General features: G+C 60.1%; 46 protein-coding genes and 1 pseudogene. 29 read left to right on the forward strand and 18 right to left on the reverse strand.

The features are described from left to right. Positions 1 to 508 precede the first annotated feature (508 nt). Together parA and KHO23_RS13230 are read left to right on the forward strand one after the other, a co-directional pair. Entirely contained in the window at positions 509 to 1,171 is a 663-nt protein-coding gene (gene parA / locus KHO23_RS13225) for a ParA family partition ATPase (protein WP_028195981.1), read from the forward strand. A gap of 24 nt (positions 1,172 to 1,195) precedes the next feature. Then, positions 1,196 to 2,239: a ParB/RepB/Spo0J family partition protein gene (locus KHO23_RS13230; RefSeq protein WP_211611689.1), complete on the forward strand. Its 1,044-nt coding sequence runs from the start codon at positions 1,196 to 1,198 to the stop codon at positions 2,237 to 2,239. A 69-nt stretch (positions 2,240 to 2,308) separates the two neighbouring features. Here the strand turns inward: KHO23_RS13230 and KHO23_RS13235 are convergent, their stop codons facing one another. Then, positions 2,309 to 3,658, reverse strand: coding sequence for a replication initiation protein (locus tag KHO23_RS13235; protein ID WP_211611690.1), 1,350 nt, complete (start codon positions 3,656 to 3,658; stop codon positions 2,309 to 2,311). Between the two features lie 565 nt (positions 3,659 to 4,223). Between KHO23_RS13235 and KHO23_RS13240 the strand changes: the two genes are divergently transcribed. Both KHO23_RS13240 and KHO23_RS13245 read left to right on the forward strand, forming a co-directional pair. Beyond that, positions 4,224 to 4,448, forward strand: a complete 225-nt coding sequence (locus KHO23_RS13240; protein WP_211611691.1) for a hypothetical protein — start codon at positions 4,224 to 4,226, stop codon at positions 4,446 to 4,448. Between the two features lie 1,158 nt (positions 4,449 to 5,606). Beyond that, complete coding sequence (locus KHO23_RS13245) at positions 5,607 to 6,812, forward strand: DNA-binding protein (protein ID WP_211611692.1); 1,206 nt, start codon at positions 5,607 to 5,609, stop codon at positions 6,810 to 6,812. A gap of 87 nt (positions 6,813 to 6,899) precedes the next feature. Here KHO23_RS13245 and KHO23_RS13250 read toward each other — a convergent pair whose 3' ends face one another. The 3 genes from KHO23_RS13250 to KHO23_RS13260 all read right to left on the reverse strand — a co-directional run bounded on the left by KHO23_RS13250 (position 6,900) and on the right by KHO23_RS13260 (position 9,171). Beyond that, complete coding sequence (locus KHO23_RS13250) at positions 6,900 to 7,967, reverse strand: tyrosine-type recombinase/integrase (RefSeq protein WP_211611693.1); 1,068 nt, start codon at positions 7,965 to 7,967, stop codon at positions 6,900 to 6,902. Positions 7,968 to 8,030: 63 nt separating this feature from the next. Beyond that, complete coding sequence (locus tag KHO23_RS13255) at positions 8,031 to 8,429, reverse strand: DUF2471 family protein (protein WP_211611694.1); 399 nt, start codon at positions 8,427 to 8,429, stop codon at positions 8,031 to 8,033. 115 nt (positions 8,430 to 8,544) lie between these two features. Then, entirely contained in the window at positions 8,545 to 9,171 is a 627-nt protein-coding gene (locus KHO23_RS13260) for a helix-turn-helix domain-containing protein (protein ID WP_211611695.1), read from the reverse strand. A gap of 164 nt (positions 9,172 to 9,335) precedes the next feature. Here KHO23_RS13260 and KHO23_RS13265 point away from each other — a divergent pair, with 164 nt between their 5' ends. Further along, the gene (locus KHO23_RS13265) at positions 9,336 to 10,535 is read left to right on the forward strand and encodes a glycine C-acetyltransferase (RefSeq protein WP_211611696.1); all 1,200 of its coding nucleotides are present in this window, start codon (positions 9,336 to 9,338) and stop codon (positions 10,533 to 10,535) included. Between the two features lie 13 nt (positions 10,536 to 10,548). Beyond that, complete coding sequence (gene tdh / locus KHO23_RS13270) at positions 10,549 to 11,580, forward strand: L-threonine 3-dehydrogenase (protein WP_012428787.1); 1,032 nt, start codon at positions 10,549 to 10,551, stop codon at positions 11,578 to 11,580. An 86-nt stretch (positions 11,581 to 11,666) separates the two neighbouring features. Here the strand turns inward: tdh and KHO23_RS13275 are convergent, their stop codons facing one another. Then, positions 11,667 to 12,320, reverse strand: coding sequence for a YceI family protein (locus tag KHO23_RS13275; protein ID WP_211611697.1), 654 nt, complete (start codon positions 12,318 to 12,320; stop codon positions 11,667 to 11,669). A 117-nt stretch (positions 12,321 to 12,437) separates the two neighbouring features. On the opposite strand from KHO23_RS13275, the gene KHO23_RS13280 reads away from it, so the two are divergent. From KHO23_RS13280 to KHO23_RS13325, 10 genes are all read left to right on the forward strand, one after another. After that, positions 12,438 to 13,139 carry a TetR/AcrR family transcriptional regulator gene (locus KHO23_RS13280; RefSeq protein WP_211611698.1) on the forward strand — a complete coding sequence of 234 codons (702 nt, stop codon included), beginning with the start codon at positions 12,438 to 12,440 and terminating at the stop codon, positions 13,137 to 13,139. A 13-nt stretch (positions 13,140 to 13,152) separates the two neighbouring features. Then, positions 13,153 to 13,632 (forward strand): nuclear transport factor 2 family protein, encoded by a 480-nt coding sequence (locus KHO23_RS13285; protein WP_169486285.1) that lies wholly within the window; start codon positions 13,153 to 13,155, stop codon positions 13,630 to 13,632. 223 nt (positions 13,633 to 13,855) lie between these two features. Continuing rightward, positions 13,856 to 14,374, forward strand: coding sequence for a hypothetical protein (locus tag KHO23_RS13290; protein WP_211611699.1), 519 nt, complete (start codon positions 13,856 to 13,858; stop codon positions 14,372 to 14,374). Positions 14,375 to 14,749: 375 nt separating this feature from the next. Beyond that, positions 14,750 to 15,001 carry a hypothetical protein gene (locus tag KHO23_RS13295; RefSeq protein WP_211611700.1) on the forward strand — a complete coding sequence of 84 codons (252 nt, stop codon included), beginning with the start codon at positions 14,750 to 14,752 and terminating at the stop codon, positions 14,999 to 15,001. Between the two features lie 655 nt (positions 15,002 to 15,656). Further along, positions 15,657 to 16,352 carry a DNA alkylation repair protein gene (locus tag KHO23_RS13300; RefSeq protein WP_211611701.1) on the forward strand — a complete coding sequence of 232 codons (696 nt, stop codon included), beginning with the start codon at positions 15,657 to 15,659 and terminating at the stop codon, positions 16,350 to 16,352. A 287-nt stretch (positions 16,353 to 16,639) separates the two neighbouring features. Further along, positions 16,640 to 19,030, forward strand: a complete 2,391-nt coding sequence (locus KHO23_RS13305) for a HAMP domain-containing protein (RefSeq protein WP_211611702.1) — start codon at positions 16,640 to 16,642, stop codon at positions 19,028 to 19,030. Positions 19,031 to 19,085: 55 nt separating this feature from the next. Beyond that, positions 19,086 to 19,829, forward strand: coding sequence for a methyl-accepting chemotaxis protein (locus tag KHO23_RS13310; RefSeq protein WP_236066832.1), 744 nt, complete (start codon positions 19,086 to 19,088; stop codon positions 19,827 to 19,829). Beyond that, on the forward strand, positions 19,826 to 20,365 hold the full coding sequence (locus KHO23_RS13315) for a hypothetical protein (protein ID WP_211611703.1): 540 nt from the start codon (positions 19,826 to 19,828) through the stop codon (positions 20,363 to 20,365). Before KHO23_RS13310 ends, KHO23_RS13315 begins: the two co-directional genes overlap by 4 nt. A 44-nt stretch (positions 20,366 to 20,409) precedes the next feature. Continuing rightward, the gene (locus KHO23_RS13320) at positions 20,410 to 21,381 is read left to right on the forward strand and encodes a chemotaxis protein CheX (protein WP_211611704.1); all 972 of its coding nucleotides are present in this window, start codon (positions 20,410 to 20,412) and stop codon (positions 21,379 to 21,381) included. 20 nt (positions 21,382 to 21,401) lie between these two features. Next, a complete protein-coding gene (locus KHO23_RS13325) occupies positions 21,402 to 21,767 on the forward strand; it encodes a response regulator (RefSeq protein ID WP_211611705.1) in 366 nt (121 codons plus the stop codon). 829 nt (positions 21,768 to 22,596) lie between these two features. On the opposite strand, the gene KHO23_RS13330 is transcribed toward KHO23_RS13325, so the two are convergent. Together KHO23_RS13330 and KHO23_RS13335 are read right to left on the reverse strand one after the other, a co-directional pair. Then, complete coding sequence (locus tag KHO23_RS13330) at positions 22,597 to 23,355, reverse strand: SDR family oxidoreductase (protein WP_211611706.1); 759 nt, start codon at positions 23,353 to 23,355, stop codon at positions 22,597 to 22,599. A gap of 132 nt (positions 23,356 to 23,487) precedes the next feature. Next, positions 23,488 to 24,450, reverse strand: coding sequence for a GlxA family transcriptional regulator (locus tag KHO23_RS13335; protein WP_211611707.1), 963 nt, complete (start codon positions 24,448 to 24,450; stop codon positions 23,488 to 23,490). Positions 24,451 to 24,690: 240 nt separating this feature from the next. On the opposite strand from KHO23_RS13335, the gene KHO23_RS13340 reads away from it, so the two are divergent. Then, positions 24,691 to 25,329: an HD domain-containing protein gene (locus KHO23_RS13340; RefSeq protein ID WP_211611708.1), complete on the forward strand. Its 639-nt coding sequence runs from the start codon at positions 24,691 to 24,693 to the stop codon at positions 25,327 to 25,329. Between the two features lie 262 nt (positions 25,330 to 25,591). After that, complete coding sequence (locus KHO23_RS13345; protein ID WP_211611709.1) at positions 25,592 to 25,885, forward strand: hypothetical protein; 294 nt, start codon at positions 25,592 to 25,594, stop codon at positions 25,883 to 25,885. Positions 25,886 to 25,939: 54 nt separating this feature from the next. Here the strand turns inward: KHO23_RS13345 and KHO23_RS13350 are convergent, their stop codons facing one another. The 9 genes from KHO23_RS13350 to KHO23_RS13390 form a co-directional block, all read right to left on the reverse strand. Beyond that, positions 25,940 to 27,526, reverse strand: a complete 1,587-nt coding sequence (locus tag KHO23_RS13350; protein ID WP_211611710.1) for a Na+/H+ antiporter — start codon at positions 27,524 to 27,526, stop codon at positions 25,940 to 25,942. A gap of 218 nt (positions 27,527 to 27,744) precedes the next feature. After that, on the reverse strand, positions 27,745 to 29,247 hold the full coding sequence (locus KHO23_RS13355; protein ID WP_407946053.1) for a TolC family protein: 1,503 nt from the start codon (positions 29,245 to 29,247) through the stop codon (positions 27,745 to 27,747). Further along, positions 29,237 to 30,664: an HlyD family type I secretion periplasmic adaptor subunit gene (locus tag KHO23_RS13360; RefSeq protein WP_211611711.1), complete on the reverse strand. Its 1,428-nt coding sequence runs from the start codon at positions 30,662 to 30,664 to the stop codon at positions 29,237 to 29,239. Before KHO23_RS13360 ends, KHO23_RS13355 begins: the two co-directional genes overlap by 11 nt. Continuing rightward, positions 30,664 to 32,841, reverse strand: a complete 2,178-nt coding sequence (locus tag KHO23_RS13365) for a type I secretion system permease/ATPase (RefSeq protein ID WP_407946054.1) — start codon at positions 32,839 to 32,841, stop codon at positions 30,664 to 30,666. Before KHO23_RS13365 ends, KHO23_RS13360 begins: the two co-directional genes overlap by 1 nt. Positions 32,842 to 32,912: 71 nt before the next feature. Further along, complete coding sequence (locus KHO23_RS13370) at positions 32,913 to 36,467, reverse strand: calcium-binding protein (protein WP_211611712.1); 3,555 nt, start codon at positions 36,465 to 36,467, stop codon at positions 32,913 to 32,915. A gap of 84 nt (positions 36,468 to 36,551) precedes the next feature. Then, complete coding sequence (locus KHO23_RS13375; RefSeq protein ID WP_236066833.1) at positions 36,552 to 37,286, reverse strand: hypothetical protein; 735 nt, start codon at positions 37,284 to 37,286, stop codon at positions 36,552 to 36,554. Between the two features lie 294 nt (positions 37,287 to 37,580). Then, positions 37,581 to 38,345 (reverse strand): hypothetical protein, encoded by a 765-nt coding sequence (locus KHO23_RS13380; RefSeq protein ID WP_211611714.1) that lies wholly within the window; start codon positions 38,343 to 38,345, stop codon positions 37,581 to 37,583. Positions 38,346 to 38,576: 231 nt separating this feature from the next. Further along, positions 38,577 to 39,389 (reverse strand): hypothetical protein, encoded by an 813-nt coding sequence (locus tag KHO23_RS13385; protein WP_211611715.1) that lies wholly within the window; start codon positions 39,387 to 39,389, stop codon positions 38,577 to 38,579. A gap of 725 nt (positions 39,390 to 40,114) precedes the next feature. Continuing rightward, positions 40,115 to 40,840 carry a GntR family transcriptional regulator gene (locus tag KHO23_RS13390; protein ID WP_211611716.1) on the reverse strand — a complete coding sequence of 242 codons (726 nt, stop codon included), beginning with the start codon at positions 40,838 to 40,840 and terminating at the stop codon, positions 40,115 to 40,117. 161 nt (positions 40,841 to 41,001) lie between these two features. Between KHO23_RS13390 and KHO23_RS13395 the strand changes: the two genes are divergently transcribed. The 4 genes from KHO23_RS13395 (at position 41,002) to KHO23_RS13410 (ending at position 47,624) form a co-directional block, all read left to right on the forward strand. Further along, positions 41,002 to 42,222, forward strand: coding sequence for a pyridoxal-phosphate-dependent aminotransferase family protein (locus KHO23_RS13395; protein ID WP_211611717.1), 1,221 nt, complete (start codon positions 41,002 to 41,004; stop codon positions 42,220 to 42,222). A 281-nt stretch (positions 42,223 to 42,503) separates the two neighbouring features. Further along, a complete protein-coding gene (locus KHO23_RS13400) occupies positions 42,504 to 43,790 on the forward strand; it encodes an MFS transporter (RefSeq protein WP_211611718.1) in 1,287 nt (428 codons plus the stop codon). 39 nt (positions 43,791 to 43,829) lie between these two features. Further along, positions 43,830 to 44,579, forward strand: coding sequence for a 2-keto-4-pentenoate hydratase (locus KHO23_RS13405; protein ID WP_211611719.1), 750 nt, complete (start codon positions 43,830 to 43,832; stop codon positions 44,577 to 44,579). 24 nt (positions 44,580 to 44,603) lie between these two features. Continuing rightward, a complete protein-coding gene (locus tag KHO23_RS13410; protein ID WP_211611720.1) occupies positions 44,604 to 47,624 on the forward strand; it encodes an FAD-binding and (Fe-S)-binding domain-containing protein in 3,021 nt (1,006 codons plus the stop codon). A 28-nt stretch (positions 47,625 to 47,652) separates the two neighbouring features. Here KHO23_RS13410 and KHO23_RS13415 read toward each other — a convergent pair whose 3' ends face one another. Beyond that, positions 47,653 to 48,591: an AraC family transcriptional regulator gene (locus KHO23_RS13415; RefSeq protein ID WP_328821969.1), complete on the reverse strand. Its 939-nt coding sequence runs from the start codon at positions 48,589 to 48,591 to the stop codon at positions 47,653 to 47,655. Positions 48,592 to 48,733: 142 nt separating this feature from the next. Here KHO23_RS13415 and KHO23_RS13420 point away from each other — a divergent pair, with 142 nt between their 5' ends. Next, complete coding sequence (locus KHO23_RS13420; RefSeq protein WP_211611722.1) at positions 48,734 to 49,633, forward strand: DMT family transporter; 900 nt, start codon at positions 48,734 to 48,736, stop codon at positions 49,631 to 49,633. 75 nt (positions 49,634 to 49,708) lie between these two features. On the opposite strand, the gene KHO23_RS13425 is transcribed toward KHO23_RS13420, so the two are convergent. Further along, positions 49,709 to 50,626 (reverse strand): LysR substrate-binding domain-containing protein, encoded by a 918-nt coding sequence (locus KHO23_RS13425; protein WP_211611723.1) that lies wholly within the window; start codon positions 50,624 to 50,626, stop codon positions 49,709 to 49,711. Positions 50,627 to 50,801: 175 nt separating this feature from the next. On the opposite strand from KHO23_RS13425, the gene KHO23_RS13430 reads away from it, so the two are divergent. From KHO23_RS13430 to KHO23_RS13455, 6 genes and pseudogenes are all read left to right on the forward strand, one after another. Next, on the forward strand, positions 50,802 to 52,133 hold the full coding sequence (locus KHO23_RS13430) for an MFS transporter (RefSeq protein ID WP_211611724.1): 1,332 nt from the start codon (positions 50,802 to 50,804) through the stop codon (positions 52,131 to 52,133). A gap of 172 nt (positions 52,134 to 52,305) precedes the next feature. Then, positions 52,306 to 53,565 carry a CaiB/BaiF CoA transferase family protein gene (locus tag KHO23_RS13435; RefSeq protein WP_211611725.1) on the forward strand — a complete coding sequence of 420 codons (1,260 nt, stop codon included), beginning with the start codon at positions 52,306 to 52,308 and terminating at the stop codon, positions 53,563 to 53,565. Between the two features lie 130 nt (positions 53,566 to 53,695). Next, a complete protein-coding gene (scpB, locus tag KHO23_RS13440; RefSeq protein ID WP_211611726.1) occupies positions 53,696 to 54,496 on the forward strand; it encodes a methylmalonyl-CoA decarboxylase in 801 nt (266 codons plus the stop codon). A 9-nt stretch (positions 54,497 to 54,505) separates the two neighbouring features. Next, a complete protein-coding gene (locus KHO23_RS13445) occupies positions 54,506 to 54,667 on the forward strand; it encodes a hypothetical protein (RefSeq protein ID WP_211611727.1) in 162 nt (53 codons plus the stop codon). Positions 54,668 to 55,065: 398 nt separating this feature from the next. Beyond that, a pseudogene (locus KHO23_RS35060) lies at positions 55,066 to 55,275 on the forward strand (transcriptional regulator); the annotation flags it as partial. 211 nt (positions 55,276 to 55,486) lie between these two features. Further along, complete coding sequence (locus KHO23_RS13455; protein ID WP_211611729.1) at positions 55,487 to 57,670, forward strand: NHL repeat-containing protein; 2,184 nt, start codon at positions 55,487 to 55,489, stop codon at positions 57,668 to 57,670. Position 57,671 lies beyond the last annotated feature (1 nt).

Consider the following 57,671-nt stretch of genomic DNA (forward strand, 5'->3'; position numbering starts at 1 on the left):
ATCCGGGACTGGAAAGCAGCCCTGAACCGCTTCACCATCCAGTTCGAAGAACGGCTCGTGCCGGGTTAAACACAAACCCGTTTACACAAAATTCGGGACACCCCCGAGTGGTCCGCAAATGCCCCTCCCCGCCAATAGGCCCGCCATGCGAAAAGCTGTGCGAGGTAACGTGGCCCGATTACGCGGAGGGGAGCCGCGTCGAGTCCGGAATGACAAACGCTCCCACCCATCTCCAACGGCGCACCCACATCGCGTCGATTCGCGCAGCCGCCTCAACCCCTTCACCGCCTTCGCCCACCCACAGCATCTGATATCTCCCAAACGCCACCACCGTGTACGCGCTGATAGCGCCTCACAGCCACAACGCTGTCGCTCGTCGTGCCTACATCCCCTTTATGCGCATAAACCTATCTCGAACGGCTAATTCTTCTCGCGTTTACACAAAAACGATTGAAATGCGAATTCATCCAGGTAAAATCCATCTGCGTCTAAAAAGAGGAGGTGAAGATTGGCAGCAGAAATCATCGCGGTAACTCAGCAAAAGGGTGGGGTCGGGAAGAGCACAATCGCGATGCACCTCGGCGCTGCGTTTCATGAGAAAGGCAAGCGCGTCCTCGTCGTAGACGCAGATGGTCAAAACACACTGATCCATTGGGCCAGTGCATCATCAGACGGCGAAACCGGCATCCCCTTTCCGGTCGTCAACCTCTCCGAGGCCGGCAGCCAGATCCATCGCGAGATCAAGAAGTTCGTGGCGGACTACGACATCATCGTCGTCGACTGCCCCCCCTCCATCACCGAGAAAGTGTCCGGCGTCGTGTTACTCGCGGCGAGCGTCGCGATTATGCCGACGTCGTCGTCACCCGCCGATTATTGGTCGAGCGTTGGATTGGTGAAGCTCGTCCAGCAAGCTCAGGTCATGAACGAGGACCTGCGCGCAGTCTTCCTACTGAATAAGACCGAAGAGAAACGGATGCTGACGCGCGAACTGAAGCGCGCGTTGGAAGAACTCGGTTTCCCACTGCTCAAGACCCAAATCCCAACGCGTGAAGCCTATAAGCAGGCAATGGCGTTAGGGCAGACAGTGCTTCAGATGAACGATCGCGGCGCCAAGCTCGCCGCCATCGAAGTACGGGCGTGCGCCAACGAGATCGCAGCCCTGCTCCCCTGAATTTATGCGCATAAAGGACCCTGAATGAAACCCTCCCAATTCGCCAAAGGCTTTCAAGCACGTCCTGATACGACCAGCAGCGAAAAGCGAACTGCCCTCGACCGCCTGAATGCGATCGACGGTATGGTCAAGACCGGCGAAGTACCGAGCCGCACTATCCAGCCAGTCATGTCGCAAGACGTCGCGGAAGTCGACGCTGCCGATATCGCCAACGAGTCGGCGGACTACCGCGCGTGGCGGATCGAACACGCTTACCGTCCGGGCCAGGTCATCGAGCTTGCGCTCAAAACGATCAAACCGAGCCCGTTCAATCCACGCCATTTCTATTTGAAGTCGTCGATTGCCGAGCTTGCCGTCAATCTGGCGAAGCAAGGACAGCAGCAGGCGATTCACGTCATTCCCGACTACGACAATCCCGGCTCCTACTTCGTCAGCGACGGCGGCCGGCGCGTACGGGCGCTGAAAGAAGCGAACAAGGAATCGGTGAAGGCGATCGTTATCGATCTGCCAATCGGTATCCAAAGCTACAAGCTCGGCTACGACCTGAACGTTCAGCGCGATTCACAGACAGTGTTCGACAACGCGGTTGTCTGGAAACGCTTTCTCGACGATCGGCATTTCCAGAGCCAGAAGGAGCTCGCCGAGCACCTTGGATTGGACGAGTCGACCGTCGCGGTCGCCCTGTCGATCGCAAAGCTGCCCGAGGTGGTGATGCATGAGATGGTCGCAAGGCCTGACCGCTTTGGTTCGAACATGGCGTATCAGGTGGGCCGATATCACACGGCCCGCGGTGCCGACGCTACGCTGCGTCTGATCAACAAAATCCTCTCGGACGACCTGAGCACGCGACAAGTCGCAGACATTGTGAAGGGCAGGGCGAGCGCGCAGGAAAGTACCAAGCCGGCGGGTCGGCAGCGCTATGCGCAGCGTCTGGAAATCAAGCTCGGCGGTGTCGCGGTCGGCGATCTGAAGTCGTACGGGGACGACCGGATCGAACTGCGCCTGAAGGGTCTCACGCGTGAAAAGCGTGACGACATTCTTCGTCAGATTGAGAAGATGCTGAAGTAACAGAGGGGAAAGCACCAGCAGGAAAAGATACGGCGGCGCACGAGAGTGCGCCGCCGTTTTTCTTGATGATTACGCCGCGCGCGATTGACTCAGCGTGAAGGCGAGCAGGTCGCCATCGGTGGGTTCGCCCCACGTTTTGCGAGCAAGCCAATCGAAGAACGCCGTCTCGACGATCTTCGAGTCCAGCCCACGACGGCGCCAATCGTCCCGCATATGCGTGCCGAGATCCGGCAACTCGTCTTCCTCGAACGATTTCCGCGCAATCTCCCGCTCGGACTCACCTTGTTCGTCGTAAAGCTCCCTCGCTTCCTTGCGGCGAACCGCCGAATATTCGCCAAGCAGACGCGCTTTCAGATCGTCCGCCGGTGCGGCCACTGCGGCTTTGCCACCGCTTCCGGACGGCAGCGCCTCGAGGGGCGGCGCATAGCCCTTCTTCAACGCGTCCTTGAACAGAGCCGGTGCGCTGCGCACCGCGGGCAAGGACGTGCTGCGCATGCGCTGCTCGGTCATTTGCAAAGCCGCGCGAATCCGGTTTTCTTCGCTATCGGCATACAGTGTTTGTGCTTCTTTCAGCGGAATGCCGATCTTCACCATCCGGTCGACCAAGGTGCTGTCGAACACATTCGGGTGTTCGTCGAGTGCAAGCATGGGCTGCTTGCGCTCGGTCACGCGGAACTGGATCTCCGCGACTCGCCGCCCTTCCCGGTGCTCGATCAATTCGACAAAGATGTTGGTGACTGCATTCACCTCGGCGATGGCCGGGCGCAGGTAGTCGCGCTTGAAGTACTTGTACTCGCGCTTCGCCTCGTCGCCCGCTTCGGTGTCGGGCGTGCCGGAGAGGATAGGGCGCCACCATTCCCATGATTCGCGCATCGTCAGATGGCTCGGGTTGGTCAGATAGCGAACGCAAATCTCGTAGAGGGCGAGACCCGCGCTACTACGTAGCTGGCTCTGGAACTGCAGACTCAGCCGCGCATACTGAACCGGATCGAGCAGCTTCTTCTTGATCTTCGGTGCGAACGAAAACTCCACCCAGACGCGGCGAGTGGTGGGGTCTTCGAGAATTTCCGCGTCGGCAATCAGCGTGGAGATACCCCATTTCCGGCCCGGCTTCTGGCTGGACGTGCCGGTACTCCATTCGACCTGCACCGACACCATCCGTCGCAGGTGCTCCTTCACGAGCGCCGTGTCGTTCGAATCGAATGCCGAATTGGCGACGATGTCGGACAGCAAGGCCCGATAGGTGTCGCCAGACTCGTCAGCTTGTTGAGCGACAGCAAGGAGAACGTTGAATAGCTTGCGGGTGAGGAGCGTGATCTTGCCGCTCTTGGGCTGGATCGCAATCGCCTCGACGGCCTTGCGCAATTCGGCCGAGCTCGGGCTGACTACATCTGTCTTCTTCGCGCGCTTAGTGGCCATGCGTCTGGTCGAGGAGGGATTTGGCGAGAGCATACCGGCTGTGGTGATACGCGTCTATAGCATGGGTCTCACCGTTCCCGGTGAAGTGAGTTTACGAGGCGCAACTCACCTCGAGCAGCTCCCGAAAACCCTCACCTCACCCGTTTCGCGCCAGGTTCAGGGCATCCTTACAGGTCGCGGCCTCCCGAAATGCCGAGCGAATTTCGACCTGCCGCGAACGGCGGCTATTCAATCCCGAATCTTCTCACCTCAAAAAATTCTCGCGAATTTTGGCTACGCGCACCTTGCGAGCGGGGTGCACTCGCGCTAGCTCAGTGGTGCGGACGCGCGTCGGCTCATTTCAGCGGAGAGGGGAGGGGAAAGTCCCGGCAAACACGCCCAGCCTCGGCCCAAGCAGGCGCCGCAACGAAGCTCGTCGGCATACCTGCCCGTCGATCACGGCATCGTCCGGCCTTCGCCGCGCTGATGCGCACGGCAATCGCCACATGGCTTTCCGGGTAAACGGCTGCCGGCTATGGCAGACAGACACCCCAGTGACGCAAGCGTGAGATCAGAGTCAGGACAAATGCCCCCGAAAAAGCTCACCTTTGCGCTGGTCGAGCGCTCGGAACGACGCGGCCTCCAGACCTGGAGGTCTGAAAAAACACCGATAAATACTCCCGAAAAACCTCACCATTGCATCGAAGAGGGGCCTGCGCGCGTCATGGAAAAGCTCCCCCGAAAAACCTCACCTTTGCGCAGCGCACAAAAATTATTCAATGATTTCATCGGGTTACAGCAGCGTCGTTAGCCAAGCTATGCGTACACACTCCCGTATATCCTCACCTTTAGCAGCTTTTCGGCGAAATCTGACATCTCCGACCGCAACGCGAAGGGCCCCGAAAAACCTCACCTTAAGAATTCAGGAGCCACAAAATCGGAACTGCTCTGACAGCGTCCGTAGGGCCTTTCCGGCCCATTACGACGATTTTGGTCCTGTATTTCCTCACCTTCGTGATCGCGAGCGTCCCAAAAGACTCCCGAAAAACCTCACCTCAAGCTAAAAACAGCCCATTTGACGAGCCGGCGATCGCCTCGATCCACGTCTCCCGAATTCCCTCACCTTTCCTCACGGGTGAGCAAGGATTCGATTGACGCAGCCGAGAGAATTTCGGTTGAAATCCCGTCCCGCTCCCGCAAACGCTCACCTTAAGCCCCCGAATGCACAAAATTGAGGCAAAAACGGCACCTCGGCCCCGGAAAGTCTCACCTTCGGTTCGCGTTTTCTCCCGTCTTGACTCACCCATGGGGTTAACGAGGCCCAAATAAGGTCAAAAATTGGCGTCCAAGCCAGTCCCGAAAGCGCTCACCTTCAGGGTTAGCGCACTCAGAACCGACTTTCGAGTGCTGCCGGGCGATCTGGCACGCTCAGGTCCCGCAAAATCTCACCTTTAGCCAAACCGCACTTTGGGGGTGGCTCCTGAACCCGCTCACGTTCTGTCCCGGACCTGCTCACCGAGGCCCCCGAACCTCATCACCCAACACTCCCGCAAGACCTCACCACCACTCCCGTAAAGCTTCACCTAACCGGGCTGAAACGCCTGTCTGGTAAGGGTTTGCCGTGGCGTTAACGTTTTTAACATGGGTTCAAAGGTGTTTACTTTTATTACTCTCTAGAATTTCCCCGCGTGTCCTTCGGACAAAACCTCTTCACCCCTTCAGCCATCATGAAGTTCTCGTGAAACAGTGCGCGATCAGGAAGAAACCCATGAAAACGCTTTATTTACAAAGGCTTATTGGCTAATCTTCGTTTTGTTTCACGGAAAAACACTGCTTGCCCCAATCTCTTGACCTACCCGCACCTCTAAACCACGCCAACTAGCCAAATGGCACGCACCACAAACAAATACGTAGCAAACAATACGTAAATTGTTATGATTCATCCAATACGCGCAACATCGAGGTATACATGAATCTGGATCAGGAACGGCAAGCTATCCGCAACGAGCTCGAATCGTTGAGAGCCAGCGGGGCACGGCGGCAGGAACTATCACTGCATGCCTGCAAGCGACTCTTTTTCGACTTGGGGATTCGTCCATCCATGGCGGCCGTTCGCGACCTGACCCAAACTGGCAGCGCAAGCGATATTCCGAAGGACATCGACCACTTCTGGGAACGCATCAGAACGGTGTCGCGCGTAAAAGTCGGCGCCGGCGCCATCCCGAAAGGACTGGAAGAGCGCGCCGGAGAACTGTTGGGCGCGCTCTTTGAAGAAGCCGTCGTCCATGCTCGCTTAACGCTTGACAGCGAACGCGAGGAAATTCGGACCCAAGTCACCGCAGCCGACCAACGCGCGCGGGAAGCAGAAATTCGCCGCGACGTGTCGGAAGAGGCGATCAAGCGCAGCGAACTGAGAGCGGAAGCCGCGTGGGAACGCGTTCGCGTTCTCGAGACCGAGCTATCCAGCACCACGACACATGGGACCGCTCACCAGGAAGGCTTGCAAGCAACGGTGCGACGGCTCGACGGCGAAAATGAAGCGCTGCGTCACCGTCTTGAGACCGAACAGGCGACCAACGCGTCGCTTCGCGACCGGATCGATGCACTACATGTGGAATTGCGCCAAAGCACTGAACACTATGCGCAGCAGATCAAGGACGCCGTGGCCGAAGCCGAGCGGCGTGTGAAGCCGATGCTGGTCGAGCTCGATTCATTACGCAGCATGGCGGCCACCTATCAATCGGGGGTGCGTGATGCGAGCCGCAAGGAATTCGAGTTTATTCAGCAGATCGCCGCAGCCAAGGCGCGCGGCGACCGGCTCGACGCGCAACTGCGCGAGCAATCGGACGAAGTGGATGCTTTGACGAAAGAAGTCGCCATGCTTCGGAGCCAACAGGGCATCGACCCGGCAATCGCGGGCCTGCTGTGTTCGCTGGTCGAAGCAGGCAGGCTCACGGCCGACGAGCTGACAACGATCGGTACAGCAGCGGACGGCCAGGTGAAACTGCCGCTGCACTGTCCGAAATGTGAGGAAGGTGAGCCCGAGCTATCGCAAGTGGATCACCGCTTCGAACTACAGTGCCCTGAGTGCGATTACTCGTCAGGCCCCGGTGAATCAAGGCTGGAGGCGGTCAGCCGGTTTTTGTCGCGTGCTTCGAGCGCCGCGTCGGCATGACCGCTCCGCGTGGGCGTCATAGCAGCAAAATCGCCAAAGGTGAGAAAATTCAGGACCCCAAGGGTGAGCGTTTTCAGGATTCTCTGTTCACCCTTTCCTCGTCAAACGCCCGTCGCGTCTAGGTGTGGGCAACGGAGGCGCGGCCGGATCCGGTTCATCGACAACCGGCGAATCCTGCTGATCCATCCATCTTTGCCACGCCCGATACAAACGGTTGGCGGACACCGCTTGTACAAATCCCAACCATTGCCCGACCAGTTCCGCCTCAACTCCGCTCTCAAACAGGTCCGCCGCAAAAGTGTTGCGCAAGGTTTGCGGACTGGCGCGTGAGGCGCGCGACGCGGCAATTCCAGCCGCGTCGATCAACGCGTCGACCGCGCGCAGCATGGTCGCCTTGTGCATGGGGCGCCCTGAAGGCGAAGCGGGAAAAACCAGATTGCCGGCCAGTTCGGAGAGGCGCCGTTCGGCAAGCCATGCGTCGAGAATGGCAGCAGCAAAGGGGGCGAGCCGGGTTCGCCGCGTGAGCATTGGATTCGCGGACTCGATCGTGACCCAGGGTGAGCCGACATTCACGCAACTAACCGTAAGTGCAGCGGCCTCGCCCGTTTTGAGTCCACCGCCGAGAAACACCGCAATCAATGCACGATCGCGTCGCTCTCGCCAGCGCTGCGCCACGGACAAGGCCGGCAAAGGCGAAAACAGTTGCGTGATGAGCGCGGCGCGTTCGGCATGGTTGAGAAAACCGGTCGGCTCGTTATCGCGCGCGTTTCGCCACGCTGCTTCGCCATCCTGAGCAATGAAGCGTGCGGGATTGGTCGATGCGGATTCGATTTCACGCACATGATCCAGCACTCGCTCAATGAGACGCAAATACCTGACGCGCTGCGGTTTTCTGATCTCAAGCCCACCCACGAATTCAGCAATGGCTTGCGTATCGACCAGAACCAGACTCTTTTGGCGAACCGCAAGCCAGTCGAGGAAAAGCCCCCACTGCGCTTGATAGACTTCAGCGGACGAGCGCCTGAAATGCTGCTTGGCAAGCCAGGCGTCGAAAGCGATTTGCGGATCGCGGCGCCAGTCTTCGCGTTCCCGATCGAAGAGATCGGTTGACGGCGCAGGGCGCGGGACCGGGTCGGACAGATGAGGAGGTGACATACGCATTCTTTCCGTTAGTTGCGCATATTGTAGGCGGCAACCGATGGAAGTACAGCGCTTAAGTCAGTCGCCCCATGCCCGTGCGTGCTTGAGCGGCGCAGCTTTGGACGCAGGTTGCGCGGCGCGGCGTGCCGCTTCTTCATAGGCCGAGACGGCAAACGCGAACACTGCCGGCAGCGCGGTGGAGGTGCCGAAGTCCACGGACTCGTCCGTTTCCGGATAAGGCAGCCCGGACGGCCGTTGGAACAGGCCGAGCATGATCGCGTCGTGCCGGCTGGCAAACCCGAGATCCGCTAGCGCTTCGGCTTCGATTGCATGGAGCAGGCGCCACGAGAGCGGCACCTGCTGGACGATGTAGCGCGCGGCGATGTTGCGCACGATGTGTTCAAGATCGCGCGCCGCGGTTTGATAGCGCAACGCGGCCAGAGCATGCTCGGCTTGGTCGGTGGTCAGGTCGTTCATTATCGGCTCCAGTCGATACCCTGTACTGTACAAATATACAGTGTCCTGCGCAACCTCAGCCGAGCGGACAATCCAGCCCGATTTCGCCAACAACCCGCAAAGGTGCGCCCGCCCCTCAGCCGTGAATCACCACCAGCAGCGCTTTCGCCTCGCCCTTTCCCGCATTGCGGATTGCGTGCGGCTCGTCGGCAACGTAGCGTGCGGTGTCCGCGGCCTTGAGCCGCTTCGTCGCGCCCGCTGCCTCGATGTCGACCGATCCCTGCAACACAGTCAGATGCTCACGCGTGCCGGGTTCGTGCGCGTTCGACACCAGCGCCCCGCCCGGCTGCAGCGTCAATTCGTACCACTCGAACTTGCCGGCCAACTCGATCGGCCCCCAGACACGTAATTGATACTTGGCCTCGTGTCCGCTCAAAGTCGGGATGTCGTGCGGACCGGAGACGGCGATCGCTTCAGGCGCCTTCTGCGGCGCGAATAGTGAATCGAGACTGACGCCGAGCGCGTTCGTCAGACGCCAGGCGACCGCGATCGTCGGATTGGCCTTGTCGCGTTCGATTTCCGAGAGCATCGATTTCGATACGCCGGCCGCGCGCGACAGGTCGTCGAGCGTCATGCGCCGTTCGGCGCGCAGACGCTGAATCTGCTCGCCGACACGGGGCGGCGCCGCGATCGCCGCGACCGCGCCCGCGCCTGAAGAAGGTGCCGCGCTGGCTGCTGCACGGCGGATTCCCGAACTTGCCATTTACTGACCTATCGTTTAGAGTTGTTCGACATACCGGATTTTAGTTCGGAAAAACGAAAATATCCGATAAAACTGACAGCCGACTATAACAGCCCGCCTTGACGTCGAAAATGCCGCAGATGCCGGACATGTCGGGGCGCATCACCCATTCAGGAGTCTGGTTCATGCGTGACCTTTACCTCGCCCATCTGCGCGGCACTCTCGAGCAGATTCGCGCCGACGGTTTTTACAAGAACGAGCGCGTAATCGCCAGCCCGCAATCGGCTGACGTACGTCTCGCGAACGGCACGGAAGTGCTGAACTTCTGCGCAAACAACTATCTCGGCCTGGCCAACGACGCGCGCCTGATCGAGGCCGCAAAGCTTGGTCTGGACAACGACGGCTTTGGCATGGCGTCGGTGCGATTCATTTGCGGCACGCAAACCGTGCACAAAGACCTCGAAAAAGCGCTGGCCGAATTCCTGCAAACCGACGACTGCATTCTCTACTCCAGCTGTTTCGATGCGAACGGCGGTCTGTTCGAAACCCTGCTCGACGAAAACGACGCCATCATCAGCGACGAGTTGAACCACGCGAGCATCATCGACGGTGTACGGCTTTCCAAGGCGAAGCGCTTTCGCTACAAGAACAACGACCTCGCGGATCTCGAGGCCAGGCTGAAAGAAGCCGAAGCCGCCGGCGCGCGCTTCAAGCTGATCGCCACGGACGGCGTGTTTTCGATGGACGGCATCATCGCGAACCTCGCCGGCATTTGCGATCTGGCCGACCGCTACGGCGCACTGGTCATGGTCGACGATTCGCACGCGGTCGGTTTCGTCGGCGAACATGGGCGTGGCACGCCGGAACATTGCGGTGTGCTGTCGCGCGTCGACATCATTACAGGCACGCTCGGCAAAGCACTGGGTGGCGCATCGGGCGGCTACGTCGCCGCGCGACAGGAGGTTGTCGATCTGCTTCGTCAGCGCTCGCGTCCCTATCTGTTCTCCAACACGCTGACGCCGAGCATTGCTGCGGCCTCGCTGAAAGTACTCGAGCTGCTCGCCAGCGACGAAGGGGCGCAACTGCGTGCGCGCGTGCGTGACAACGGTGCGCATTTCCGCCGTGCAATGAGCGCGCTCGGCTTCACGCTCGTGCCTGGCGAACACCCGATCATTCCGGTCATGCTGGGCGACGCGCAACTCGCGTCGAACATGGCCGACGCCTTGCTGAAGGAAGGCGTATACGTGATCGGTTTCTCGTTCCCCGTGGTGCCCAAAGGCCGTGCGCGAATCCGCACGCAAATGAGCGCGGCGCACACGCCGGAACAAATCGATCGAGCCGTCGACGCATTTGCGCGCGTCGGCCGTCAACTCGGCATCATCTGAAGCGGAGGCGCACATGAAAGCATTGGCAAAACTCGAACGCGCACCGGGCCTCACGCTGACGGATGTGAAGAAGCCCGAAGTCGGTCACAACGATGTGATGATCCGTATCACCCGCACCGCGATTTGCGGTACCGATATCCACATCTGGAAATGGGACGACTGGGCGCAAAAGACGATTCCGGTACCGATGCACGTCGGCCACGAATACGTCGGTGAAATTGTCGAAATGGGTCAGGAAGTGCGCGGCTTTGCGATCGGCGATCGCGTGTCGGGCGAAGGGCATATCACCTGCGGCTTCTGTCGCAACTGTCGTGCAGGGCGTCGGCATTTGTGCCGCAATACGGTGGGCGTCGGCGTGAATCGCGAAGGCGCATTCGCCGAATACCTCGTGATCCCCGCGTTCAACGCGTTCAAGATTCCGCCCGAAATCTCCGATGACCTCGCCGCGATCTTCGATCCGTTTGGCAACGCCACGCATACCGCGCTATCGTTCAACCTGGTCGGCGAAGACGTGCTGATCACTGGCGCCGGGCCGATCGGCATCATGGCGGTGGCGATCGCGAAACACGTCGGCGCACGCAATGTGGTGATCACCGACGTCAACGACTATCGGCTCGAACTCGCGCGCAAGATGGGCGCGACACGTGCGGTGAACGTCTCGCGTGAATCGTTGCGCGACGTGATGGCGGATCTGCACATGACCGAAGGTTTCGATGTCGGGCTGGAAATGTCAGGTGTACCAAGCGCTTTCACCAGCATGCTCGAAGCGATGAACCACGGCGGAAAAATTGCGCTGCTCGGCATTCCACCGGCGCAGACCGCGATCGACTGGACCCAGGTGATCTTCAAAGGCCTCGAAATCAAGGGCATTTATGGCCGCGAGATGTTCGAGACCTGGTACAAGATGGTTGCGATGCTGCAAAGCGGTTTGGACCTGTCGCCGATCCTCACCCACCACTTCAAGGTCGACGATTATCAGGAAGCGTTTGCCACGATGCTCTCAGGTGAGAGCGGCAAGGTGATTCTCGACTGGACCGCCGCGTGAATTGAACAAGCTTGAACAAGCTTGAACAAGCGGCGTACTTAGGCGCACCCAGCCGCAGCCGCTGAAATGAAACGCCCGCACCGCGCTCACGCGCCTGCGGGCGTTTTAACGAATTCAGCCTGAACGCGCACATGAATATCGTCTCCGACAGCCGGGTACCACGTCGCCAAACCGAACCTCGCGCGGCTGAAATGCCCGTCCGCCGAAAAGCCGAGCGTGTCTTTCTTCGTCAGCGGATCCGGCGCGAATCCGTTGAAGGTCACATCGAGCGTTACAGGTTGCGTGACGCCATGAATCGTCAGATCGCCGCTCAACGTGCCGCGCGATTCGCCGGTGCGCTCAAAGCGCGTACTGACGAAGCGCACCTCCGGATACCGCGCCACGTCCAGCATGCTCGCGCTCTTCACCATCTTGTCCAGTAGCGGCACGTTCGTGTCGATGCTCGCGGCGTCGATCGTGATCGTCGCGCTACTCTTGTCCAGCCCGCCTTCCGTCCAGTCAAGCTGCCCCTGCTTGCGGTCGAAGCGCATGGTGAAACGCGAATACTTGAAGTGATCGATATCGAAGGTAATGCTGCAGTGGTCCGGGTCGAGATCATAGCGTCCGGCCGGCACGCGCGCTTCGTTCTGGCTGACCGTATGGGTGAGCACTTGCACAGGCGTACAGGCCATCATCGCCGTTAGCAGCGTTGCGCCGAGCAGCGCACGCACAAACGTTGCGCGGAGAGTAGAGCGACTCATGAGATTCGTTCCGGTTGATCGATCGTCGTCACGATAGCAGTAAGCGTACCCGAAGTGCCGACGCGCCTAAGCACACAAAAACTTGACGAAGGAGAATGATCGTTCTACCCTTCGTACATGGCTACTCAAAACCCATTTGAATCTGCTGCGTCCGGCAGCGCGCGTGAAAGGCTGCTCGACGCTGCGGAAGCGTTGATCTACGCCGGCGGCATCCACGCCACAGGTGTCGATGCGATCGTCAAGCAGTCCGGCACCGCGCGCAAAAGCTTTTACACGCATTTCGAATCGAAAGACGCGCTTGTCGCTGCCGCGCTGGAGCGGCGCGACGAACGCTGGATGAACTGGTTTATCGCGGGCACGCTGCAGCATGGCAAGACTGCGCGCAAACACCTGCTCGGCATGTTCGATGTGTTGCGGCAATGGTTTGCGTCGGAGGATTTTCATGGTTGCGCGTTTATGAACGCCGCTGGCGAAATCGCCTCCGCGGAGGATCCGATCCGGATCGTGGCGCGTCAACACAAGGAACGCCTGCTCGCGTTCGTCCGAACCCGGTTCGATGAGTACGCGGCCGAATCGGGCATGGACGCCCGCCGCGCTGCGCGCCTGTCGCGCCAATGGCTGATCCTGCTCGACGGTGCCATCGCCGTGGCGCTGGTGAGCGGCGAGGCCGACGCCGCGCTCGACGCGCGAGCCGCCGCAGAAGCCTTGCTCGATACCGAATCGGCAAGCGAATCGGACCCACTCGCGGGTCAATCAGCGAGCAGGTCCCAAGGCAAAACCCCAACCAAGCGACCGGCGTCCCGGCGCACCGCAACCTGACTGAGGATCCACCATGGCTGACACGATCGAAACCCGCCCGCCGTTACCGCCGTTCACACGGGAAACCGCTATCCAGAAGGTGCGCGCCGCGGAAGACGGCTGGAATACCCGCGACCCCGAGCGCGTGTCGCTCGCCTACACGCCCGACAGCGTCTGGCGCAACCGTGCCGAGTTCACGCATGGTCGCGCGGAGATCGTCGGACTGCTGCGCCGCAAATGGGCAAAGGAACTCGACTACCGCCTGATTAAAGAATTATGGGCATTCACGGATAACCGCATCGCCGTGCGCTTTGCCTACGAATGGCACGACGACTCGAACAACTGGTTCCGTTCGTACGGCAACGAGAATTGGGAGTTCGACGAGCACGGACTGATGGCGCGCCGTCATGCCAGCATCAACGATCTGCCGATCCGCGAGGCCGACCGTCTTTATCATTGGCCGCTCGGCCGCCGTCCTGACGATCATCCGGGTCTGTCCGATCTCGGCCTCTAAACCTTTCCCAGCCATTGAAGGTGGATACTTGCCGGGTGTTCACCGCTCTGCCATCTGTTCTCCGTTATGGTGGCGTCTGTGTCGTGAGGCACGTGCTGTGCCCGCGTGCCTGAGCGTGTCCTCCACATCGCCCGTGCCGGTTGAGGTACAGTGCGCCACGGGCGGCAAGCAGGCGAACCTGGACCCTAGATGACACCGGCACTCGACCGGTGACGGAGAGCACATGCATTTTCGGCAGACCAAGAAGAACATTCGGCGTACCGTCGTGGCGCTCGTCGCGAGCCTGGCCGCGGCGTCCGCTGCGCATGCGGGCAATTGGTGCGAGGGCGGCGTATGGGTCGACGCCATGCTCGGTTCGTACCACATCAACCCCGACCCGAATACGCATTTCGAGCAATTCAATCCCGGCCTTGGCGCCGAATGCTGGCTCAACAATCAATGGGCGTTGACCGCCGGCGGTTTTCGCAATTCGCTGCGGCGGCCCTCGTACTATGGCGGCGGCGTCTGGGCACCGGAGTTCGCGCACTGGGGCATCGTGCGGATCGCGGCGATGGGCGGGATCATCTCGGGCTATAACTACGGCAACTGGGGTCTCGGCCGCAACCACACGATAGGACCGGTGGCCGCGCCGATCGTGATGGTCGAATACAAGCGCGTTGGGGCGAACTTCATTGTGATTCCGCCGATCCCCTCGGACAAACTTCCGTTCACGATCGGGTTTCAGTTGAAGGTGAAGTTTTAAACTGGCGTAATAAGCTCCAGTCCTGGCGTAAAAAAACGCTTGTGAGCGTTTGGATGGCCCGCGGCCCAAATAATCGCTATCGCTCCGGCATTTCACGCCCTATAACAGGTATTTGCAGGGCGATTATTCCGTGCCGAGGGGTTCACGAAACCCGTTGACACTGCCAGTTCGCACGCCTCTTTGCGCCCCGGAACCTCAGTTCGGCGCACTGCTCTCCCTATTTTCATAACTACCTAAGACTTTGGCCTCGGGCAATTCGCCCGCAGGCCCGAAGAGCGTTCGCGCGCCCGAAAATCCCCTCTCTATGCCGACTTCCGGGCATGCGGATAACGATCTGCATCAGTGAAAGACGCACCCTGAATTAAGGAGCTGAAAGTGAAATCACGACTGATGGTGGCTTCTGCTGCCGGATTACTTGTCATGGCGGGATTCGCGCATTCGCAAAGCATGCCGGACCCTCAACAACCTACCCCACAGGAAAATGCAGTGACACAGGCGGCGCCTTCCGACTCGGCGGCGACGCAGGCATACGGCGGCATGCCCGACACGAAAATGCAGAGCGGCTGGAAAAATAAGAAGTCCTGCAGCAACGACCCGCAATGCAATATCTTCTTTGGCGGGAGCTAAAGGCAAACTGAAGTCGCGCGGGACAAAAAACGGCAATCAAAGCGGTCTCACAACGGGAGGCGTGATTGACGTCCGCGCATCCTGCGCGGCTATGCATTCAAAGGTGAGCGATTCCAGGATGGTGAGGAATTCCAGGAGATGGCGTCGCCTCGCTCAATGGTGAGGAATTCCAGGAAATGACGTCACCACGGCCAAAGGTGAGGAATTCCAGGAGACGCTGTTAAATCCACGAAAGGTGAGCTGTTCCAGGGGGCCAGGCATCACATCACGATGGAGGTGAGTCATTCCATGCGCCGAACAGCACCGTGCCAGTAAGCCAGGACGCAATAAGGTGAGGAGTTCCAGGAGACCGCACGCGAAGGTGAGCGAATCCAGGAGGTGAGCAGTTGCCCCATCGAATTCGCACCGGTAGATAGCTTAGGTGAGGATTTCCAGGGAATCCTCATCAGGCCAATCTTGTGACCTTGTATAAGGTGATGGGCGGCGGTTCCGGAGGGAATCTAAGAACCCACAGGTGAGAACATTCGGGAGCGCGTGCGGTGATAATGTTGCTACCTGTCGACGCACTTTCGATTCGAAGGTGAGAAGATTCGGGAGGCCTGCCCGAACGCAGCCGTCTTCGAGTTACCTTCCATTCACCTGGAGTCCGTTCCCAATGACGCCCGACGTCTTCGGCGAAGAAATCAAAGCGGCCCTCGCGCCACACGCCGACGCTCAACGCGCGCTCGCGATGCGCGCCTACATGCGTGACCACTTCGAGTTCATCGGTGTGCCAACGCCGCTGCGGCGGAAATCGGTATTGCCGGTGTTCAAGCGGCTGCCGGTGGAGAATGCCGATCATCTGCTGGCATGCGCGAATGTCTTATGGTCGATGCCGGAGCGCGAATTCCAGTACGTCACGACCGACCTGTTGGCGCGCAAATGGAAAACGCTTGCGGCGGCAGACATCGCGCACTTATTAACGCTCGCTCAGCGGTGCGCCTGGTGGGATTCGATCGATCCGCTGGCGGGTGTCGTCGGCGACGTTCTGAAAGCGGCGCGAGCCCACACGCCGAAGGTGCAGGCCGCGATGGATGCGGCACTCCAGCACGACTCGCTGTGGGTTCGGCGTATTGCCATGATTCACCAACTCGGCTGGCGCGAGCACACCGACGAAGAGCGTCTTTTCGGGTACGCGCGAACGCTCGCCGCGGAAAGCGACTTCTTCATTCGTAAGGCCGTCGGTTGGGCGCTGCGGGATTACGCGTGGCATGCTCCTCACGCGGTGAGCGCTTTTCTTTCCGCTTCGCGGGACATCATGTCGCCGCTGACTTTCCGTGAAGCGTCGAAGCATCTGTCGTCGATCCGCTGACGCGCCTGGCGCAGAACCGTTGCCGCTCAATTTGCGTCGACGCAACGTCGGCTGTTGCAAAAAGGCGACGCGCCACGGGACGCAAAACGACGGCGGTAAACGGCGTCGAAATCAAAAACTTTAGGAGAATATTTAATCTCGTTGGTGTGGCCAAACGCCCTGTAGTCACAGCTTAGTAATATGCGCCGGCAATACTCGGCAGCGCTGCAAGCTTGACCCAAAATTCGCAAAAAACGCGCTGCTCCGATCGAGGGCTGACGCGAAGGCCATACCCTCGGGGGTTTCACATGACTATCCGTCATCGCATCACACTATTGGTTGTCTTGATGTTCGTCGCCTTGTCGGCGATCGGCGGCTACGCCGTGTATCAGACGCGCGGCAGCGCGGCCGAAGTGCGCAAGGTGACCGAAGGCGTCGTCCCCAGCGCGCTGGCTTCCGCCGACCTCGTCTCGCAGGTCAAAGACGTCCAGCTCGCCACGATGACGCTGGTCTACGCGCCGGACGCCAACATGGTCTCCCAGGCGCAAGACGAACTGAAGAAGAAGAAGGCCTCGCTGCAACAGGCTCTCGCGCTGCAGGCCAAAGATGCCGCGAGCCACGCCCAACAGGGCCTCGTCTCCCAGGCCAACGAAAGCCTCGAGAATTACTTCTCGGCAATTGCTGAGACGGCGAAAATGAAAGCAGACGGCAAGAACGAACTCGCACAAGCGTATCTGTTCGCCAACGTCGCCCAGTATCGCGACGAACTCGAAGGTATCGTTGAAACGCTGCGCGTCGAGAAAAACCGCCAGAAAGACGAGGCGATCACCACACTGAATGCCACGCTCGCCACGACCACGACGGCTATCGCCGCCGTCACCGGTATCGCGATCATTCTGCTGACCTTCATCGGCACGCTGCTCTATCGTCAGATCACGCGTCCGCTCAGCCGCATGCAGGCCATGATGAGCGAGATCGCGTCGAGCCAGGATTTCACGCGCCGCGTGCCGGTGGGCCGGTTGGATGAGATCGGCCATTCGATCGTCGCCTTCAACGGCATGATCGAAAAGATCCAGGAAAGCTCGGCGCAACTCAAGCAGAAGACCGCCGACATCCAGGCCATGTTGCAGAACATGCAGCAAGGTATTTTGACGGTGGTCGACGGCGCTGTGATCCACTCGGAGTACTCGGCGTATCTGGAAGACATCTTCGAAACGAAAGACATCGCCGGGCGCGGTCTGATGGACCTGGTGTTCTCGGATACCGATCTCGGCTCGGATGTGCTCTCGCAAGTCGATGCGGCGGCACACGCTTGCCTCGGCGAAGACTGCATCAACTTCGCGTTCAATCAGCACCTGCTGGTCAGCGAAATTTCGAAGCGCATGCCCGATGGCCGCGTGAAGATTCTTGACCTCAGCTGGTCGGCCATCACCGACGAAAACGACGTGATCCTGCGTTTGATGTTGTGCGTGCGCGACGTCACCGAACTGCGCAAGCTCGCGGCAGAAGCCAGCGAACAGCGCCGCCGTCTCGACATGATCGGCGAGATTCTTGCGGTGAGCGAAGAGAAGTTCCATCACTTCATTGAAAGCTCCGCGGGTTTTGTCAGCGAGAACGAGCGCATCATCCGCAAGCATTCGGAAGCGGACCATGCGGCGATCGCCGAACTGTTCCGCAACATGCACACCATCAAGGGCAATGCGCGGACCTATAACCTGGCGCACCTGACTAACGTGGTTCACGAAACCGAGCAGAGCTATGACGAACTGCGCCAGCCGGACGCGGACCGCTCGTGGGATCAGGAACACCTGATGCAGGAGCTGACGCGCGTGCGCGAGGCGATCGAAAGCTACGCCAGGATCAACGAACAGAGCCTCGGCCGCAAAGCCAAAGCCGGCTTGAACAACGCCGGCAATGCGGGCCGCTATGTGATGGTCGAGAAGGACCAGATTCAGCAGACCCTGAGCATGCTGGACAAGACGAACGCAGGCGAACTCCACGAATTGCAGTCGATGCGCGATGCGATGCGCCAAACCCTGCTGGCTCTCGGCAGCGAAAGCGTGCGCGATGCGCTGTCCGGTGTGCTGGACTCGCTGCCTTCGCTCGCGCAGGAACTGGGCAAGCCGGCGCCGATCGTGCGTATCGACGACAACGGCTACCGTCTGCGCGGCCAGGCAGGCGGCACGCTGGGCAACGTCTTTATGCATCTGCTGCGCAATTCAATGGATCACGGTATTGAAGCCGCCGACGCGCGCAGCGCGCACGGCAAGACACCGGCAGGCACGATCGATATCGAAGTGGGCGTCGACAACCACGCGCTGCAGATCACGCTCAGCGACGACGGCCGCGGCCTCGCGCTCGAACGGATTCGCGGCATTGCCGCCGAGCGCGGCTGGATCGGCAGCGACGAACAATTGAGCGACGAAACCATCGCCGAATTCATTTTCCGGCCGGGCTTCTCAACCGCTGCAACGGTCACGGAAGTGTCGGGCCGCGGCGTGGGCATGGACGCCGTACGCGACTTCCTCAAGCGCGAGAACGGCCGCATCGAACTGCGCTTCACCGACGATCACAAGGGCGCGTCGTTTCGCCAGTTCCAGACGATCGTCTGCCTGCCGGATAGCGTCGCCGTCGATACGCTGGGTGTGGAAGCGCGTGGTGACGCCGGCGAACTGAAACTCGACGCGATGGCGGATTGAACGTTGGACGAACGCTGATTGATGCGTTTCGCGACGGACTTCGGAAGGATAGGTTGTGATTCAACAGTACGAACAGTACGCCTTGGCGGCGGTGGCAGGCAGCGCGGTGACCGCGCTGCTGGCATTTGTCGCGCACAAGTTGCAAAGCACGAGGCTCGCGGCCCGGTTGCGCGCCGAAGCGGATGCCCGGATCGAAGCGCTCTCGGCGGAACACGCGGATCACGGTGAAGCGATCCGCGAACGCGAACAGGCGGTGCAGGAGATGGAAGCGTTGGCCGCACAGTTGCGTGATGAGCTGAGGCAGCAATCGGCCAGCGTCGACGAGTTGCGCGCAACGCTGAAAGCAGCGACCGACGGCAAGGACCAGTGGGCGCATCACGCGCAACAGATCGCTGGCGAAGCCGCGCGTCTGAAGAGCCTCGGCGCGACATTCGAGCGTTGGCACGAGCAGATGATCTCGCTGATGACGCAGAACCACGATATGCACGCGAAGAATCAGGAGCTGTCGTCGATCGTCCGGCATGTGGTGATCGTGTCGCTGAACGCGTCGATCGAGGCCGCGCGCGCGGGTCCGGCGGGACGTGGTTTCGCGGTGGTGGCGAGCGAGGTCCGGGCGCTCGCCGCGCGTTCCGAGGAGTTGTCGAAGAGCTATCGCGACAGCCTGCACCGCAACGACCTGACCACCACCTCCACCTTTCAGGACATTCAGGCGGGCGGCAAGATGATCGCGGCGTCGCTCTCCAGCGTCGAATCGCTCGCCAACCAGTTTCACTCGAAGCTGCACCAGGTGCCGATGTGATCACGGGCAACGCGAAGGACAGCTTCGAACGGATTTTCTGCAAGGCGGCAAAGGCGCGCCTGCCGCTGGATTCCGGCGATACGTGCGAGATTGCCCCGCTCGTCGAAGCCGGCGCGGGCGCAACAAAGGACACTCAGGTGGTCGTGCTGACCATCTCGTCGATCGTCTTCAGACTGCTGCTGATCCTGCACTTCGACGAAAACGACAGCACTCGCGGCTACTACCTGAAAGAGGACGATGAGCGGCCCTTCCAGGAAGCGTTTCTGGAAATCTGCAATCTGTGCTGCGGCGCGATGAATCAGGAGCTGCTGCATTATTTTCCGGACCTCGGCATGTCGACGCCTTATGTGTTGAGCGCGCGTTGCCTCGACCATCTGTTGGAATTGAAGCCTGGTTTGCAGTCGTCGTATTCGATCACGCTTAACGGTTCCGTGCGGCTTGCCGCGACGATATGCGTGTGCGCGAATGCGTCGATCGACTTCGTGGCGGACACGAGCGCGATCGAAGAAACCAGCGGTGAGCTGGAGTTGTTTTGAGTGTTGACCATGACGTCGATAGCCGCAGTGAGCAGGAACCCGAAATGAACATGAACAAACCGGTCAGCAAGGTGCTGGTGCTGGACGACTGCCCGGTGCATAAGGACGCGCTGAAGCGCTTCTGCGACGAGCACAATCTGGTCGGCGTGAAAGTCGGCAAGAACCGCTTGCAGTCGGTGCTGCGCTCGAACATCGATCTGGGCGCCGTTCTGTTCGCTGAAAGCTATGGCGGCTCGGCCGAAGCGAGCGCCGAGATCGCGATCAGGATCAACGCGGTGCGCCCCGAGTTGCCGATCATCATGCGTCGCGATGACGATCCGAGCCTCGACGGGTTACCCGAGAGTTTGCGCCGCGTGGTCTGCGCGGCTTACGTCGCGCACGATATGGCGCCCTTGCGCAAGGTGATCGACGAATACATTTTCAGTCTGGATTATCCCAACGCGTTAGTGCGTGGCATCGCGGACATGACGCAGGCGATTCTCGGCGACATGTTCAAGGACCTGACCATCACGTGCGACACGCCGTATATCGTGCGCGACCGGATTATCTTCGGCGAGGTGTTCAGCCTGATTCCGCTGGAAAGCGCGTGGTGCCGCGGTTACATGATGATGCAGGCCGAAGAAGCGCCGATTCTCGAATTACTCGATCGCTATCGGATGTTCGACAACGAAGAGGATGGCGAAGCAAACTTCCGCGATCTGAATGGCGTGCTCGGCGAAGTGACCAATCTGATCTGGGGTTCGTTCAAGAACCGCTATGTCGGCGATGCGGACGCCTGGTCGCGCAGCCAGGTGCAGGTGCCGCTGCTGGTGAATCACAAGCACAAGTACATCTCGTTCGGCAGCGGCAATCCGCAACTGTGTTTCATGTACTCGCTGACGGACCCGCTGTCGGGCCGTTCGGTCAAGCTGCATCAACGTTTTGTGTTCAGCCTGAGCTGGTCGCCGGAAGACTTCAGGGAAGTCACGGACGATGTCGGCGCGATGGTCGAAGCGGGCGAACTGGATCTGTTCTGAGTGTTGTCATAGGAAAAAACATGTCGAAAATTCTGGTGGTGGATGACTCGAGCACCGTGCGCGACGAAGTGGCCGGTTTTCTGAAGAAGAACGGTCTGGACGTCGACACGGCGGTGGACGGTAAGGACGGCCTCGCCAAACTGAAGGCCAGCCCTGGCATCAAACTGGTGATCAGCGACGTCAACATGCCGAACATGGACGGCCTGACGATGGTCGAGAAGATTCGCGGCGAACTCGCGAACACGGCGGTCAACGTCATCATGCTGACCACCGAGAGCAGCCCGGCGATGAAAGAGCGCGGCAAGGCGGCGGGCGTCAAAGGTTGGATCGTCAAGCCGTTCAAGGGCGATGCGGTGCTGGAAACGTTCCGCAAGCTGGCGAGCTAGACGCTGCACACGCGGCGGAGTTTGGCGAAGGTGAGAACTTTCGGGAGCCACGCGCCAGCGTCGTGCAAAGCAGGATTCGCGATCGCGGCTGCCGTCGAAAACACGCTAAATGCGTGAAAAAACCAGCCGTCACGATGATGACGGCCGGCGTTGCTCACGCGTTCGTCGATCCAAAGGTGAGAATATTCGGGAGCGTGAGGCAATCGCGGACACGTGAGCTGCGCTGCATCATTGCGCCTCACTATCCAGCCATCCCGTCGACGGCTTCCACAAGCGCCATCCACATCGCCTCTTACCTGGGTATGCAGATTACCCGCGGTCGTTCAAAGGTGAGGGTTTTCGGGAATGGCCTGTTCGGGATCCTCGATATCCCGCCCAGCATGCCTTTGCGGCCAGCCTCAGCGCTCGAAAGGTGAGCGTTTTCGGGAGCGGCCCGACGGACACTTCACGCGGAACCCCACCCGCTCCGAGCCAAAGGTGAGACTTTTCGGGAGCAGACACGCGCATCGTGCACTAACGTCGCGTGCGATCCCGTATCACGTTCCGCGTTTTGAGAACATCCACCGACAGGGAAGATGGCGACGCGGACGACAAGCGGTCAGCGGTTTTGCTATTCCCGCAAGCCACCTCCTGTCTCTGAAAACCGATCGTCTCCTGGAATCAGTTGGATGAGTCAGCACATTCTTTCTGTTGGCGCCGATGCGGCTATGTGTTCGTGCCGCACGGCGAAATTGGAGCGGCTGAGCGCGGCGCGATGGTTGCGTTCGGCGTGTGAATATCGGCGTATCCGCCGAAAGGTGAGGTTTTACGGGAGCGTGGTGCGCTCGTGTCAGCCTTGCTTCGCGACCTCGCGAATATCGGCAACCGGCGTTTGCCCGAATGCATCGCTGAAGGCGTAATCGAGCAACTGGCTCGCGCATTGTTCAGGTGTCGAAAGCAGGCCGTTGCGCTTGAGGTCTTCGAATTTTTCGCGCATCGGGAACTGCTCGGCGCCGCTGCCGCGAATTTCCGCCTGCATGTTTGTATCGATGACGCCTGGTGCCAGGCTGCAGATGCGCAGCGCACGATTCGCGTCGAGTGCAACGGCGCGAGCGTGATGATCCAGCGCGGCCTTGGTCGCGCAATAAATGCTCCAGCCGGGATACGCATTGCGTGCCGCGCCGCTCGAGATATGCACGATGCGCCGATCGGTCGCGTCGACGCTGGCTGCGGCGAGGGCGCTCGCCAGCATCAGCGGCGTGGCGACATTCAGGCTCACAGCGGTGGCGATGTCTGTGGCGTCCTGGCCTTCGATCGGACCGATTGGCTGAACCCTACCCGCGTTGTTGATCAGGAGGACGCTCTGCGCGCCGCTGACGAAGCTGCGCAACGCATCGGTCGCGACCCACTGCGCGACGCGCGTGGGATCGGCCAGTTCGAGATCGATTTCTTCGAGCAGTGCTGGGAACCGCTCTTTTAGCGTGGCATGACGCGAGCGGGACAAACCGAGTACCGCGACGCCGCGCGCCAGCAGTTGTTCAGCAAGGGCGGCGCCCAGACCGCGCGTGTGGCCGGTCACGATCGCGCGGATCGGAGAAGAGGTGGACATGTCGTTCCTTGTGATCGTTGGCTTGGGAAGACCGTCATTTTCTCACGCAACGTTTCATGTCGGCAGCGACCTGCTCGTCGGGCCGCATTCCGGCGACCTTTCAGCCGCGATCATGTCGCTCTGATGTTTCCTTCACGCAGAGCGGAAGCGCTCGCGATATTGCACAGGCGTCACACCGATTCGTCTTGTGAAGACAATGCGCATTCGGTCCGCGGTGCCGAAGCCGCAGTCGTAGGCAATTGCCTTGAGCGCCGCGTCGCTGCTTTCGAGCAACTTGCGCGCCGCATCCACGCGCGCGCGCTCAACGAATTCGTGCGGCGTCACCTTGGTCTCCTGCACGAATACGCGCGCAAAATTCCGTGCACTCATGCCGGCGACATCAGCCAGTTGTTTGACCGTAAAGCTCTCGTGAATACGCTCCATCACGTGCGCCTGCACTTTGGCTACAGGCGAAGTTTCATCCGCCGGTGCGGTGAGATAAGGGCTGAACTGCGACTGCCCGCCTTGCCGCTGCGCGAACACCACCAGCCGTTTGGCGACGGCGAGCGCCGTGTGCGGCCCATGATCCTCGGCGACTAGGGCAAGCGATAGATCGATGCCCGCCGTTACGCCCGCCGACGTGACCAGGTTGTCGTCGCGCAGATAGATCCTGTCGAAATCGACGTGTGCTCGTGGAAACTGCGCAGCGAGTTGTGCCGCGTGCTGCCAATGCGTCGTGACCTTGCGGGCGTCGAGCAGCCCGGCATGACCGAGCGCGAACGCGCCGGTGCAGATCGAGCCATAACGCTCGCACTGCCTGGCGGCTCGCGACAACCATTCCAGCAAACGTGGGTCGGGCGCGGCACCCTCGGGCAGCGCGGGGCCGCCTGCAACCAGCGCCAGACCAAACGGGCGAAGCGCCTGTTCGAAAGTGGCGTCGGCCACGAGCGTCATGCCGTTTGAGGCGCGCAGCGGCCCTGGTTCCGCACTGAGCAGCGTGACCTCGTAGCGATCCTGCGGCGCGATGAACCGATTGGCCTCGGAGAACACATCGACCGGACCAGCTACGTCGAGCGCCTGTACGCCAGGGAAGATCGCGATCGCGACGGTAGGCATCGAATGATTTCCTTTGACGATGGACGGAATCCGCGCCCCGCGGCAGTGAACGCGGTGCGTTTGGCAGTGTTCAGCGGTCCGTGGCGATTGCCCGCGCCGGCGCGCTGACCAATACTGAACCTCATCGGACGCGCTGCTTGAACGGTCACAAAAAGCATCGCGGACCAGCATACCAAACGCGCTATCAAGTCACCAAGACTGCGCGTCCGGTCCATTCGAGTCTTTCATGGAGCAATTCATATGACCACGATCGCAGGCATCCAGATCCCCGACAGCATGATGGCGCGCGAAGCCACGCAGCTCGTGCGCGATACCGAAACCGAGTTGCTCTACCACCATTCGCGGCGCGTGTTCCTGTTCGGTTCGCTGGCCGGCGTGCGCAAGCAACTCAAGTACGACCCCGAGTTGCTGTACATCGGCGCGATGTTTCATGACATGGGACTCGTGGCGCCGTATAGCAGCGAGCATGATCGATTCGAGGTGGACGGCGCGAACGCGGCACGTGATTTTCTGAAGCGCCACGGCATCGGCGAGGACGATATCGAACAGGTGTGGAATTCGATTGCGCTGCACACCACGCCAGGGATTCCACAATATATGAAGCCGGTGGTGGCCCTAGTTACGGCAGGTGTGGAGATGGACGTGCTGGGCCTCGCTTACGACGAGTTCAGCGAGCATCAGCGTCATGAGGTCATTCATGCCCACCCGCGCGGCGCGCATTTCAAGGAAGGCATTATCGATGCATTCGCGCACGGCACGATCCACAAACCGGAGACGACCTTTGGCAACGTGAAGGCGGACGTGCTGGCGCTGAAAGACCCGCATTACCATCGCGAGAATTTCTGCACGATGATTCTGGGTTCGGCCTGGAAGGATTAGTCGGCACATCGTAGCGAAAGTGACAGCGACATAGAAAAAAGATTATCAGCGCAATTTTTATTCAACATGTCATTTCCAGTCAGCGTTCGCGACTAAACGCATGAAACACCCGGACGATCGTTCACGGCGGCCAGCCCCGGGTGTTGCATTCCCAGACCCGGCGTGTGCAGCGGATCGACCGCGGCCTGTCTGTCTGAGCGTTTGAACGTCGCCTATGTAGCCGATTTTGAAACCCGGCTGCTCACTTGAGACTGGAGATGTCATGAAATCGATTCGAACTGTATTGATGTGCAGCCTGTTGCCACTCGCGCTGATTGCGGGTTCCGTGCAGGCTCAGGGAATAGGGCGCGCCGGTACTTATCTGATGCCGCCGAACTTCGGCATGATGATGGAGAAGCTGACGCCTGAGCAGCGTACCCAGGCCATCGGCATTGAGCAGAAAATGATGCAGATGGAAACGGAGTATCAGGACTCGATGGCGCAGATGGAGATGAAGCACGCGCACGAAATGATGCAAATGCAGAATCAGCTTCTGGATATTTTTAAAGGCCATTAAAACGGACCAAGCTTCGACCGGGTTCGCGTGTGGACTAGCGTCAGGCGCGCCCGGTTATCCTCTGCCATGCAGCGCGGCGATCTCCTGCAAATCGAGATCCCGCTCCAGCTCGGTCAGCAGTTCATCATGAATCAACCCTGACCGATGCATCCGCAACAACTCCTGGCGACCGGCCGCTACGGCGGCAAGCACGACGTCGTAATGCGCCTCTCTAACATCGGCGGGATACTCTGTTGCGTCCTGGTGAGCTTCGGTTATCCGCGCCCGATAGCTATATTGTTCCAGCAGGCGTGGATGAATCACTTGTCCCTCTGCGTCATGCACGAGCGGCTGGATCGCGGCAAGCTGAATTGCTTCGAGCCTCGCCCATGCCTGCGGTTCGCTCAAATGCTGTTCATTGCGCTCCTTGATGCTGTCCAGTTTGACCCAGCGAATCAACGTGCCGATCGTGGTCCCTTGACCGAGCACGGTCACGAGAATGACCGCGAATGACGCGACCAGAATCAGGTCGCGCCCCGGCATCGCCTCGGGCAACGAGAGCGCGATTGCCAGCGTCACCACGCCACGCATGCCGGCCCAACTCGTCACGGTTGCCGAGCGCCAGTCGAGCGCGATGTTGGCGCGCTGCATCAGCTTGCATACCAGTCCCTTCAACCATTCGACGACGAACACCCACACGAAGCGCGACAGCACGACCGCAGCGATCACGGCGCCGACCGTGGGTGCCAGCGCGGTCAACGTATCGCCGACACCGCCAAGCCGCACGATCACACCGCGCAGCGATAGCCCGATCAGAAGGAACACCAAGGCTTCCATCAGGAAGATCAGGATCTGCCAGAAAGCCGTGCCACGCATGCGAACCGAGGCTGAGAATATTTCATGCTGATGCCAGCCGAGCACCATCCCGCAACTGACGGTCGCGATGACGCCCGAGACGTCCAGCATGTCGCCGGCAATGTAGCTGATCCACGGGGAGAGTGCGGATGCGGTGATGATGAGGTAGGCGTCGTCGAGATAGTGCAGCAGCTTGACGACCACGAAGCCAATCGCGATGCCTACCGCCACGCCACCCAGACCGAGCACCGCAAACTGCCCGAGGGCGTGTTGCGCGCTGAACGTGCCGGTGAGTGCCGCCGCGACGGCGAAGCGGAACAGCACGATGCCGGCGGCGTCGTTGAGGAGGCTTTCGCCTTCGAGGAGCACCATCAATCGGCGCGGCAGCGCGACGCGTTCCAGCACGGCTTTCGCGGCGACGGCGTCGGGTGGCGAGACGATTGCGCCCAGCGCGAAGCACGCGCTCCACGGTAAGGCCGGCACGACCCAATGCACGACCAGGCCGACCGCGAGCGTCGTAAAGGCGACGGCGCCGATCGCGAGCAGCAGGATGCCGCCCAGATTGCGTTTGAACTCGTCCCACACGGAGAAGTACGCACCGTCCATGAGGAGGGGCGGCAGGAACACGACCAGGACCAGTTCGGGATCGAGGTTGATGGGAGGCAGTCCGGGCACGAATGCCATCGCGGCGCCGCCGACCAGCAGCGCTGCGGCCGGGGGGAGTTGCAGTCGCTTGGCGAGCAGCTGGAGACCGATCATCGCGACGAGCGACAGCAGGACGAGTTTGAAGCCCATGACGGTGGACATGCGGGAGCCTCGGTGGGTGGCGGAACGTGAGGAGTTTCTTTTTATCACACGGCGGAGGTTCTGCCTGTTGCTGGGCCGATGGGAGATACGCGTGGGGTAGCAGTTCGCAATCGTGCTCCTCGGCCGATTGTCGATCTCATTGCCCTTGTCGGGGTCGTCGTCGCACATGCCGCGCGCCATCGCGTCCACCAATGCGGATGCGCCTATTGCATACCTGACTATTGTTGAGGGACCTGTTCTCTACGCAGATCCCCTGCATCCAGATGACCCATCTTTGCGGCCAGTTGAAGCCGCACCGTGCGCCAGTCAGTGAGGGCCTGGATACGTTGCTGTTTGGCCTCTGAAAGCGCCTTCTGTGCGCCCAGCAGTTCTAGGATGTTTCCCACGCCCGCTGCATACCGATGCCTTGCAACATCAAATGAACGCTGTGCAATCTGCTTTAGCACAACGGTGTTCCCAACATTCTGTATGTTCGCCTGGAGTGCCTGGTAGCTCTTCCAGACTTCGAGTCCAACCTGCTGGCGGGCTTCGTCGAGCGTGTCCTGCAGGACTTCCACCTGGGCGTGTGCCCCGCGTACCTTATAGCTCCTGCTGAACCCTTCAAACAATGGGATCTGCACCTGCACGCCAACATACCGGTCGCGCCCGGTCGCGGCGAACTGCGGCTCGCCCAGCCCAAGACTGGCAGGCTGGTTGTTCTGGCTGTACTTCGCAACCAGACTCAAATTGGGCAATCCTTCGGCGCGTGTCTGCTGTTCACTGGCGATTGCCGCGCCGAGCTTCGCCCTGGCAGCGGCGATCGCCGGGTGGGCGCTTTGCGCTTCGTCGATCATCGTGGCGACCGACGCTGCGAAATCCTGGTCTGGCACCACGCCATCGTCGGCATCGGGCATCGTAACGGGTTGGTCCGGGCGCAGGCCCATGTCGGCGGCGAGGGTGCCAAGGGCGACCTGCAGGTCGCCTTCGATCTTCGCCCGGTTGAACATCGCTTGCGCGTATGAAGTCTGGGCCTGCAACTGATCGGAAATCGCGGCGACGCCGTGAGTCACGCGTGCCGATGCTGCGATAAAACTGTCATGCGCGATGCTTTCCGCTTCCTTCGCTGAGGCCAGCTTGCCGGCTGCGGCCTGGGCTGCGTAGTAGTCTGTTGCCACGGTGGAAAAGACCGTCTGCAAGGTTGCATCCTGGTTGGCCCGCGCGGCGGCGAGCAGCGCCTGTGCGTTGGCAAGCGCGGCCTTCCTGCCGCCAAAATCGTACAGCACCCAGTTCGCCGAGACGGAGCCGGAGTAGACCGTGGAGCGGTTGGCCGAACTCAGGCGGGGATAGCCCTTCACGTTTGTCACCGCGTCGTCACGCACGTCCTGCAGGTTAGCCGTCAGGGTCGGCAGATACGCTGACTTTGCCACCCCAACGGCGGCGGCCTGCACTTTCACATTCGCCCAGGCCTCCCGCGTTTTGGGGTGCTCGCACAAGGCGCGATTCACAGCCTCGGCCAGACGAAGGGGTGCACCTAGCGGACCGAACTGGCAGGGATGTGCCGCGTCAATATCTGCAAATGCGTCCGCAGGTGTACGCGGGACGGTGGCGTCAGTGCGGAACACATCGATTGCCCTCGCGATATCCGGTGTGCCACCTAATGCCGATAGGCCCAGCACCGCCAGCGTCGTGCGAATGTAACCAACAAGAACGGATCTTGCGCTATTGACCCGTTCAACGTTCACGCAGGCTCTCCCCGGTTGTCTGCGCAAGTGGGTCGAGAAAATATCCTGCAACGCTGCGCCGTCCGGTCCTTATTTCGGCCGTCACCTGCATGCCCGGAGTGAGGTTGATCGACTTGTCATTGATCTGCATCTGGTTGGTCGGGAGGCGAATGTGCGCCGTAAATGTCAGACCCAGTTTCTGGTCCCTGTTCTGCGCCGCGTCGTTCGATACGGACGTGACCTTGCCGGTCAGGTAGCCGTATCGGGTATAGGGGAAGGCTTCGATCTTGACGATGGCGTCCTGCCCAACATTGACGAAGCCCACGTCCTTGTTCTCAATGCTTGCTTCGACTTCTACCGCGTCGTCCGGCACGATCTCCATGATCGACTGTGCAGTTGTGACGACTCCGCCGGGCGTATGTGCGACCAGTTGCTCGACCGTTCCTGAAACCGGTGCGTAAAGCGTCATCAATCCCTGTCGCGTTACGGCCTTGATTTCGTCAGCGTGGTTCTGTGCAAACTGCTGCTTCGCCTTGTCGAGCGCATCAAGCTGTTCCCGGGAGAATTGCGAGGTTATCGCCTGTATTGTCGCCTTCTGCTCCACTATGGAAGCGGTCAGTTCACGAGCGTGGCTTTGCTGCGCGGCAAGTTCGTGCTCCTGTTCGAGCGCGGTCTGCTCCTTGCTGAGATAGTCATGCTGCGCGACGTACTGGTCGCGCGCTAATGCCCGGTAATCCTCGGCTGCGCTACGCGCCAGTGGTGCAGTTGCACGCAGTTTGGCCACTTGTTGTTGGGTCGTCGAGAGTTCGGCTTCCCGCTTAAGAAGCTCGGCCTGCGACGCGGCGAGCTTGTCCGCGTATTCTCGGTAAAGCCCTTCGGTGAAATTCTGCGCCTGGACCTGTTGCTCGGACGATGCGCCATCCACGGCAACCAGTGGCGGGACGTGCCCGGTTTTGACCGCATCCAGCAGCGCGGTCGCCCTGGCGGACGCGAGTGCTGCATCGATCCGCGATGAACGGGCCTTGTCCGCGTCCGCCGCTGCCTGTGTCGCGTCGAGAACCAGTAATGCCTGTCCCGCATTGACGCGCTGACCGTCACGAACCAGAATCTGCCGCACCACGCCGGTTATCGCCGGCTGGATGATCTTGACGCGCTCGTTGGGAACAAACTTGCCCTTTGCCGTGACGACGATATCAAGCCGACCAAGGATGCCGATCAGCAGGATCAGCACTGACAGGATCACCAGAATGCGAATTGCCCATCGAGGCGCTGGATGAACAGGTGTTTCAACCAGTTCGAGCTGGGCCGGCTGGAAAGCCAGTTCGTAACTGAGCTTTTCGGGAGCATCAAGCTGGTCGCGGATCGACCACCCGGCCCGCCATATACCCGCGTACCGACCCATCAGATCAGCGAATGCCTGCAGATGGAAACGCATCATCAACTGTTCTGCAGAGAAATAAGGTGGGCGTAATAGCCGCCATGCGCGAGCAGCGCGTCGTGTGTCCCACGCTCCACAATCCGCCCCTTGTCCATCGCGATGATCTGCGTCGCATGACGCACGGCGCTCAGGCGGTGGGCGATGATGATCACGGTTCGTCCCGCGCAGATGGCTCGCATGTTGTTATGGATGACGCGCTCGGTTTCGAAATCGAGCGCGCTGGTCGCCTCGTCGAAGATCAGAATGCGTGGATTGGTGAGCAGCGCCCGTGCAATCGCCAGTCGCTGGCGCTGGCCGCCTGACAGATTGCCGCCGTGCTCCTCGACGGGCGTGTCGTAGGCCTGCGGCAGTTCGCAGATGAAATCATGCGCGCCGGCGAGTTTTGCGGCCCGCATCACAAGTTCAAGTGGCGCGCCTGGATCGGTTAGCGCAATGTTCTCGCGGACTGTACGGTTAAAGAGCGCGTTCTCCTGCAGTACAACGCCCACCTGTCGGCGCAACCACGCAGGATCGGCGAGAGCAAGGTCGATGCCGTCGATGCGTACAGTGCCCTGCTCAGGCAAGTAAAGTCTCTGCAGCAGCTTCGTGAGTGTGCTCTTGCCAGAGCCCGAACGGCCGACAATTCCGATCACCTCGCCCGCGCGCACGTCCAGGGATATGTCATTGAGAATCGGTGGACCGTCCGCACGATACCGGAAACGGATGTTCTCGAACCGGATGTTGCCGTTCACTGCAGGCAGCGCCTGACGGCTTTGCGGCAATTCGTTGCGCGTGTTGAGAATGTCACCGAGACGCCCCATCGAGATGCCGATCTGCTGGAAGTCCTGCAACAGTTGCGCGAGACGCAGGACCGGCGAGGCGACGTGCTGCGACATCATGTTGAACGCAACCAGTTGACCCACAGTCAGCCGACCGTCAATGACCAGCTTCGCGCCCAGCAGCAGCGTCGCGAGCGTGACCAGCTTGCCGACAAACTGGATAAGCTGCTGGCCCACATTTCCAAGCGCCGTCACGCGGAAGCCCGATGCGACGTAGGCCGCGAGTTGCGTTTCCCATCTTTTGATGAACTGCGGCTCGACGGCCATTGCCTTGACCGTTTCGATGCTGGAAACGGTTTCGACCAGAAACGACTGGTTGTCCGCGCCGCGTGCGAATTTCTCATTCAGACGCTGGCGCAGAGTCGGCATGAGCATGGCGGAAACGGCGGCATAGAGTGGCAGCGATGCCACGACGATCAGTGTGAGCCACACGCTATAGAGGCACATTACCCCGATGAAGACTATCGAGAAAACCAGGTCGATGACAGCGGTCAGTGCCTGACCTGTCAGGAAGTTACGGATGTTCTCCAATTCACGCACACGCGCCACGGTATCGCCCACGCGCCGGGCCGCAAAGTAGGGTAATGGCAGGGCCACCAGATGGCGGAACAGGCGAGCGCCCAGTTCCACGTCGATCCGGTTGGTGGTGTGTGAAAAAGTGAAATTGCGCAGACCCGTGAGCAGCACCTCGAAGGTGGAACTGACGAAAAGTGCAATGCCGACAACGGCGAGTGTGTTGTAAGCGCGGTTCACGAGCACTTTGTCCATTACCACCTGGAACACCAGTGGCGAGACAAGCCCGAAAACCTGCAGGACTAGCGACACGCCGAGTACTTCCAGCAATAGTCGCCGGTATTTGATGATCGCCGGAATGAACCACGAAAAATCGAACCGTGCGAGCTCACCGGCGAGCGAGGCCCGCGACGTGAATAGGAGCATGCGGCCAGTAGTACGAACCGCCAGCGCGTCGAGCGGCACGAGAGTCGGAGCGGCTGCCTCGGCTTCGAGAATAAAGGCCGTCTTGCCGTCGCATCGCGCGATGATGAAATGCTTGCCGTCCTTGTCAAATGCAAGTGCGGGTAAAGGCGTACGATCAAGCCGGTCGATTCGCAGTGGTGCCTGGGTCGCCTTCAGACCGATCGAGCGGGCGCTCAGAACCAGCGTGTCACTGTCGAAGCGCTCGTTGTTACGCGCAGTGGCATGACGTAACTGCGCGGCGTCTGCTGCAATGCCATGAAACCGCGCGATGACGACAAGGCACGCTAGTGCCGGATCGTGAGCGGGGTTGTCGGGGGATGCGGTATCAGAGGCGGAGCCCGGTGAGGGAGGCACCGGCTGGTTGAGTTCAGGAGCGTTCAAGGGACATTGAGTTTTTTGGCATCCGCGACGCAAAAAGGCCGCGGATGCCTGAACAGCGGATGATGGGAGCGTTAGTGCAGGTTAGCCGCGAGCATTGCTTGCGGCTGCTGCTGGATTGCATCCGGCATCTGCGAGCTGGCCGCTGGTTGCACGCCGTAAGATGCCATGCCCGCGATCAGGTTGTTGACTTGCCGATCAGCGAGAGACGCGACGCCATTCGCCATATTGAGCAGTTGCTGCCTGTTCCATGTCGTGCCATCAGCAAACTGCACTGTCTGAACGCCATAGCCGCTGCCGCTCTTAAACGAATCCAACGTGATCTGGTCGCCTGCGATGCCATCCGTCAGCACAATGCCGGAATTGCTCGAGCTCTTCACCGTGACGGATGATGCGCTGATTCCTGCGCCCAGTTGCAGCACGTTATGGGGCGCGCTGCTGGAGTCATACTCATCAATCTCAAGTTTCCCGTAGCCCGCATTGAATATGAACGTATCGCCGCCGCCACCGCCCCACACATAATCGTTGCCGCCCTTGCCGTCGAATACGTCCGCGCCGCTGGTCCCATACAGTTTGTCGTTGCCCGCAGTGCCAGTTGTCGCCATCTGGAGCAGTTGCTGCCTGTTCCATGTAGTGCCATCGGCAAACTGCACCTCTTGCACCCCCCAGTTGCTGCCGTTTAAAAACGAATCCACCGTGATCTGGTCGCCCGCGATGCCATCCGTCAGCACAAGGTTGGAATTGCTTGTGCCTCTCACTGTGACTGATGATGCAGCGATTCCCGCACCCAGTTGCAACACGTTATGCGGCGCGCTGCTGGAATCATATTCACCAATCTCAAGTTTCCCGTAGCCCGCATTGAAGATGAACGTATCGCCACCGCCGCCGCCCTGGACATAATCGTTGCCGCCCTTGCCGTCGAATACTTCCGCGTTGCCAGTCCCATAGAGCGTGTCATTACCCGCCGTGCCTGTAGTGGCCATCTGGATCAGTTGCGCACGCGTCCAGACTGTGTTGTCAGAAAACCGTACCGCTTGCACACCCATATAGGCAAAGAGCATGGCCGAATCGAGGGTGATCTGATCCCCCGTGATACCGTCCGTTAGCACCAGATTGCCGCTGCTAGTCCCCCGCACCGCGACCGACGATTTGCTGATTCCAGGGCCAAGCTGAAGAACGTTGTAGGGGCTGCTGCTCTTGTCCGACTCGTAAATTTCTAGTTTCCCGTAGCCCGCATTGAAAATGAACGTATCGCCACCGCCGCCGCCCTGGACATAATCGTTGCCGCCTTTGCCGTCGAATACTTCCGCGCTGGCAGTCCCATAGAGCGAGTCATTACCCGTTGTTCCGCAGAGTGCGGCAACCTGGATCAACTGATACCTCGTCCATGTCGTGCCATCGGCAAACTGCACAAGCTGGATGCCGCCGCCGCTGTCGCGCAATTCCCCCACCAGCGTAATCTGGTCGCCTGTGACGCCGTCGGTCAGCACCATGTCGCCATTGCTCAGGACCTTGGCCTTGATCGATGACGGGTCGATCCCCAGACCGAAGCTCAGTGTATTGGCAGGTGCGCTGGAGTTCGGGTCGCTTTCACGAATCTCGACGACACCATCACCGGCGGAGTAGTGGAATACGTCGTGACCCGGCAACTGGGTGCTTGGGTCGTTACCGGCGCGTTCACCGATCAGCACACTGACTCCCGGACCAGCATAGAAATCGTGATAGATCGTGCTGCCTGTTTCCTGGATACGACCGGAACTGTCGAAACTGATTTGCAGCCCTGAAGCAATGGCGTTCGCAACCGACGCGATGGTGTCGTTCGTCGCAGCGGCAACGTATTTCTCAAACAGAGAGTCCGACATGCCCATGTCAAAACGCGCTGCATCTGCGACGCGTAACAGCAGATCCCATGAGGCAAGATTCGCGGCGGTAATTGTGCCGAAACGTTGGAAGGCTGCAGCTAGCGCTGGTGCGAATGTCGCAGTCGCTTGGACCGTATCGGTGGAGGCGTCGTACCTGAATTCGGGCGCGACGCTGGCAGCCAACGGCGATTGCAAAACAAGACGTGCCAACGCCGCGTCATACAGATCATTCCAGCTTTGTTGCAAGTAGGCCGCCGCCCTGATTCCAGGGTTGACGCCGTCACCAGTCGAATTGAACGACCGGCCCAAGTACTTGTCTGCGAAGCTGAGTTGCCGTGCGTCAATCGAGCCGCCCCGTGACGTGGGGTCCAATGAAGTAACCCCCGCCCATTGGAAGAGAATTGCCTGGGCCGCCGATTCGATTCCGGAGGGGCTTGTACCAGCCGGTAGGGCAACAAAGGCCTGCACCAGATTCTGCAAACCTTGGTCGAGCGACATCGCAGAGCGCAGGTCCCGCAACGTCCCTGCGCCGGCCAATTGAGGGAGCGCCGCGGCAGTCGCCGTCACTTCTACGGGCGTAACCGGTTTGGTGTTCATCGTGCTGTTGGCGAACCACGCATCAGCAATTTCGCGGGTGGTGCCGTCCGCCAGCGTATAGCTGCTAATCGAACTTATCTTGTTGCCTGCGATGGTCTCAGTTACCGCAGTGGCATTCAGGTTGATGGAAACAATGCCGAGCTGACTGAGTGTGTAGAGTTCGCCTGAATCGGAGGCGCCGTTCCCGTTTGCATCGACCCACACCCGCAGGCTTGCAAATGCGGGATCTGATGCGTCGATAACGTTGTCGTGATTGGCGTCGAGCTTACGCAGGATGTCAAATCCGTCGGTCGTTTCGTTGCCGAATAGCTGGGTAATATTCGTGATGCTCCGGTCGTCCGGATCGAAACAGAGCAACCCCATGCCGGCACCGACCCAACCAGTTTGGCGGGCAAAGCCGTTGTTGGCCAGGTCGAAGTAGGGGGAACTTGTGTTCAGGGGTGTCAGGTTGATTCCCGAACCGGTCAGGTCGAGGACAAGCGGGCTAATAAGTGCGTCATCACCCGGGTATTTGCCCATCGCCGCACCCCCGGCGCCAGATTCGGGCCCTTTCCCGCCAGCGCCCGGTGCTCCCGGCTGACCGGAATCAGGCGAGCCGGTACCCAACTGCGACTCGATGTCATTGAGCAGATTACCAATTTCGGCTGCGGCAGCTTTTACTTTGTCCGTAATTGCGTTGCTTGCTGTCATTGCCAACAAACCCGCCGCAGCCGAAATCGCTAGGCCGAGACTGGCAATGGGGGCCATCGCTGCCGATCCGGCCATACCAGCCGCTGCTATCGCACCAGCGACACCCGCGATCACCGACCCAATGGTATTGACTACGGTCGCGACGGAACTTGTCACATCCAGGCCCGCAGCGCTTATTGAACCCTGATTGCCAGACGCTACTGCATTGTTGTAGGCAGTCAGCGAACCGGACATTGTTTCTATTTGTTTCCCGAGTTTGTTGTAGGCCGTCACAGCCGCGCTAGCGGTGCCGATTGTCGAGCTGAGCGTCCCTAAACTTGCGTTGTCAGTCAAAGTTGCTTTGCTACTGGCAATCGCCGTGCCGATGGCGAGCACCGTCCCTATTTCGTCGCCTGAGGCCGCTGTCTCTATGGCAGTACCGACCGAAGTGGCGGTGTCGAACAAGGGACCAAAATAGTCAGAAAACGAATAAGTTACCATTACTTGGTAGTCTCAATTAGAGTTATAAAAGCTGGATCAAATCACCGTTTATCGGGCTAAATTTGTTTTTGAACACGATTCCTGTTAAAGTTTTTCGTTACCTTCTGCTCCTGTGAGAAGCATCCTTGCCATGTATCCACGATAAGGTTCAGGCAAAGAATTGCCTTTGGCATAAAGAATCTTGACCGTCGTGCACGTGTCTTCGTCGTTGGCCGTCTTCAGGTCCACTAGTCCGGAAATGAACGCACTGGATTGCGGGCCATACATTGATTGAGCAATTTTTACAATACCCTGCGTAGCGTTGTCAGTTGACAGCACGATAACCGGCGCCCCATTCAGTTGTGCTTCAATGGCGGCTTTGTTGAAAGTGATCCATGCTTTTGCTTCCTCGGCACTGAACGATTCCATAGCCGGATAAGCTTTGATGAAGAACTCCGCAGCGCTGAGTCCTCCTCTCAGGAAGGTGCTGCACATATGGGTGTCCAGCGAGGGCAATATCTTGCTGACCGAGGACAGACGTTGTTCTAGCAGCTCAGTCGGTAACCGGGGCACTCCCTTGGCTTGAAGTTGACCAGACAATCTCAGCAAATAACCCGGAGTCGCTGAATCGCCAACAGCCGCCAGTTTTTTATTACTTAGCACCCATGTTCGATACTCATCGAATTCACGGTGCATCGGTGATGAAATCGGAAAGGGATTGAACGAGGCTGCAAGATCTTTTGAATTGGTGTTGTCAGACTTGGTATCCCTAGCGCCGATATCACCGTTCGTGGGATTAATCGCTCTCGCTACACTTTTTCTCGCTTCTTGGTTTTTCATAAAAAGGCATCCGAGGGAAAACGCAACCGAGAAAGTAATAATTAAAGTCGCAGTGCGCCGATATCTTGTATAACTCATCTATTTCGTCCAGTAGTGTCTTAACCACATCTCAGAACAGCGAAAAAGCGCCGGTGGGTCAAGCTTCCACCGTTTGGGTGCGGTTTAGCGTGCTTTGCAAATCAAGAAAGGTTGCGCAACGGTATATCGGAAATTTCTGCATTGGTGCTAGGAGTAGTCAGGTGAATCGGAACCTGAAGCGCGCCATCAAACCGGTTCGCATTTCCCGGAGTCTACTCAGAGTTTCTGACGCCCATTGTCCATAGTCAGAAGCAATCTCGCCATATACCCACGATACGGTTCAGGCAGAGATTTTCCTTTGACATAAAGGGTGCGGGCCGTCGCGCATGCATCCTCGTCGCTCTCGGAATTCAAATTGGCCAACCCGGAAACGAATGCTCTGGATTGTGGCTGATAGATTGATTGTTCAATCTTTTGAAGGCCCTGTAGCACTTCCTCAGTTGACACCACGATAATCGGCGCTCTGTCTAACTCAGCTTCAAGGGCAGACCTGTTGGCGAAGAACCATGCTTTCGCTTCGGCATCGTCGAATGATTCCATGACCGGAAAAGCGTAGCTTTGGAACTCCGACTCGGGCATCTTTCCTTTGATATATTTGCTGCACATATGTGTATCCAGCGACGCTAATATCTTGTTAACAGAGGACAGGCGTTGCTCCAGTAAATTAGTCGGCAACCGAGCCATCCCACTGTTTACCATCTGGCCGGATCGAAGTAATTTATCAACCGGCCCGACCGCACCAACTTCATCGGCCAGCTTCCTCTTATCTAACAACCATTGGTGAAATTCCTCTGCCTCGCGGTATGCAGGAGATGTCTTCGAAAATGGATTTATCCATACCGTAGCGTCACTGACCCTGGCAGCCCTAACGGAGGTCTCCTTGACATCCTGTTTCGGTGCCAGATCGCGGCCGTGGAAAAACGCCGTTACGGCGCAGATAACCACAATCGCAGTGAGTAAGAATCTGGTCGCTAGTTTCATTTATGTAATTCCGATGCTGTGCCACGCGTTTTTAAGAACGGTGAACCAGCGTTAGCGTGGCAGCTTTCCAGCGTTCGGCACTTTTTAGAGTTCCCCGCAATCATCGAATAAACGCTGTGCAACCATCTAGCGGAAATTTCTGCATTGGTGCATAGAATGGTCTGATACTTCAAACCCTGAAGCGTGGCATCAAGCTCGTACGCATTTCCCGATTGAGCGACAGACCTAATTCTATTCAGAGTTTCTGACGCCCATTTGCATGGTAAGAAGCAATCGAGCCATGTACCCCCGATACGGTTCGGGTAGCGAATCTCCCTTAAAATAGAGAGTGCGGGCCGTGGCGCATGCGTCTTCGTTGCTCTCGTTTTTTAAATTAGCCAACCCGGAAATGAATGCCTTGGCTTGCGGCTCGGACATTGATTTTGCGATTTTAAGAATGCCTTGAGTCGCGTTTTCGGTTGACAGCACAATAGGGGGTGACCCATGCAGTTGTGCTATGACTGCAGACTTACTGGTGAGGAACCACGCTTTCGCTTCGGTGTCACTAAACGTGTTCATGACGGGATATGCATAATCGTTGAGCTCTATGTCGGACAACCTTCCCCTAATAAATTCGCTGCACGTATGCGGATCGAGAGAAGCGAGTATTTTGCCGACGAGAGGCAGATGTTGCTCCAGCAGGTCGGTTGGCAACCGAGCGTACCCTTTCGCCGCCAGTTGACCGGATAACATCAACAGATCAGCTGGACGCGTGGTATTGCTGGCAGCGGCCAGCTCCCTATTAGTCACCAACCATTGACCGTATTCGTTGAACTCGCGGTATATCGGGGACGATACGTAATATGGATTCATCCATACGGCAGGATCGTTGACATTCACATTCGTGTTGCCAACCTTGACTTCACGCTCCCTGTTGTCCCTGACCGCAATCTTCCCCGCTGCATGCTTTTTCGTAAAAGGGCATCCATGAAAAAATATGAACAGAGACCAGAAAAGCAAAGCCGCAGAGCGTAGGTATCTCGTTGTGTAACTCGTTTGTGTCATTCCGGTGCTGTCCTAACCACGCATTGGAACAGCGGACGGGTGCTGGCGTAGCAGACTTCCACCGTTCAGATACTCTTGGTGTGCTTTGCAATAATCAAGAAAGGTTGCGCAGCGGTGTACCGGAAACTTCTGCAGTGGTGCCTGGAATGGTCAGGTGAATCGAACGAAGCAGTTGTCGACTGATTGCCTGTGCTTCCCCGGACAGGCAGGTGGATTATCGCTAGGCATGAGTAGGGACCGCGGCACGATGCCAGTGCGTGATAATGGCGTGTCATTAGTTCGGCACCATCCGGATCACGCCAGATAAAAGGTGGCTTCGGCCAATTGCCAAGCAGGCTAGTGCTGCATCGACTCGGCAGAATGTATTTGCATCAGTGGCTTGGCACTGTTGTGGGCGTGTTATCCACAGCCTTGATCACAAATTATGTGGACAAGTAGAGTTGGGGTGTCGCGCCTGCGGCGACGGGCTTGCTATTTTGGTTTTTTTGCGTGGCCGGCGGCTAGGCGATAAGCGATGCCTAGTCATCACCCGCGGCTGGATATTTCTATTGCGTCAACGACTTGGCTGGGATGTGCGAAGGTTGTCCACAGGCTTGCCAACATTTTATGGGGACAAGTTTCTTGCCCGCGGCGCCACCGTTTTTTTGCCTGCGACGTTGGAAAACAAAGGGAGGCCCAACATCGCAAGCACGCAACCCATGTCGCCACCCAAGACAGATGACCGCTCAAGCCTTCAGCACCGAAGCCGCCACCTCCTCCCGCGACTGCACCTGCAAAACCGCATCCCGCTTGTCGAGCAAATGTTGCCGAAGAATCGCGCTCAACCTCTTCCCATCCCGCGCTTCGAGCGCCTTCAACATCTCATCGTGATCGTGAATCGCGCTATCCCACTTAGGGATCTGAAAATTCGACCGGAACCGCAACGCCTGAAGGCGTCGATTAACGGCCACATAAGTCTGCCGCAGTGCTGAATTCCTCGCCGCTTCATTGATCTTGTCGTGAATCGCCTGATTGCGGCTGTAGTACCCGGCCAGATCGTTCTGCGTACGACAAGCCAGCATCGCGTAATGCAACGCCTTGATCTCAGCAAGCTCCGCAGCCGTCATCCGCTCCGCCGCCAACTCGCCGGAAAAAGCTTCAAGACCACTCATCAATTCAAAGGTCTCGCGCAACTCCGCTTCCGACATCTTCGACACCGACGCGCCCCGATTCGGCGAAATCTCGATCAGCCCTTCCGCGGCCAGCACCTTCAGCGCCTCCCGCAACGGCGTGCGCGAAATCCCGAGCGTCTCGCATAACTCGCGCTCGTTCAGTTTCTTGCCTGGCTCGAGCACCCCCTCGACGATAAAGCGGCGAATGTGCTCCACCACCGTGTCGTGCAAACGCTGACGCTCCACCTTCGGCATCAGCGGGGACGCGGTCACACTCGCATCAAAATCAGAATTTTGCATACAAAAGCCCTCAACATCGTGTTAGCGCGATTTTATCGGAAGCATAAAGATTAGTTAATAGCGCGGGTAAACACCGGTGTCCACACGCAATTTTCGTCTTGGGATCGTCATGGATCGTCTGATATAGTTTTTTGCATGCAAAATTCAATCGGAGGAGCCCAATGCTCAAGCTAGACTTTCACCCCGCTGGCCGTCACTTTCTGCAGATTCCGGGTCCGAGCCCGGTGCCCGATCGCATTCTCCGGGCGATGAGCTACCCGACCATCGATCACCGCGGCCCCGAGTTCGGCGAACTCGGTCTGAAGGTGCTCGACGGCATCAAGAAAATCTTCAAGACGCAACAACCGGTGGTGATCTATCCGGCGTCCGGCACCGGCGCATGGGAAGCGGCGCTGTCGAACACGCTGAGCCCCGGCGACCACGTGCTGATGTTCGAAACCGGTCACTTCGCCACGCTGTGGAAAAAGATGGCGGAAAGCCTCGGACTGAAGCCGGAGTTCCTCGGCTTGCCTGGCATCGAAGGCTGGCGGCGTGGGGTTCAGCCGCACATGATCGAAGATCGGCTGCGCGCCGACACGCAGCACGCGATCAAGGCGGTGTGCGTCGTCCATAACGAAACCTCGACAGGCGTCACTTCGGATATCGCCGCCGTGCGCCACGCGATCGACGCCGTCGGCCACCCGGCGCTGCTGCTGGTCGACACGATCTCGGGTCTCGCGTGCGCCGACTATCGCCACGACGAATGGGGTGTCGACGTCACCGTGTCGGGCTCGCAAAAGGGTTTGATGTTGCCGCCTGGCATCAGCTTCAACGCGATCTCGCCGAAGGCAGTGGCCGCCAGCAAGCAGGCCAAATTGCCGCGTAGCTTCTGGGACTGGACCGACATCGTCGAGATGAACAAGACCGGCTACTGGCCGTACACGCCGAACACGAACCTGCTGTACGGGCTCAATGAGGCACTTGAGATGATTCTCGGCGAAGGGCTCGACAATGTGTTCACGCGTCACGAGCGTCTCGCCGAAGCCACCCGCCGCGCGGTTCGCGCCTGGGGCCTGGAGATCCAGTGCGCGGATCCTGCCGTGTATAGCCCGGTGCTGACCGGCGTGATGATGCCCGAGGGTATCGATGCCGACACCGTGCGCAAGGTCATCTACGAACGCTTCGACATGTCGCTCGGTACCGGCCTCGGCAAGATGAAAGGCCGCATGTTCCGCATTGGGCACCTCGGCGACTGCAACGACCTGATGCTACTAGCAACGCTGGCCGGTTGCGAAATGGGCCTGCGGCTCGCGGGCGTGCCGCTTAAGGAGAGCGGTCTGCCTGCCGCTATGGAGTGGCTGAGCCAGCCGACGCAAGCCTCGGGGCTGAAAGCAGCGGCTTGAGCGCTTCAGTGCGCTGGCGCGTGGTCCATAAACGCAACGGCACCGGTGCCATGACGCGCATTGGCGCAGTTGCGGACCGGCGCCAGGCGCAGCACGCGATCGGCAACAAGCAACACGCATCTCGCAGCAAGGGAAGGCGGGGAGCACTTCCCTCACGAAGCCGCGCATAGAACGCGGCCCACGAACAACGTGCGATGTTCCCGCGGCGTATGTCGCCGGCGGGCAACGATGCAGCGCGCCATGCCAGGCGCGCCGTCGATAGACTGCAATGGAGAGAGACGATGAAGCGGTTTCGTGTGAGCAGTGCGACCAGTATCGTTCTAGTGATGCTATGCATCATGTACTTCATCACTTACCTGGACCGCGTCAACGTCAGCACCGCGGCGGCAGGATTCGGCAAGGAGTTTGGCCTTTCCCATACGGAAGTGGGCCTCGTATTCTCCGCCTTCGCCTATCCGTATCTGATTTTTCAGATCATCGGCGGCTGGGTCAGCGACCGCTTCGGTGCGAAACGCACGCTGATTTTCTGCGGCGCCATCTGGGGCGTCGCGACGTTGCTGACCGGTTTCGCCGGTGGCCTGGTTTCGTTGCTGGCCGCGCGCGTGCTGCTCGGTTTCGGCGAAGGCGCCACGTTTCCTGCCGCGACCTCCGCGATGGCGCGCTGGGTCGCGAAAGAGAAACGCGGCTTTGCGCAGGGCATTACCCACGCGGCATCGCGAATCGGCAATGCGGTCGCACCCGGTCTGATCGTGCTGGTGATGGCGACCTGGGGCTGGCGCGAGTCGTTCTATATCTGCGGCGTGTTCAGCTTGGTGTGGGTGGCGGTGTGGGCGTTCACGTTCACCGAGCATCCGAAGGACCATCCGCGTATCACGGCCGAGGAACTTGAAATCTTGCCCGCGCCGAAGCCGAAAGCGGCCGGCGTGCCGTGGGGAAAACTGTTTCGCCGCATGTGGCCGGTCACGATCGTGTACTTCTGCTACGGCTGGACCTTGTGGCTGTTCCTCAGCTGGATTCCGCAGTACTTCCTGCACAGCTACCACCTGCAACTGCAAAAGTCGGCGATCTTCGCCTCGGTTGTGTTCTTTGCCGGTGTGATCGGCGACACGCTCGGCGGCATCGTGACCGACTGGATCTTCACGCGCACGCGCAGCCTGAAGCGTGCCCGAAGCTGGATGGTGTCGGTTTGCATGCTGTTCTGTCTGCTCTCGCTTATTCCGCTGATGTTCACGCACAGCCTGTATCTGTCGATGGCGTGTCTTGCGTCAGGCTTCTTCTTCGCCGAAATGACGATCGGCCCGATGTGGGCGATTCCGATGGACATCGCGCCGGAATACTCAGGCACGGCGAGCGGCATGATGAACACCGGCTCGGCATTGGCCGCGATCATCTCGCCGGTGGTCGGCGGGTTTCTGATCGATTACTTCGGCAGCTGGGAGTTGCCGTTTCTCGGCAGCATGCTGTTGATGGCGATCGGCGTGGTGCTCGCATTCCGCATGCAGCCGGAAAGCAAGTTCGAACTCGGCGCGGCCGACAAAGCGCACGCCACCACGGGCGTAGGTGCATAAGCAGACTACGCGGCTCACCCTCTCTTCGCCTTTAAAGCAATGACACCATCATTGAGTCAACGTCTCGCCGACGCGCGCCGCCATCACCTGACGCTCGATGCGTTGCCGCCGGAGCAATCACCCGCCGACGGTGCCGCCGCCTATATGATCCAGCACGACATCCTGCGCGAGCTTGACGCGCCGATCGGCGGCTGGAAGATCGGCGCGAAGTCGGACAGCGGTCCGATCCAGGGCGCACCGTTGCCTGCGAGCGACCTGCACGCCGACGGCGCACGGTTGCCACGTGCGGTCTTCGCACCGCTAGGACTCGAACTGGAGATCGCATTCCGCTTCGGCCGCCGCTTCGAGGCATCGACCACGCCCTATAGCGAAGCCGACGTGCAGGCAGGAATCGGTTCGATTGGCGCGACGATCGAGATCGTGGCGAGCCGCTATGCCGGCTGGCCCAACGTCGACAAGCTCGCCCAACTCGCGGATTTGCAGAATCACGGCGCGCTGATCGTCGGCGAGTTCACGTCGTATCGTGCGGACTTTCCGTTTGTGGCGCCGTCGGCCCGCTTCAGTTTTGAAGGGCGTGACGTGGTCGAGACGATGCCCGCCAATCCGGCTGGCGATCCGCGACGGCTGCTGACATGGCTCGTCAATCACGCCACGTCGCGCGGCATCGCGGTCACACCGGAGATGGTCGTTACAACCGGTTCGTACACCGGAATGTTTTTTCCGCAGAGCGCGGGCACGGCGAGCGGGCGTATTGAAGGGCTCGCGCCGATCAGCCTGACGCTGTACTAGCCCGTTCTCTTATAGGCCGACGATATGACGAATCCCACTTCCGCTTTACTCGTCAAGCCGATCCACCTGGTGCCGTCCGCCGCGCGTCTGACGACGCCGCTCGCCCAACATCTGCGCAAGACTTTGCGCGGCGACGTATTGTTCGACGCGGCGAGCCGCGGCCGATATGCGACCGACGCGTCCATCTATCAGATCACGCCGATCGGCGTGGTGGTGCCGCGCGATCAGGACGATTTGCGCATCGCATTAGAAATCGCGCGTAGCGAGAAAGTACCGCTGCTCGCACGCGGCGCGGGCACGAGCCAATGCGGCCAGACGGTCGGCGAAGGGCTGGTCATCGACACCAGCAAATGGTTGAACAACATCGTCGCGTTCGATGCCGATGCGCGCACGGTGACGGTCGAGCCGGGCGTCGTGCTGGACCATTTGAACGCATGGCTGAAGCCGCATGGCCTGTGGTTTCCCGTCGACGTCTCGACGGCGGCACAATGCACGATCGGCGGAATGGCGGGCAACAACTCGTGCGGTTCGCGCTCGATCGAATACGGCAATATGGTGCATAACGTCGAGGCGATCGACGCGATCCTCGCCGATGGCAGCGAGGCACGTTTCGCGTCATTGCGCGAGGCGCCGCAAGGCGCGCACTTGCAGCAGATAGTCGAAGGCGTAAAGCAAATCGCCCAACGCGAGCGCGATGAAATCGTCGCGCAGGTGCCGAAGGTCTTGCGTCGTGTAGCGGGCTACAACATCGACCTGTTCGATTGCCAGAACCCGCGCGCTTATACCGACGACGGTATCGCCAATCTCGCGCATCTGCTGGTCGGTTCGGAAGGCACGCTTGCGTTTAGCCGGCAATTGACGCTAAAGCTCGTGCCGCTGCCCACGCATAAAACGCTGGGCGTGGTGAATTTTCCAACCTTCTGGCAGTCGATGGATCTCACGCAGCACATCGTGAAGCTGAAACCGGTGGCCGTGGAACTGGTCGATCGCACTATGATCGATCTGGCGATGAGCAATCCTGCCTTCCGGCCGGTGATCGGGAAGGCGCTGGTCGGCGATCCGCAAGCGATCCTGCTGGTGGAGTTCGCGGGCGAGGATCGTGATCAGCAACTTGCATCGCTCAAACAACTCACTGAACTGATGGCCGATCTGGGCTTGCCCGATTCGGTCGTCGAGATGCCTGACGCGAACGAACAGAAAGCACTGTGGGAGGTCCGCAAAGCCGGGCTGAACATCATGATGAGCATGAAGGGCGACGGCAAGCCGGTGTCCTTCATCGAAGATTGCGCGGTGCCGCTCGAACATCTGGCGGACTACACGAGCCGCTTGACCGAAGTGTTCCATCGTCACGGTACTGAAGGCACCTGGTATGCGCATGCGAGTGTTGGCACGTTGCACGTGCGGCCGATTCTCGATATGCGGCGCGACGGCGCGGTGAAGATGCGCGCGATCGCCGAAGAAGCGGCCGCGTTGGTGCGCGAATACAAAGGCGCGTATTCCGGCGAGCACGGCGACGGCTTGTGCCGCGGCGAATGGGTCGCATGGCAATACGGGCCGCGTCTGAACCAGGCGTTCACCGAGATCAAGGCGCTGTTCGATCCGGATAACCGCTTCAATCCCGACAAGATCGTGCGTCCGCCGAAGATGGACGACGCGCACAATTTCCGCTTTGCACCGGGCTACCAGGTGCATCGGATCGAGACCGCGCTCGACTGGTCCGCATGGAACGTCGACCGCGATCCGCTGACGGGGCAGGAGACACTGCCGGGCAGCGGCAACGATCTGGCAGGCGGTCTCGCGAAGGCCGTCGAGATGTGCAACAACAACGGTCATTGCCGCAAGTTCGACGCGGGCACCATGTGCCCGAGTTATCGCGTGACGAAAGATGAGCAGCATGTGACGCGAGGGCGCGCGAACACCTTGCGTCTGGCAATCTCCGGGCAACTCGGCGAAGCAGGTCTCGCCAGCGACGACGTCAAGGACACGCTCGATCTGTGCGTCTCTTGCAAGGGCTGCAAGCGCGATTGCCCGACGGGCGTCGACATGGCGAAGTTCAAGATCGAGGCGCGGGCGGCGCGCGTCAAACGGCATGGGCTGCGTCTGCGCGACAAGCTGGTGGCTTACATGCCGCGCTATGCGGCAACGGCGAGCCGCGTGCCGGGCTTGATGGCGCTGGCGGATAACGTGCCGGTGCTGTCGGCGTGGTTCAAGCGAACGGTGGGCTTTGCGCCTGAACGCACGTTGCCGCGTTTCAGGAGATCGTTTCTCTCCAATGCAGTGACGGGCAAACCGGCCCAAGGCGCCGCGCTAAAAGAAGTGCTGTTGTTCGTCGACACATTCAACAACACCATGGAGCCTGAAAACTCCCGCGCGGCGCAACGGGTGTTGGAGGCGGCCGGATACACGGTGCACTTCAATATGCGCCAGGGCGAGCGACCGGTGTGTTGCGGCCGCACCTTCCTCGCGGCCGGTTTGGTCGATGAAGCCAAGCAGGAAGCGCGGCGCATGCTCGATCTGTTCAAACCGTTTGTGGAGCGTGGGGTACCGATCGTCGGGTTGGAACCATCGTGTCTGCTGTCATTGCGCGACGAGTTTCTGCACTACGGTTTCGGCGAAGAAGCGCAACGGCTTTCGAAGCAGGCGTTTCTGTTCGAAGAGTTTCTGGTGCGTGAGGAAACGGCCGGGCGCTTGCAGCTTGCATTGAAGCCGCTGGCAAAAGAGCAGGCGCTCGTACATGGCCACTGCCACCAAAAGGCCTTCGACGCGTTCACGCCCGTGCAAACCGTGCTGAAGTGGATTCCTGATCTCAAGGTGTCGACGGTGGAATCGTCGTGCTGTGGGATGGCGGGCAGCTTCGGCTACGAAGCCGAGCACTACGCCACGTCACAGGCGATGGCGGAACTCTCGTTGCTGCCCGCGGTGCGCAAGATCGACGGCAACACGGTGATGGTCGCGGACGGCACGAGTTGCCGGCATCAGATTCATGATGGCGCGGGCGTCGACGCGATTCATGTGGCGCGGGTGCTGGCGATGGCTTTGCGGTGAGAGCGGCCTGGTTCAGAGTGCCCAGCCACTATCCGGCGCTGACCACCTGCCGATACCCTGCCGGCGCCACGCCGACGCTTTCACGGAAACGATGGCTGAAATGGCTGGCGTTCGCATAGCCGCATTGTTCGGCGACTTGCGCGAGCGGCAGTCTGGTGGTGCGCAGCAGCGTGCGTGCGCGTTCGAGCCGTTGCTGCGCGATCCAGGCAGCAGGCGGTAATCCGAACGACGTGCGGAACATGCGTGCCAGGTGAAATTCCGACAGCGCCGCTACACCGGCAAGCTCACCGAGTGTGAGCGTTTGCGCGAGATGACTCTCGATGTAGTCGCGCAAGCGCCGCCGGGTCGCGACCGACAGACCGCCCTTGAGTGACGTATCCGTGCGGCGCACGCCTTGTGCGCGCAGCAGCAGACTCAGCACCTGATGCGCGGTTTCGTTGGTTCGCAGCAGGCCATCGGGATCCAGCCAGTCTTCATTGGCGAGCGATTGACATAGACTCGCGATGCGGGCGTCCTCGAAATAGGTGCGGTCGGCAAGCGTCAGTTCGCGCGGCTCGCGATCGAGTTCCTGCACGGCGCGTTGCGTGAAGTGTTCGGGCAGGAAGTAAAGATGCATGAAGTGCATGTGGCCGCGCACCCACCAGCGCGATTCATGCTCGCCGGGCAACGCGCAGAGCCGTGACGGTGCGCCGTAGCGCCCGGGCATCTTCTGACGCTCGGTGCGATAGCCGCCGTCCAGATAGCACGACAACGTGTGATGCCCGGGCCGGTCATAGATGGTTTCGGCTTCCTCTATGTCGCGAGTCCAGACGGCGATGGCGAGCCGGTCGCCCAGCCACGCGAAGCGTTCGAGATTCGCGTTGGCGCTCCGCAGCGTGTGACAGACCGACTGAAGGCCGAACGGCGTTTCGGTGGATTCGATCACGGGGGCAGGCGGTCTGGCGTTCACGGAACGAGCGGGATGCATTCGATGACAGGGTAAGCGTCAGTATAGGACGAGCGATCGCCGACGGCGCATCCCTCCGAAAAAGTGCGCAATCCTGGACAAGTAAGACCGCCGGCGCTGCAGCATAGTGGAGTTTCCGCTTATTGCTGCCGCAGGCCTCGTCATGAATCTTTCGCTCTATGCCGTCACCGTGCTGATCTGGGGCACCACGTGGATCGCGATCAAATGGCAATTGGGTGCGGTGCCGCCGCCGGTATCGATCGCGTGGCGATTCTGGATCGCGGCGCTGGTGTTGTTCGCGTTGCTGCGCATCATGCGCCGGCCGATCTGGCCGCCGCGCGCCGCATGGCGCTTCCTCGCCGCGCAAGGCCTGGCGCTCTTCTGCCTCAACTTTCTGTGCTTCTACTACGCCGAACAGGTGGTGCCGAGCGGCCTCGTCGCCGTGGTGTTTTCCACCGCGCCGTTGCTGAATTCGATCAACGGGCGGCTCTTCATGGGCCGTCCCTTGCAACCGTCCGCGATTGCCGGTGCGGCGTTGGGGCTCGTCGGCATCGTGTGCCTGTTCGTCCAGCAGATGGCAGGACACCTGGGCGACCACACGGTGTGGCTGGGGCTCGCAATCGCGTTCCTTGGCACCTTGTGCTTTTCGGCCGGCAATCTGCTGTCGAGCCGGATGCAATCGATGGGCTTGCACCCGTTCGCCACCAATAGCTGGGCAATGCTGATCGGCGCCGGCATCCTGACGGTAGGCAGCGCGCTGGCCGGCTTTTCATTCTCCATCGAACCTGACGCGCGTTATCTCGGCGCGCTCGCGTATCTGGCTGTGTTCGGCTCGGTGATCGGCTTTACCGCGTACCTGATGCTGGTCGGGCGCATCGGGCCGGAGCGGGCTGCCTACTGCACCGTGCTGTTTCCGATTGTGGCGCTGGCGGCGTCGACGGTATTCGAGGGCTACCGATGGTCCGCGTTGGCGGTGCTCGGGCTTGTGCTCGTGGTGGCGGGAAATCTGGTGGCGTTCGATCTTACGCGGCGGATATTTGTGCGGCGAGTGAGGGCGTCCTGAGCGCGCGGTGCTTTGAGTCCAACCGCGCTTCTGCGGACGACTCCGCGAATCACCGCGCTTCAGGACGACGGCGCCTTAATCCGCCGCCGCCCACTCCGGCCGCTTGCCAAGACTGTCGAACAGTTCGAGCATCGTCGCCTTCACCTTCTGCACGGCATTGCTGAGTAACGCCGTGTCATGCCAGCAGAGCGACAGGTCGCGCGAGAACAACCGGTGATCGACCTTGGCAAGCTTGAGCTTGTGCTCATCGAGTTCGACGTGCGCGGCCGTCCACGGCAGGATCGTCACACCTAGCCTGGCCATGACCGCCGCGAATAACAAGGCGGTGGAACTGGCCTCGAACAGAATCTCGCACGGCAGCCCGGCTTCGCGCAGGGCCCACTCGACGCGGCTGCGAATCGTATTCGGTGCGCTCGGCAGGATCAGCGGCATGTGCGCGAGTTCGGCGATCGACACCGGCTCGCGCGGCATCTGAAATTCCGGCCACGCGATCAGATAGAGCGCCTCGGTGAGCAGCTTTTGCGCGGCGACCCCGCGCGTTTCGACCGCGTCCACCACGACGGCCAGTTCCACCCGTCCGCTGCCAATCAGGCTGCCCAGTTCCGCGCTCGGTGCCTCGAGCAACTCCAGCGCGATGCCGGGGTAACGGTCGCGGATCGTGCGGGCAAGCGGGATCGCCACCATCCGCGCCGTGCTCGACGGCATGGCGACCGACACTTTGCCCTGCGGAAGCTCGGCGTCCTGCCGCAACAGTTCGCGCGTGCTATCGGCCTGCCGCAGCAACTCGATCGCGTGCCGGTAAAGTGTCTGCCCGGCTGCGGTGGGCGCCACGCCTTGAACGCTGCGCTCCAGCAACTGCATGCCCAGATCGCGCTCCAGATTGCGCATCTGCTGGCTGATCGCGGGTTGAGCGATATGCAGTGCCTCGCTCGCGCGCGTGACGTTGCCGCACTCCACCACTTTGACGAAATACCGCAGTTGCCGTAGGTCCATGTACGCCGCTCGCTCCTTCATTCCATAACGAAATCCGATCGAACTAGAGAAATATCATATTTTTAGATTATCGGGCGCGTTCTTATACTCAATCCACAAAAAACCGAAGCGCGCCCAGCCTGAACTGTCCGGTGCGGCTTCAAAACGGCCGGCGTCTGCCGGCAAGGAGACAAGAATGTCCAAAGCGATCGCTGCATCGACGCCCGGGCTCACGCCCCGGCGCACGCCTCTTACCCGCGAGCAGATCGGCGGCTTCTGGGCGGTCTACTCGGGATGGGTGCTGGACGGCGTGGATTCCGTGATCTATGCGCTGGTGCTGATTCCGGCGCTCACCGAGTTGCTGCCCAACTCCGGGATTGCCGCGACGCCCGGCAATCTCGGCATGTATGGCTCGATCCTGTTCGCGCTGTTTCTGATCGGCTGGGGCTTGTCGTTCATCTGGGGGCCGCTCGCCGACCGCTTTGGCCGGGTCAAGACGCTGGCCGCCAGCATCCTCATCTACTCGGTGTTCACCGGCGCGGCGGCGTTCGCGCACAACGTCTGGGAGCTGGCCGCCTTCCGGCTGATTGCCGGCATCGGCGTGGGCGGGGAATGGGCGCTGGCGGGTACCTATGTCGCCGAGAGCTGGCCGGAAGATCGCCGCAAAATGGGCGCGGGCTATCTGCAGACCGGTTACTACGTCGGATTCTTTCTTGCCGCCCTGCTGAACTATACGGTTGGCGCGACCTACGGCTGGCGCGCGATGTTCCTGTGCGGTCTCGCACCGGCGCTGCTGGCGATTTTCACGGTGCTCAGGGTGAAGGAGCCGGGTCAGTGGCGCAAGGCCACGCTTGGCGTCGGTCAGACGAACGCCGCCGTGGAGGTGGCGAAGCGCCGGCCGCTGCTCGAGATCTTCGCGCCGGCTTACCGGCGTCGTACGTTGACGAGCGCGAGCCTGGTGGGGGTCGCGATCATCGGCTTGTGGGCGGGTTCGGTCTACGAAGCGAGCGCGGTGGTGACGCTGGCGACGCGCGCCGGCATCGACCGCATCGGCGCGGTGCACCTTGCGTCGATCGGCGCGGCGGTGTTGTCGGTTGGGACAATTCTCGGGTGTCTGGCGGCGCCGTGGCTGGCGGAGCGGCTCGGGCGCCGCGTCGCGCTCGGTGTGTACTTCGCCGGCATGGCGGTGTCGATCGTGTTTGCTTTCGGCTGGGTCTTCTATCTGCCGAACGGACTCAACCTGTTCATGGTGTCGCTGCTGTTCCTCGGCTTCTTCGGCGGTAATTTCGCGATTTTCTCGCTGTGGCTGCCTGAGCAATATCCGACACGGATACGTGCTACGGCGTTTGCCTTCAATGCATCGGTGGGCCGCCTGCTCGGCGCCGGCGTGAACTTCCTGCTGGCTGCCGCGATTCATTGGCAAGGCTCGCTCGGCTTGCCGATTGCGTGGACCGCGGTGGCCTTTGTGATCGGCCTGCTGATCTTGCCGTTTGCGGTCGAAACCCGTCATCAGACACTGCCGGAATAGCGCCTTGGCGAGTGCATGACCTGGGCTGTTCGCACTTGTCTCTCGACGCTGCGTGCATAGCGCTGGCGCATCACTCGGGCTATGCGCAGCACCGCTCCTCAGACGCTGCGTGCATAGCGCAAACGCATCGCTCGTGCTGTCCGCAGCCGTTATCAATTCGCTGGAGAACTGAATGCAAGCGTTACAAGGAATCAAGGTCGTCGAGCTGAGCCGTGCGTTGTCGGGGCCGTTCTGCTCGATGGTGCTGGCCGACCTCGGCGCCGACGTCATCAAGGTCGAACCCGGCCCGGACGGCGACATGAGCCGGACCTGGGGGCCGTTCGACCGGGGCGTGAGTACCTACTATCTTTCCTGCAATCGCAACAAGCGCGGCGTGTGCATCGACTTTCGCAACCCGGAAGGACTGGCCGCGATTCACCGGCTGATCGACGATGCCGACGTGGTGATCGAGAACTTCAAGCCTGGCACCATCGAGAGCATGGGGCTCGGTTATGACGTGCTTAGCGCGCGCAATCCGCGGCTGGTGATGGGCAGCATCAACGCGTTCGGCGCCGATGGTCCGATGAGCGGTTGGCCCGGTTTCGACCAGATTGCGCAAGGTTATTCCGGGCTGATGAGCCTGACCGGTTTCGCCGATGGCGACCCTACGCGCACCGGCACCGCGATCGGGGATCTGAGCTCAGGCATGTGGCTCGCGATGGCGATACTGTCCGCGTTACTGGAGCGTGAGCGAACCGGGCGCGGCCAGCATGTGAGCACGTCGTTGCTCGCGAGTCTCGTGGGGTTGCTGAGCGTGCATGGCCAGCGCTACCTGAGCCTTGGCGATATCCCGCGCCGCACCGGCAATGCGCATTCGGTGATCGCGCCTTATGGCGTGTTCGAAACTGCTGACGGCCCGCTCAACATCGCGCCGATCACGTCGGACATGTGGCTGCGCTTGTGCCAATTACTCGAATTACCGGCGTTGCCAGACGATCCGCGCTTCGCGACCAATGAAGCCCGCGTTGCGCATCGCGATGAATTGAAGGCTGCGTTGGAAGCGCGTTTGAAGACGCAAGGCAAACGGGAGTGGACAGCGCTTTTCATCGGCGTGGGCTTGCCGGCGGGGCCGATTAATACGTTAGACGAAGTGTTCGCCGACCCTCAGGTGCAACATTGCCGGTTGGTCGAAACGGTCGAGCATCCGACGCTTGGTGCGCTGCGCCAGGTTGTGACGCCGGTGTCGAGTTTGGCGGTGACGGGCGATTCTTCGTGTCACGTGAGCCGACATGCACCGCCGGGCCTGGGCGAACATACTGTCGATGTATTGCGCGAGGTGGGTTTCGATGATGTCTCGATTGAGGCGTTGCTTGCCGCGAAAGCGGTGCATCAACAGGGCGACTATCTGCCGCTGGATAAGGCTCGGGAACGCGCGGTTGGCGCTGCGCTATGAGCGCCGACGCAAGACTCGAAACACGGCTGCGAGCGTCGCGCAATAAGCGCGCTGCGAAGCCTGGAACGCGCCGCGGGAGTTACGCGATGAGCGGGCCGAAAACCTTGGAACATGTTGCAGAGGTCACACAATGAATACATCGAACGTATCGCCGTTTACTGTAACCGTCGATATTGCGGACGAACGGATTGCACGTTTAACGTTCAGTCATCCTACGCGCAGGAATGCGCTCAGCACGGAGTTGTTGTATGCGCTCGACTCGCACCTTACCGATCTTGCGGCGCGGCGGATACCGGTTGTGATACTTGGCAGCGGCGTTGGGCAGGACGTTTGGAGCGCGGGTCATGATCTTGGAGAGTTGATGCACGACCGCGATCCGATTGCCTATGGCAAGCCGTTGGAGCGGGTATTGCGCCGCGTGCGTGCTTACCCGGGCGTGGTGATTGCGATGGTGTCGGGTTCCGCGTGGGGCGGCGCGGTCGATCTGGCGATGAGTTGCGACCTGGTTGTTGCTGACGGCAGCGCGCGCTTCGCGATGACGCCGGCGAACATTGGATTGCCTTATACGACGAGCGGCCTGCTACGTTTCTTCAACAACGTGCCGATTCACGTGCTGAAGGAAATGTTCTTCAGCGCGCAGCCACTTGACGCGGTGCGCGCCGAGCGTTTCGGCGTGATCAACCGATTGGTCGACAGCGACAAACTGGAAGCAACGGCGCTTGAAATGGCGCGCGGAATTGCGAGCAAGGCACCCTTGGCGGTCCAGGCCGTGAAGGAACAACTGCGGATACTTGAAGACTTGCAGCCTATGCCTGTGCAGGCGATGGAACAGATTGCCGAACTGCGTCGACAGGCATGCGAGAGCGCGGATTTCAGCGAGGGGCTGACCGCGTTTTCAGAGAGACGGCCCCCGGTGTTTAAAGGAGAGTGAACGAGGCGTTTGCCGGAACTCGCGAAGATGTTGGAGAAGGGCGGCTCAGGCAACGATGATGTGCCGAACGACGGCGCCGTTGCCGAAAGCATTTTCACAAACAGCACCTGCACCAACAGCACCTGCACCAACAGCGCCAAAGGTGAGTCTTTCCGGGAGCAAAAAAAATGAACGAAAGACACCGCGGTGAGCTTTTCCGGGAAAGAGAAAGCGCGAAGCGCCCACGTGCAAGCGCCTTGCTGGACAACTCACCAACTTGCGTGCGTGAAACAGGCTACCGCATGGTTTTAAGAAGGGCGTTTCGGCGCGCGCAGCGCCGCCGGAAGTATGACGCCCTTGTCACTCACGCGGAGTGTGCGAGAACACGGATTCCAGATGCACCACTACCGTGACTGTGCGGGGGACCCGCTTAAAAATTAGCGGTTTGAGCCGCTTTCTTTTGCCTACTTTTCTTTGCGGCAGGTGCGGCAGGTGCGGCCGGTGAGCATCCATGGCATCGACGGCGCAGTCGCGCACACGACGGTGCCCAACGCGAACACCGCCAGCGCGCTGAAGTACGCCGAGCGCGCGCCGAGTTGCACAAAGACGGGCGCGACTGGCTGCTGCTCGAGAACCACTGCCCGATCTGCGCGGCGGCACGCACCTGCCAGGGTTTTTGCCGCTCGGAGTTGCAGTTGTTTGCGGAGATCGTCGGTGAGGAAGGTTCGATTGAGCGCGAGGAACACGTGCTTGCCGGGGCGCGGCGATGTGCCTATCGCGTGAGGCTGAAAAGCAAATGACATGGATTGACGCCCATGTTTATGCGCTTCGAATGGTTTAGACGATCAACTGCTTACCGCGAATTTTTTGCGAATTAATTTCCGCCTTTTCTATGCGAGGATAAAAAGTCAACGTTCACGTATGCGCGACGATGAGTCAATCCGCATACACGCGATAGCGCGCCGGACACGCCAGCCATGCGCGCTTCGCACCTCGCAAGGAAATACCGTCGTGAAACTTTCCGCTCGCCTTGGCGTGGCTGTTCTTGTCGTTCACAGTCTCCTTCCGCTCAGTGCGTCCGCGCAGTCGCAACTGACCTACACCACGTCATGGATCGGCAATAGCTTTGGCTTTGGCGACGGCAAATGGATGCAGCAGGACATCCAGGCGATCAGCGTCGGCGCCGATGGCACCGTGTACACCAATGCCCCCTGGGATGAAAGCGGCAGCGAAATTGCCGCCTATCGTGGGGGCGACAAGATCGCCGTGGCCGGCTCGACGCATGGCTGGGGCGCGGCGGGCGGCGATGCGCTCGCGACGAACCATACGTACCTGTACGCGGCGATGTCGATCGGCAATGAGAGCAACGGGCTGGTCGGCGCGGACTATCCGCCGGCGAACCAGACCTGGTATGGCATCACGCGCCGCACGCTCGCCAATCTGGCGAACGGCGCGCCGTTCAACGGCGGCATCGGCAATAGCGCCAATGCCACGAAGAACAGTTTTCTTCGTCTGAACGCGGTGACAACGGGCACCGATGCGGGTATCCGCGGGATGGCCGCTACCGATACTGAACTGTATGTCGCCGATACGTACAACAGCCGGATTGTCGTGCTCGATGCCACATCGATGCGGCGCCTGCGGTCATGGAATGTGCCCTCGCCAGGGCGAATCGCGTTGGACACCGATTCGACGCTGTGGGTGATGAGCGGGGTTTCGTCTGGAAACCTAAGCATTCTGCACTACGCCGCTGATGGCACGGCACTCTCCGGCACATTGGCGTTGCCCGCCGGCACGGTACCGACCGACATCGCAATCGCACCGTCAAGGCAAATCCTGGTCGCCGACAACGGACCGGCGCAGCAGATCCTCGTCTTCAACCGGCTTGCCGACGGTCAGCCGCGAGCCGCCGCGTCGATCGGCACGCGCGATGGCATCTTCCACGTGACCAAGGGTGTGCCGGGCAACTGGCGCTTCAATGGCATCACGGGCATTGGTGTCGATCCGGCCGGCAATCTGTACGTCGCGCAGAATGGCGAAGGTCCGCGGCCGCTCGGCTCGGCGTCGGTCGGTCAAGGGGCTGTGCTCGAAAGCTATGTGCTCGGCACGCATGCCTTCAACTGGCGGCTGTACGGACTGGCCTTTGTCGATAGCGCCGCGTTCGATCCAGCGACGCCGAATTCGGTCTACACCGGCTCGAAGCGCTTCACGCTCGATTACAGGCGGCCGGTCGGCCAGGAATGGTCGTACGCGGGATTCACGCTCGACCGCTTCGACTATCCCGACGACCCGGCATTTCACCAGCCGCGTGGCGTGCGAGGTGAGCCGATGGTGCGGCGAATCGACGGTAGACGCTATCTCTACACACTCGATCCCGGTGCGCACTATCTGAATGTGTATCGCTTCGACGCGGCACATGGCGAAGTGGCGATTCCGTCCGGTTTGTTGGCGCAAAATCCGCTGCCGGGCACGTGGCCCGCAGGGCAGCCGACGTATGGCGAATGGCTGTGGCGCGACAGCAATGGCAACGGCACTGTGGACGCCAGCGAGATCATCGGTAATCCGTCGACGGGCAGCACGGTCGGCAACGGCTTCTGGTGGGTCGATACGCCGGGTAACGTATGGCTCGCCACGCCGACGAGCGGCATCCGCGAGATGCCGTTACAAGGCATCGATTCCGCCGGCAATCCGATCTACACGTACGCGAGTTCGAAGATGTTCGCGATGCCGCAACCGTTCACGCGGATCGCGCGAATTGTTTACGTTGCCGAGACCGACACGATGTACATATCGGGCTTTACCAGTGCGATCCCGTGGGATTCGACGCACTGGAAGGAGGCCGGCCCGGTGCTCGCGCGCTATGACAACTGGCGTTCCGGCACACCGACGCAGCAATACACGGTCTCATTGCCATGGAACACGCAAAGCAATCCGCAGACGACGACGGTCGGCGTCGCGGTGGCGGGCCATTACATCTTCGTCGCGGAGTTGTACACCGCGAAGGTGGATGTCTACGACACGCGCAACGGACAGGCGGTCGGCTATATGACGCCGGGAGCGAGCGTCGGCAAGACCAGCGGCTGGGTGGATGTCTATCTCGGCATCAGCGCGGTGCGGCGTGACAATGGCGAATACGTCGTCCTGCTGGAAGATGACGCGCGCGCGAAAATCCTGATGTATCGATGGACGCCTTGAG

This window comes from Paraburkholderia haematera (assembly GCF_905220975.1).
Taxonomy (GTDB): Bacteria; Pseudomonadota; Gammaproteobacteria; order Burkholderiales; family Burkholderiaceae; genus Paraburkholderia; species Paraburkholderia haematera.

What these genes read in the sequence shown, in the direction of transcription:
- KHO23_RS13405 (WP_211611719.1), top strand. Translation starts at nt 43,830, where the DNA reads ATGACACCATCATTGAGTCAACGTCTCGCCGACGCGCGCCGCCATCAC.
- KHO23_RS13330 (WP_211611706.1), bottom strand. Translation starts at nt 23,355, where the DNA reads ATGTCCACCTCTTCTCCGATCCGCGCGATCGTGACCGGCCACACGCGC.
- KHO23_RS13230 (WP_211611689.1), top strand. Translation starts at nt 1,196, where the DNA reads ATGAAACCCTCCCAATTCGCCAAAGGCTTTCAAGCACGTCCTGATACG.
- KHO23_RS13290 (WP_211611699.1), top strand. Translation starts at nt 13,856, where the DNA reads ATGCATTTTCGGCAGACCAAGAAGAACATTCGGCGTACCGTCGTGGCG.
- KHO23_RS13370 (WP_211611712.1), bottom strand. Translation starts at nt 36,467, where the DNA reads ATGGTAACTTATTCGTTTTCTGACTATTTTGGTCCCTTGTTCGACACC.
- KHO23_RS13345 (WP_211611709.1), top strand. Translation starts at nt 25,592, where the DNA reads ATGAAATCGATTCGAACTGTATTGATGTGCAGCCTGTTGCCACTCGCG.
- KHO23_RS13285 (WP_169486285.1), top strand. Translation starts at nt 13,153, where the DNA reads ATGGCTGACACGATCGAAACCCGCCCGCCGTTACCGCCGTTCACACGG.
- KHO23_RS13425 (WP_211611723.1), bottom strand. Translation starts at nt 50,626, where the DNA reads ATGGACCTACGGCAACTGCGGTATTTCGTCAAAGTGGTGGAGTGCGGC.
- KHO23_RS13320 (WP_211611704.1), top strand. Translation starts at nt 20,410, where the DNA reads ATGAACATGAACAAACCGGTCAGCAAGGTGCTGGTGCTGGACGACTGC.
- KHO23_RS13335 (WP_211611707.1), bottom strand. Translation starts at nt 24,450, where the DNA reads ATGCCTACCGTCGCGATCGCGATCTTCCCTGGCGTACAGGCGCTCGAC.
- tdh (WP_012428787.1), top strand. Translation starts at nt 10,549, where the DNA reads ATGAAAGCATTGGCAAAACTCGAACGCGCACCGGGCCTCACGCTGACG.
- KHO23_RS13430 (WP_211611724.1), top strand. Translation starts at nt 50,802, where the DNA reads ATGTCCAAAGCGATCGCTGCATCGACGCCCGGGCTCACGCCCCGGCGC.
- KHO23_RS13400 (WP_211611718.1), top strand. Translation starts at nt 42,504, where the DNA reads ATGAAGCGGTTTCGTGTGAGCAGTGCGACCAGTATCGTTCTAGTGATG.
- KHO23_RS13260 (WP_211611695.1), bottom strand. Translation starts at nt 9,171, where the DNA reads ATGGCAAGTTCGGGAATCCGCCGTGCAGCAGCCAGCGCGGCACCTTCT.
- KHO23_RS13265 (WP_211611696.1), top strand. Translation starts at nt 9,336, where the DNA reads ATGCGTGACCTTTACCTCGCCCATCTGCGCGGCACTCTCGAGCAGATT.
- KHO23_RS13350 (WP_211611710.1), bottom strand. Translation starts at nt 27,526, where the DNA reads ATGTCCACCGTCATGGGCTTCAAACTCGTCCTGCTGTCGCTCGTCGCG.
- KHO23_RS13395 (WP_211611717.1), top strand. Translation starts at nt 41,002, where the DNA reads ATGCTCAAGCTAGACTTTCACCCCGCTGGCCGTCACTTTCTGCAGATT.
- KHO23_RS13240 (WP_211611691.1), top strand. Translation starts at nt 4,224, where the DNA reads ATGCCCCCGAAAAAGCTCACCTTTGCGCTGGTCGAGCGCTCGGAACGA.
- KHO23_RS13325 (WP_211611705.1), top strand. Translation starts at nt 21,402, where the DNA reads ATGTCGAAAATTCTGGTGGTGGATGACTCGAGCACCGTGCGCGACGAA.
- KHO23_RS13385 (WP_211611715.1), bottom strand. Translation starts at nt 39,389, where the DNA reads ATGACACAAACGAGTTACACAACGAGATACCTACGCTCTGCGGCTTTG.
- KHO23_RS13305 (WP_211611702.1), top strand. Translation starts at nt 16,640, where the DNA reads ATGACTATCCGTCATCGCATCACACTATTGGTTGTCTTGATGTTCGTC.
- KHO23_RS13300 (WP_211611701.1), top strand. Translation starts at nt 15,657, where the DNA reads ATGACGCCCGACGTCTTCGGCGAAGAAATCAAAGCGGCCCTCGCGCCA.
- KHO23_RS13360 (WP_211611711.1), bottom strand. Translation starts at nt 30,664, where the DNA reads ATGATGCGTTTCCATCTGCAGGCATTCGCTGATCTGATGGGTCGGTAC.
- KHO23_RS13420 (WP_211611722.1), top strand. Translation starts at nt 48,734, where the DNA reads ATGAATCTTTCGCTCTATGCCGTCACCGTGCTGATCTGGGGCACCACG.
- KHO23_RS13250 (WP_211611693.1), bottom strand. Translation starts at nt 7,967, where the DNA reads ATGTCACCTCCTCATCTGTCCGACCCGGTCCCGCGCCCTGCGCCGTCA.
- KHO23_RS13340 (WP_211611708.1), top strand. Translation starts at nt 24,691, where the DNA reads ATGACCACGATCGCAGGCATCCAGATCCCCGACAGCATGATGGCGCGC.
- KHO23_RS13255 (WP_211611694.1), bottom strand. Translation starts at nt 8,429, where the DNA reads ATGAACGACCTGACCACCGACCAAGCCGAGCATGCTCTGGCCGCGTTG.
- KHO23_RS13380 (WP_211611714.1), bottom strand. Translation starts at nt 38,345, where the DNA reads ATGAAACTAGCGACCAGATTCTTACTCACTGCGATTGTGGTTATCTGC.
- KHO23_RS13375 (WP_236066833.1), bottom strand. Translation starts at nt 37,286, where the DNA reads ATGAAAAACCAAGAAGCGAGAAAAAGTGTAGCGAGAGCGATTAATCCC.
- KHO23_RS13275 (WP_211611697.1), bottom strand. Translation starts at nt 12,320, where the DNA reads ATGAGTCGCTCTACTCTCCGCGCAACGTTTGTGCGTGCGCTGCTCGGC.
- KHO23_RS13410 (WP_211611720.1), top strand. Translation starts at nt 44,604, where the DNA reads ATGACGAATCCCACTTCCGCTTTACTCGTCAAGCCGATCCACCTGGTG.
- KHO23_RS13415 (WP_328821969.1), bottom strand. Translation starts at nt 48,591, where the DNA reads ATGCATCCCGCTCGTTCCGTGAACGCCAGACCGCCTGCCCCCGTGATC.
- scpB (WP_211611726.1), top strand. Translation starts at nt 53,696, where the DNA reads ATGAATACATCGAACGTATCGCCGTTTACTGTAACCGTCGATATTGCG.
- KHO23_RS13280 (WP_211611698.1), top strand. Translation starts at nt 12,438, where the DNA reads ATGGCTACTCAAAACCCATTTGAATCTGCTGCGTCCGGCAGCGCGCGT.
- KHO23_RS13235 (WP_211611690.1), bottom strand. Translation starts at nt 3,658, where the DNA reads ATGGCCACTAAGCGCGCGAAGAAGACAGATGTAGTCAGCCCGAGCTCG.
- KHO23_RS13390 (WP_211611716.1), bottom strand. Translation starts at nt 40,840, where the DNA reads ATGCAAAATTCTGATTTTGATGCGAGTGTGACCGCGTCCCCGCTGATG.
- KHO23_RS13435 (WP_211611725.1), top strand. Translation starts at nt 52,306, where the DNA reads ATGCAAGCGTTACAAGGAATCAAGGTCGTCGAGCTGAGCCGTGCGTTG.
- KHO23_RS13245 (WP_211611692.1), top strand. Translation starts at nt 5,607, where the DNA reads ATGAATCTGGATCAGGAACGGCAAGCTATCCGCAACGAGCTCGAATCG.